Source organism: Tepidibacter aestuarii, assembly GCF_934924865.1.
Lineage (GTDB): Bacteria > Bacillota > Clostridia > Peptostreptococcales > Peptostreptococcaceae > Tepidibacter_A > Tepidibacter_A aestuarii.
Genome location: NZ_OW235315.1, coordinates 576,716 through 634,386, shown reverse-complemented (window position 1 = coordinate 634,386; position 57,671 = coordinate 576,716). Strand labels below are relative to the sequence as shown.

Annotated in this window: 57 protein-coding genes, 2 pseudogenes, 2 riboswitches and 2 other annotated features (2 of these 63 running past the window's edge); of the genes and pseudogenes, 8 read left to right on the top strand and 51 right to left on the bottom strand. The window is 29.7% G+C overall.

The genetic code is table 11. From position 1 onward, the window contains the following. On the bottom strand, window positions 1–946 hold the 5' portion of the coding sequence (locus tag M2214_RS03035) for a putative NPN-dependent ornithine cyclodeaminase (protein ID WP_248482689.1). Its footprint begins 146 nt before the window's first position; only the first 946 of its 1,092 coding nucleotides appear in the window; its start codon is at window positions 944–946; its stop codon lies beyond the left edge, outside the window. A gap of 337 nt (window positions 947–1,283) precedes the next feature. Continuing rightward, a complete protein-coding gene (gene uppS, locus M2214_RS03030) occupies window positions 1,284–1,931 on the bottom strand; it encodes a polyprenyl diphosphate synthase (protein WP_248482687.1) in 648 nt (215 codons plus the stop codon). Window positions 1,932–2,069: 138 nt separating this feature from the next. Continuing rightward, a riboswitch (TPP riboswitch) is annotated at window positions 2,070–2,177 on the top strand. 77 nt (window positions 2,178–2,254) lie between these two features. Here uppS and thiS point away from each other — a divergent pair. Genes thiS through thiE form a run of 6 tightly spaced genes read left to right on the top strand, consistent with a single transcriptional unit; the run spans window position 2,255 to window position 7,064 of the window. Continuing rightward, window positions 2,255–2,449: a sulfur carrier protein ThiS gene (gene thiS, locus M2214_RS03025; RefSeq protein ID WP_248482685.1), complete on the top strand. Its 195-nt coding sequence runs from the start codon at window positions 2,255–2,257 to the stop codon at window positions 2,447–2,449. Between the two features lie 2 nt (window positions 2,450–2,451). Next, window positions 2,452–3,258: a sulfur carrier protein ThiS adenylyltransferase ThiF gene (gene thiF / locus M2214_RS03020; RefSeq protein WP_248482683.1), complete on the top strand. Its 807-nt coding sequence runs from the start codon at window positions 2,452–2,454 to the stop codon at window positions 3,256–3,258. An 11-nt stretch (window positions 3,259–3,269) separates the two neighbouring features. Next, window positions 3,270–4,043, top strand: a complete 774-nt coding sequence (locus tag M2214_RS03015; RefSeq protein WP_248482681.1) for a thiazole synthase — start codon at window positions 3,270–3,272, stop codon at window positions 4,041–4,043. A gap of 2 nt (window positions 4,044–4,045) precedes the next feature. After that, window positions 4,046–5,149 carry a 2-iminoacetate synthase ThiH gene (thiH, locus tag M2214_RS03010; protein ID WP_248482679.1) on the top strand — a complete coding sequence of 368 codons (1,104 nt, stop codon included), beginning with the start codon at window positions 4,046–4,048 and terminating at the stop codon, window positions 5,147–5,149. 21 nt (window positions 5,150–5,170) lie between these two features. Further along, complete coding sequence (gene thiC / locus M2214_RS03005) at window positions 5,171–6,508, top strand: phosphomethylpyrimidine synthase ThiC (protein WP_248482677.1); 1,338 nt, start codon at window positions 5,171–5,173, stop codon at window positions 6,506–6,508. Continuing rightward, entirely contained in the window at window positions 6,480–7,064 is a 585-nt protein-coding gene (thiE, locus tag M2214_RS03000; RefSeq protein ID WP_248482675.1) for a thiamine phosphate synthase, read from the top strand. The genes thiC and thiE overlap by 29 nt, the downstream gene beginning before the upstream one ends. Window positions 7,065–7,222: 158 nt before the next feature. Here the strand turns inward: thiE and rplT are convergent, their stop codons facing one another. From rplT to infC, 3 genes are read right to left on the bottom strand one after another with little or no spacing between them, the layout of a single operon-like run. Next, complete coding sequence (rplT, locus tag M2214_RS02995) at window positions 7,223–7,579, bottom strand: 50S ribosomal protein L20 (RefSeq protein ID WP_248482673.1); 357 nt, start codon at window positions 7,577–7,579, stop codon at window positions 7,223–7,225. A 32-nt stretch (window positions 7,580–7,611) separates the two neighbouring features. Further along, complete coding sequence (gene rpmI, locus M2214_RS02990; protein WP_248482670.1) at window positions 7,612–7,809, bottom strand: 50S ribosomal protein L35; 198 nt, start codon at window positions 7,807–7,809, stop codon at window positions 7,612–7,614. A 26-nt stretch (window positions 7,810–7,835) separates the two neighbouring features. Continuing rightward, window positions 7,836–8,330: a translation initiation factor IF-3 gene (infC, locus tag M2214_RS02985; RefSeq protein WP_330651580.1), complete on the bottom strand. Its 495-nt coding sequence runs from the start codon at window positions 8,328–8,330 to the stop codon at window positions 7,836–7,838. An 82-nt stretch (window positions 8,331–8,412) separates the two neighbouring features. Next, window positions 8,413–8,542, bottom strand: a sequence feature (ribosomal protein L20 leader region). Window positions 8,543–8,808: 266 nt separating this feature from the next. Here infC and M2214_RS02980 point away from each other — a divergent pair. Continuing rightward, on the top strand, window positions 8,809–10,203 hold the full coding sequence (locus M2214_RS02980) for an ATP-dependent metallopeptidase FtsH/Yme1/Tma family protein (RefSeq protein WP_330651542.1): 1,395 nt from the start codon (window positions 8,809–8,811) through the stop codon (window positions 10,201–10,203). A gap of 23 nt (window positions 10,204–10,226) precedes the next feature. On the opposite strand, the gene M2214_RS02975 is transcribed toward M2214_RS02980, so the two are convergent. The 35 genes and pseudogenes from M2214_RS02975 to queG all read right to left on the bottom strand — a co-directional run bounded on the left by M2214_RS02975 (window position 10,227) and on the right by queG (window position 46,356). Beyond that, window positions 10,227–12,209, bottom strand: a complete 1,983-nt coding sequence (locus M2214_RS02975; RefSeq protein WP_248482667.1) for a M4 family metallopeptidase — start codon at window positions 12,207–12,209, stop codon at window positions 10,227–10,229. Between the two features lie 337 nt (window positions 12,210–12,546). Further along, window positions 12,547–13,290 (bottom strand): LytR/AlgR family response regulator transcription factor, encoded by a 744-nt coding sequence (locus M2214_RS02970; RefSeq protein WP_248482665.1) that lies wholly within the window; start codon window positions 13,288–13,290, stop codon window positions 12,547–12,549. A gap of 66 nt (window positions 13,291–13,356) precedes the next feature. Then, window positions 13,357–13,488, bottom strand: a complete 132-nt coding sequence (locus M2214_RS02965; protein ID WP_248482663.1) for an AgrD family cyclic lactone autoinducer peptide — start codon at window positions 13,486–13,488, stop codon at window positions 13,357–13,359. Window positions 13,489–13,490: 2 nt separating this feature from the next. Continuing rightward, entirely contained in the window at window positions 13,491–14,114 is a 624-nt protein-coding gene (locus M2214_RS02960) for an accessory gene regulator ArgB-like protein (RefSeq protein ID WP_248482661.1), read from the bottom strand. A 14-nt stretch (window positions 14,115–14,128) separates the two neighbouring features. Beyond that, complete coding sequence (locus M2214_RS02955; RefSeq protein ID WP_248482659.1) at window positions 14,129–15,451, bottom strand: sensor histidine kinase; 1,323 nt, start codon at window positions 15,449–15,451, stop codon at window positions 14,129–14,131. A gap of 161 nt (window positions 15,452–15,612) precedes the next feature. Then, window positions 15,613–17,532, bottom strand: coding sequence for a threonine--tRNA ligase (thrS, locus tag M2214_RS02950; RefSeq protein WP_305879807.1), 1,920 nt, complete (start codon window positions 17,530–17,532; stop codon window positions 15,613–15,615). Between the two features lie 64 nt (window positions 17,533–17,596). Next, window positions 17,597–17,809, bottom strand: a binding site (T-box leader). A 55-nt stretch (window positions 17,810–17,864) separates the two neighbouring features. Further along, window positions 17,865–18,470 (bottom strand): DUF445 domain-containing protein, encoded by a 606-nt coding sequence (locus M2214_RS02945; RefSeq protein WP_248482655.1) that lies wholly within the window; start codon window positions 18,468–18,470, stop codon window positions 17,865–17,867. 11 nt (window positions 18,471–18,481) lie between these two features. Next, window positions 18,482–19,642: a SpoIIE family protein phosphatase gene (locus tag M2214_RS02940; protein ID WP_248482653.1), complete on the bottom strand. Its 1,161-nt coding sequence runs from the start codon at window positions 19,640–19,642 to the stop codon at window positions 18,482–18,484. A gap of 10 nt (window positions 19,643–19,652) precedes the next feature. After that, a complete protein-coding gene (locus M2214_RS02935) occupies window positions 19,653–21,359 on the bottom strand; it encodes a [Fe-Fe] hydrogenase large subunit C-terminal domain-containing protein (RefSeq protein ID WP_248482651.1) in 1,707 nt (568 codons plus the stop codon). Between the two features lie 195 nt (window positions 21,360–21,554). Then, window positions 21,555–22,337, bottom strand: a complete 783-nt coding sequence (ytxC, locus tag M2214_RS02930) for a putative sporulation protein YtxC (protein ID WP_248482649.1) — start codon at window positions 22,335–22,337, stop codon at window positions 21,555–21,557. Between the two features lie 5 nt (window positions 22,338–22,342). Then, window positions 22,343–23,104 (bottom strand): DUF6873 family GME fold protein, encoded by a 762-nt coding sequence (locus M2214_RS02925; RefSeq protein ID WP_248482647.1) that lies wholly within the window; start codon window positions 23,102–23,104, stop codon window positions 22,343–22,345. Between the two features lie 221 nt (window positions 23,105–23,325). Further along, window positions 23,326–24,267, bottom strand: coding sequence for an ABC transporter permease (locus M2214_RS02920; RefSeq protein WP_248482645.1), 942 nt, complete (start codon window positions 24,265–24,267; stop codon window positions 23,326–23,328). After that, window positions 24,260–25,324 carry an ABC transporter permease gene (locus M2214_RS02915; RefSeq protein ID WP_248482643.1) on the bottom strand — a complete coding sequence of 355 codons (1,065 nt, stop codon included), beginning with the start codon at window positions 25,322–25,324 and terminating at the stop codon, window positions 24,260–24,262. The genes M2214_RS02920 and M2214_RS02915 overlap by 8 nt, the downstream gene beginning before the upstream one ends. Beyond that, window positions 25,314–26,816, bottom strand: a complete 1,503-nt coding sequence (locus M2214_RS02910; protein ID WP_248484739.1) for an ABC transporter ATP-binding protein — start codon at window positions 26,814–26,816, stop codon at window positions 25,314–25,316. The genes M2214_RS02915 and M2214_RS02910 overlap by 11 nt, the downstream gene beginning before the upstream one ends. Window positions 26,817–27,098: 282 nt before the next feature. Beyond that, window positions 27,099–28,133, bottom strand: a complete 1,035-nt coding sequence (locus M2214_RS02905) for a BMP family ABC transporter substrate-binding protein (protein WP_248484738.1) — start codon at window positions 28,131–28,133, stop codon at window positions 27,099–27,101. Window positions 28,134–28,568: 435 nt separating this feature from the next. Beyond that, on the bottom strand, window positions 28,569–29,879 hold the full coding sequence (gene grdB, locus M2214_RS02900; protein ID WP_248482641.1) for a glycine reductase complex selenoprotein B: 1,311 nt from the start codon (window positions 29,877–29,879) through the stop codon (window positions 28,569–28,571). Window positions 29,880–29,906: 27 nt separating this feature from the next. Further along, the gene (grdA, locus tag M2214_RS02895) at window positions 29,907–30,383 is read right to left on the bottom strand and encodes a glycine/sarcosine/betaine reductase complex selenoprotein A (protein WP_248482639.1); all 477 of its coding nucleotides are present in this window, start codon (window positions 30,381–30,383) and stop codon (window positions 29,907–29,909) included. Between the two features lie 49 nt (window positions 30,384–30,432). Continuing rightward, entirely contained in the window at window positions 30,433–31,719 is a 1,287-nt protein-coding gene (locus M2214_RS02890) for a glycine/sarcosine/betaine reductase component B subunit (protein WP_248482637.1), read from the bottom strand. Between the two features lie 70 nt (window positions 31,720–31,789). Continuing rightward, the gene (gene trxA, locus M2214_RS02885) at window positions 31,790–32,107 is read right to left on the bottom strand and encodes a thioredoxin TrxA (RefSeq protein WP_248482635.1); all 318 of its coding nucleotides are present in this window, start codon (window positions 32,105–32,107) and stop codon (window positions 31,790–31,792) included. A 188-nt stretch (window positions 32,108–32,295) separates the two neighbouring features. Further along, complete coding sequence (locus M2214_RS02880) at window positions 32,296–32,676, bottom strand: GrdX family protein (protein WP_248482633.1); 381 nt, start codon at window positions 32,674–32,676, stop codon at window positions 32,296–32,298. Between the two features lie 114 nt (window positions 32,677–32,790). Then, window positions 32,791–32,892: riboswitch (glycine riboswitch) on the bottom strand. Between the two features lie 526 nt (window positions 32,893–33,418). After that, complete coding sequence (locus M2214_RS02875) at window positions 33,419–34,258, bottom strand: DegV family protein (protein ID WP_248482631.1); 840 nt, start codon at window positions 34,256–34,258, stop codon at window positions 33,419–33,421. Between the two features lie 108 nt (window positions 34,259–34,366). Beyond that, window positions 34,367–35,092 (bottom strand): annotated as a pseudogene (locus M2214_RS02870) (DegV family protein). A 10-nt stretch (window positions 35,093–35,102) separates the two neighbouring features. Continuing rightward, window positions 35,103–35,573 carry a tRNA (uridine(34)/cytosine(34)/5-carboxymethylaminomethyluridine(34)-2'-O)-methyltransferase TrmL gene (trmL, locus tag M2214_RS02865; protein WP_248482629.1) on the bottom strand — a complete coding sequence of 157 codons (471 nt, stop codon included), beginning with the start codon at window positions 35,571–35,573 and terminating at the stop codon, window positions 35,103–35,105. Between the two features lie 214 nt (window positions 35,574–35,787). Then, the gene (locus M2214_RS02860; RefSeq protein ID WP_248482628.1) at window positions 35,788–36,951 is read right to left on the bottom strand and encodes a DUF362 domain-containing protein; all 1,164 of its coding nucleotides are present in this window, start codon (window positions 36,949–36,951) and stop codon (window positions 35,788–35,790) included. An 8-nt stretch (window positions 36,952–36,959) separates the two neighbouring features. After that, entirely contained in the window at window positions 36,960–37,787 is an 828-nt protein-coding gene (locus M2214_RS02855; protein WP_248482626.1) for a Cof-type HAD-IIB family hydrolase, read from the bottom strand. Window positions 37,788–37,792: 5 nt separating this feature from the next. Further along, window positions 37,793–38,398, bottom strand: coding sequence for a histidine phosphatase family protein (locus M2214_RS02850; protein WP_248482624.1), 606 nt, complete (start codon window positions 38,396–38,398; stop codon window positions 37,793–37,795). Beyond that, window positions 38,392–39,159: an adenosylcobinamide-GDP ribazoletransferase gene (gene cobS, locus M2214_RS02845; protein ID WP_248482622.1), complete on the bottom strand. Its 768-nt coding sequence runs from the start codon at window positions 39,157–39,159 to the stop codon at window positions 38,392–38,394. The genes M2214_RS02850 and cobS overlap by 7 nt, the downstream gene beginning before the upstream one ends. Window positions 39,160–39,163: 4 nt before the next feature. Continuing rightward, window positions 39,164–39,709, bottom strand: coding sequence for a bifunctional adenosylcobinamide kinase/adenosylcobinamide-phosphate guanylyltransferase (gene cobU, locus M2214_RS02840; protein ID WP_330651579.1), 546 nt, complete (start codon window positions 39,707–39,709; stop codon window positions 39,164–39,166). Further along, on the bottom strand, window positions 39,654–40,487 hold the full coding sequence (locus M2214_RS02835; RefSeq protein WP_248482618.1) for a DUF2225 domain-containing protein: 834 nt from the start codon (window positions 40,485–40,487) through the stop codon (window positions 39,654–39,656). Before M2214_RS02835 ends, cobU begins: the two co-directional genes overlap by 56 nt. Before the next feature lie 96 nt (window positions 40,488–40,583). Next, entirely contained in the window at window positions 40,584–40,955 is a 372-nt protein-coding gene (locus M2214_RS02830; RefSeq protein WP_256466720.1) for a G5 domain-containing protein, read from the bottom strand. Window positions 40,956–40,997: 42 nt separating this feature from the next. Further along, a pseudogene (locus tag M2214_RS02825) lies at window positions 40,998–41,828 on the bottom strand (VanW family protein); the annotation flags it as partial. Between the two features lie 256 nt (window positions 41,829–42,084). Further along, entirely contained in the window at window positions 42,085–42,711 is a 627-nt protein-coding gene (gene nth / locus M2214_RS02820) for an endonuclease III (RefSeq protein ID WP_248482616.1), read from the bottom strand. 9 nt (window positions 42,712–42,720) lie between these two features. Next, the gene (locus M2214_RS02815; RefSeq protein ID WP_248482614.1) at window positions 42,721–43,017 is read right to left on the bottom strand and encodes a DUF503 domain-containing protein; all 297 of its coding nucleotides are present in this window, start codon (window positions 43,015–43,017) and stop codon (window positions 42,721–42,723) included. Between the two features lie 31 nt (window positions 43,018–43,048). Next, entirely contained in the window at window positions 43,049–45,265 is a 2,217-nt protein-coding gene (locus tag M2214_RS02810) for a Lon protease family protein (protein WP_248482612.1), read from the bottom strand. 197 nt (window positions 45,266–45,462) lie between these two features. After that, entirely contained in the window at window positions 45,463–46,356 is an 894-nt protein-coding gene (gene queG, locus M2214_RS02805; protein ID WP_248482610.1) for a tRNA epoxyqueuosine(34) reductase QueG, read from the bottom strand. A 75-nt stretch (window positions 46,357–46,431) separates the two neighbouring features. Here queG and M2214_RS02800 point away from each other — a divergent pair, with 75 nt between their 5' ends. Further along, window positions 46,432–46,845: a RusA family crossover junction endodeoxyribonuclease gene (locus M2214_RS02800; RefSeq protein ID WP_248482608.1), complete on the top strand. Its 414-nt coding sequence runs from the start codon at window positions 46,432–46,434 to the stop codon at window positions 46,843–46,845. A 26-nt stretch (window positions 46,846–46,871) separates the two neighbouring features. On the opposite strand, the gene M2214_RS02795 is transcribed toward M2214_RS02800, so the two are convergent. The 11 genes from M2214_RS02795 to M2214_RS02745 all read right to left on the bottom strand — a co-directional run. After that, window positions 46,872–47,567, bottom strand: coding sequence for a ZIP family metal transporter (locus tag M2214_RS02795; protein ID WP_248482606.1), 696 nt, complete (start codon window positions 47,565–47,567; stop codon window positions 46,872–46,874). Window positions 47,568–47,753: 186 nt separating this feature from the next. Further along, window positions 47,754–48,755, bottom strand: coding sequence for an aldo/keto reductase (locus M2214_RS02790; RefSeq protein WP_248482604.1), 1,002 nt, complete (start codon window positions 48,753–48,755; stop codon window positions 47,754–47,756). Window positions 48,756–48,820: 65 nt separating this feature from the next. Next, window positions 48,821–49,828, bottom strand: coding sequence for an electron transfer flavoprotein subunit alpha/FixB family protein (locus tag M2214_RS02785; protein ID WP_248482602.1), 1,008 nt, complete (start codon window positions 49,826–49,828; stop codon window positions 48,821–48,823). A 13-nt stretch (window positions 49,829–49,841) separates the two neighbouring features. Continuing rightward, complete coding sequence (locus M2214_RS02780) at window positions 49,842–50,624, bottom strand: electron transfer flavoprotein subunit beta/FixA family protein (RefSeq protein WP_248482600.1); 783 nt, start codon at window positions 50,622–50,624, stop codon at window positions 49,842–49,844. A gap of 13 nt (window positions 50,625–50,637) precedes the next feature. Beyond that, on the bottom strand, window positions 50,638–51,777 hold the full coding sequence (locus M2214_RS02775; protein WP_248482597.1) for an acyl-CoA dehydrogenase: 1,140 nt from the start codon (window positions 51,775–51,777) through the stop codon (window positions 50,638–50,640). A 120-nt stretch (window positions 51,778–51,897) separates the two neighbouring features. Next, window positions 51,898–52,815, bottom strand: coding sequence for a DMT family transporter (locus tag M2214_RS02770; RefSeq protein WP_248482595.1), 918 nt, complete (start codon window positions 52,813–52,815; stop codon window positions 51,898–51,900). Window positions 52,816–53,054: 239 nt separating this feature from the next. After that, the gene (locus tag M2214_RS02765) at window positions 53,055–53,888 is read right to left on the bottom strand and encodes a deoxyribonuclease IV (RefSeq protein ID WP_248482593.1); all 834 of its coding nucleotides are present in this window, start codon (window positions 53,886–53,888) and stop codon (window positions 53,055–53,057) included. Between the two features lie 78 nt (window positions 53,889–53,966). Next, window positions 53,967–54,551 (bottom strand): ArsR/SmtB family transcription factor, encoded by a 585-nt coding sequence (locus tag M2214_RS02760; protein WP_248482591.1) that lies wholly within the window; start codon window positions 54,549–54,551, stop codon window positions 53,967–53,969. 75 nt (window positions 54,552–54,626) lie between these two features. Continuing rightward, window positions 54,627–55,544, bottom strand: a complete 918-nt coding sequence (gene glsA / locus M2214_RS02755) for a glutaminase A (protein ID WP_248482589.1) — start codon at window positions 55,542–55,544, stop codon at window positions 54,627–54,629. Window positions 55,545–55,564: 20 nt separating this feature from the next. After that, window positions 55,565–57,223: a nucleoside kinase gene (locus M2214_RS02750; RefSeq protein ID WP_248482587.1), complete on the bottom strand. Its 1,659-nt coding sequence runs from the start codon at window positions 57,221–57,223 to the stop codon at window positions 55,565–55,567. Window positions 57,224–57,305: 82 nt separating this feature from the next. Next, window positions 57,306–57,671: the 3' end of a sugar phosphate isomerase/epimerase family protein gene (locus M2214_RS02745; protein ID WP_248482585.1), read on the bottom strand. Its footprint extends 381 nt past the window's final position; 366 of the gene's 747 nt are visible here — the last part of the coding sequence; the start codon falls outside the window, past its right edge — the gene reads right to left on this strand; its stop codon occupies window positions 57,306–57,308.

Sequence of the window (57,671 nt, the reverse complement as noted above, 5' to 3'; positions counted from 1 at the left end):
CACCATTTACAACTGTATAAGATGGAGTCATATTTCCTGTTGCTATTGAGTGAAGTTGAGTTGCAAGACATATAACAGTTGTAGCTTTTCTAGTATGCTTTCTCATCTCATTTTGAGCTTGATACACATCACTTATAACTATAGGAAGAGGTCCGTCATCTCTTATAGACCCTCCAAGTACTATAGGTACATTGTTTTTAACACAAGCATATATAAGTCCATTATCTATATTTTCTTCTTCTATAAGCTTTTCTATACATCCTGCTCTTCTAGCTTTATTTAATAAATCTAAGTGATTGTAGTGTCCATCCTTCATAGATTTTTGAGTATATATATCTTGTCCTAGAGCTGTTCCTATAGTGGCAGCTTCTAAATCATGTGTAGCTACTGCATTTCCACCTAAGAATGCATGAGCATATCCATTTTCTATTAAAGCTTGCATAGCCTCTCTTGAATCTTTATCAAATACAGCTGCTGGTCCTAATACCCAAACTATATATCCATTTTCTTTTTCATATCTTAAAGCATCATATAAATCATCATAATCTTTAGAATATGCAGTTTCTCTAGATCTTCCACTTCTAAATGCAAAAGTCTCTTCGTCTTCTTCTTCATCACATTTAAAACCTTCAGTATATACATAAATTCCTTCGCTAGCATCTTCAGTTCTTCCAACTATAACTTTATCTCCAACGTGTAAGTTTCTAAACTCTTTTACCGCAACATCATCATTCTCAGTTACAGTCATTACACAGTCCATTCTACTTTCTTTAGCTAAAACCCATTTTCCATCTACTTTTAAGTATTCAGGGTATATTGTAGTCCCATGATAATTATCTGGAGCAACACCATCTTTAACAACCTCTACAGTTGTAACATTTGGTGCATTTTTTAAAAATTCTTGTTCAAAATTCGGTTCTCTGTATTTCGGTAATTTAAAACTCATTTATAATACCTCCGTAAGATTGTATTTTACTAAATTCCATCGTTCTGGTTTTATAAAATTTTAACACTCTTACATATTATATCAAATAATTGCATATAAATACACCCAACGACGTTTATTGTGAATTTTTTCATTTTTTTTTATATTCTGATTTTATTCTTTTTTATATGAATACGAATTTTATTTACCATTGAATACCACTATATATCTAAGAAGCACAAAGGGTATCGAAATGATTTTTTCAGTGTTTTTATCAGGTATTTAGCAACTTTAGCTTGAATTTTTAGTCAAAATTAAAAGAAAAAAGTGGTGTACATTTAATCGCACACCACTTTTTTTAGCCTCCAAGAGTTACATCTTGAGTTTCATACCAATTTAGAGCTTCATGTATATGTTGTTCTTTAAAGTCAGGCCAATAATCATCTACCACATAAAAATCGGCATATATCGATTGAACTGGTAAGAATCCACTGAGTCTTCTTCTACCACCCCATCTTATTATAAGATCAAGCCTTGATATATCTTTTGAATTTATATTTTCTATTATTTTATTTCTGTTAGTAGTAGCTTCATCAAATTTCAAATTCCCAAGATCCCAGTTCCATCCATAATTAACTAAGAAATTCACTTTCATACCTGCATTTCCAAAATCTTTTCTTGTAGTATATTCTTTCAACGCATCTGGAAACATAGGTGATTTATGATTCCCTACAACCAATAAAGAAGCATCTTCATTTTCAAGCATTTTTACAGCATCTACACAAGCTTTAGTAAATGTTTTTGTTTGAATAGATGGTCTTTTTGTATTATCCACAGTAAATCCATAATATGTTATCTCTTCTATACCTATCTTTTTACAAGTTCTAAATAATTCAAGACCAGGATTTAGCCCTTCATCATATCCCATTTCCTTACTCATACCATTGTTTTGAGCCCATCTTCTATTACCATCAGGTATTACCCCTATATGTTTTGGAATTCTCATACAAACCCTCCTCCAACCTATTTTTCTGTATTATTCACCTTACATAGGGAATTTATACTTTCATTACCAATTTTAAACTTTTTAAATTATATTGTTGAACAATATTTATTAATGTGTTATTATGAACCTAAATTAAATAGTTTTCGCTAGGGGTGCTGGTAGGCCAGCTGAGATTAAGACCCATAAGTCTTTAACCCTTAACCTGATCTGGATAATGCCAGCGTAGGGAAGTGTATGTGTATATATTTGTATATGTAAATATATAGGTGCAAATCCTTTTCTGGATTTGCACCTTTTTTATTTTTCAGAAAGGAGGTATAAATATGATTGTTAACGGAGAGAAAATGTCTTTCAACCAAGATATAACAGTCAAAGACCTTATTTTAAACTTAAATTTAAAGCCACAAACAATTGTTGTTGAAGTCAATTTAAATATAATACCTAAAGATCAATATGAAAGCACAATTATTCATGAAAATGATAAGGTTGAAATAATCAATTTTGTTGGAGGTGGCTAAGGTTGAAAATATATGTGAATCAGAAAAAATACAATATAGAGCCAAATACAACTGCTTATGAAGTAAGGGATTCTTTTAAAAAAGATGCAGATGTAATTATCCTAAATGGATTTATTATAAATAAAGATACAAAGCTTAATGAATTAGACACTATAACACTTATAAAAAAAGGAGAACAACCATCTAAAGAAGAATTAGAACATCTTTTGGTATCAAGACACACCCCTAATATTCATGAAAAAATAAAAAAATCTACAATAGCAATAGCAGGTCTTGGTGGCCTTGGTTCAAATATAGCTGTATCTTTAGCTAGAATAGGTATTGGAAAGTTACTTTTATTCGATTTCGATGTAGTAGAACCTAGTAATCTAAATAGACAACAATATTTTGTAAAACATATAGGAATGAATAAAACAGATGCAATAAAAGATATTATTTATCAATGTAATCCATTTGTAGATGTTTATACAAAAAATATATTTATAGATAAAAATAATATAAAAGATTTATTCAAAGATGTTGAAATTATAGTTGAAGCATTTGATAATCCAGAATCAAAAGCCATTTTAGTAAACACTGTTCTTTCTGAAATGCCAAACAAAAAGATAGTAGCAGCATCTGGATTAGCAGGATATTTTTCATCAAATTCAATAATCACTCATAAGATAAAAGACAATCTATATATTGTTGGTGATAATAAATCAGAAGCAAAACCAGGATGTGGTCTTATGGCTCCAAGAGTTGGAATTGCCGCTAATCATCAAGCTAATATGGTTCTAAGACTTATTCTAGGTGAACAAGAAACTTAAGGGGGTTTATTATGGATAAATTAAAAATAGGCGGGACTGAGTTAGATAGTAGATTATTTATAGGAACAGGTAAGTATTCTTCAAACGATATATTACCTAAGGTTATAGATTCTTCTAAATCTCAAGTTGTAACAATGGCTTTAAGAAGAGTTAATTTAGATTCTCCAAAAGAAAATATATTAAATTACATAGATAAAAGTTGTATTTTACTTCCTAATACTTCTGGTGCTAGAAACGCTGAAGAAGCAGTTAGAATAGCAAGACTTGCAAGAGCTGCTGGATGTGGTAATTGGATAAAAATTGAAGCTATTTCTGATAATAAATATCTTCTTCCAGATAACTATGAAACAATTAAAGCTATAGATATATTAGCAAAAGAAGGCTTCGTAGTCCTTCCTTATATGAACCCAGATTTAATGGATGCTAAGAGAATGGTTGATGCTGGAGCTAGTGCTATAATGCCACTTGGTTCTCCTATAGGAACTAATAGAGGTATTAGAACTGAAGAAATGATACAAATCTTAATAGATGAAATAGATATACCTATCGTTGTAGATGCAGGAATTGGAAAACCTTCTCAAGCAGCACAAGCAATGGAAATGGGTGCAGATGCAGTTCTTGTAAATACAGCTATAGCATCATCAAATGATCCTATTATGATGGGAGATGCTTTTCGTAATGCTGTAATCGCCGGAAGAAAAGCATACCTTGCAAAACTCGGATCAGTTAGAAAAATAGCTAGCGCCTCTTCTCCCCTTACAGGATTCTTGCAAGGAGATGAGTAATAATGAGTTTTTATGATGAATACTTAAAATACAAAAATTTTGATTTTGAAACTTTTTTTAATAATATAACCGATGAAGATATATTAAATACAATAAACAAGGACAAGCTGGATAAATTTGATTTTTTAAAACTATTATCACCTACTGCTGAAAAATATTTAGAACAAATGGCAGTTAAATCAAACAAGTTATCGCTTCAACACTTCGGAAAATCTATAATTTTATATACACCTATGTATCTAGCTAATTATTGTTCTAATAGATGTGTCTATTGCAGCTTCAATGTCGAGAATAATATAAGCAGAAAACAACTAACTCTTGAAGAAGTTGAAATAGAAGCTAAAAACATATCAAAGACCGGTCTTAAGCACATATTGATTTTAACTGGAGAGTCTAAATCAAAAACACCTGTTTCTTATATAAAAGATTGTGTTCAAATACTTAAGAATTACTTTGATTCTATATGTATTGAAATTTATCCGCTTGAAGAAAATGAATATAAAGAACTCATATCTGCAGGTGTAGATTCTCTTACTATATACCAAGAAGTATATAACGAAGATATTTATGACAAGGTTCATATATCTGGCCCTAAGAAAGACTATAAATTTAGACTCGATGCTCCAGAGAGAGGATGTAAATCCAAAATGAGATCTGTAAATATAGGTGCTTTGCTTGGTCTTTATGATTTTAGAATTGAAGCTTTCCTAACAGGTCTCCACGGATATTATCTTCAAAGTAAATATTTAGATGTAGAAATTAGTTTTTCACTTCCTAGAATACGACCTCATGTAGGGAGTTTTATGGATTTACATGATGTAAATGATAAAAACTTAGTTCAAATAATGTTAGCGCTTAAGTTGTTCATGCCTTATGCTGGTATAAATATTTCAACTAGAGAAAGTGAAGGCTTTAGAGAAAACCTTATTCCTCTTGGAATTACTAAAATGTCAGCAGGAGTTTGTACTGAAGTTGGAGGACATTCTAAGTCTAATAAAAGTTCCAGTCAATTTGAAATATCAGATACAAGAAGTGTTTCAGAGATTGCAATATCACTCGAAGAAAAAGGTTATCAACCCATATTTAAAGATTGGGTTAACTTATAATTATAAATGGAGGTTTTTAATATGAATTATACAACTCAAATGGATGCTGCAAGAAAAGGAATTATAACTAAAGAAATGGAAATAGTTGCGGTGAAAGAAAATATGGACGTAAATCTGCTTAGAGACTTAGTAGCTAATGGTAAAGTTGCGATTCCTGCAAATAAAAATCATAAATCTTTAAGTCCAGAGGGTGTAGGCGAAGGTCTTAGAACTAAAATAAATGTAAACTTAGGTATATCAAAAGACTGCCCAAGTATAGAGCCCGAAATAGAAAAAGTAAAAAAAGCAATTGATCTTAAGGCTGAAGCTATAATGGATCTTAGCTCTTTTGGTAAAACAGAAGAATTCAGAAAAAAAGTTGTTGAGATATCACCTGCAATGATAGGAACTGTTCCAATGTATGATGCTGTTGGTTTTTATGATAGAGAACTTAAAGATATAACAGCTAAAGAGTTTTTAGATGTTGTTGAAAAACATGCAAAAGACGGTGTAGATTTTGTAACTATTCATGCCGGTCTTACTAAAGTAACTTGCGATACTTTCAAAAAAAATAAACGCCTTACTAATATAGTTTCAAGAGGTGGTTCTTTGTTATTCGCATGGATGGAACTTAACAATAGCGAAAATCCATTTTACGAGCACTATGATAAGCTTTTAGATATTTGTGAAGAATACGATGTTACTTTAAGCCTTGGTGATGCTTGTCGTCCTGGTTCTATCAACGATTCTACTGATGCATCTCAAATTGAAGAGCTTATTGTTTTAGGAGAACTTACAAAAAGAGCATGGGAAAGAAATGTTCAAGTCATAATTGAAGGTCCTGGCCATATGCCTATTAATGATATAAAAGCTAATATGATTCTTCAGAAAAAACTATGTCACGGCGCTCCTTTTTATGTTCTAGGCCCTATTGTAACTGATATAGCACCCGGATATGACCATATAACAAGTGCTATAGGAGGAGCTATAGCTGCAAGCTGTGGTGCTGACTTTTTATGTTATGTAACACCAGCAGAACACTTAAGACTACCTACCCTAGATGATATGAAGGAAGGTATAATAGCAACAAGAATTGCAGCTCATTCAGCAGATATTGCAAAGGGTATTAAAGGAGCAAAAGATTGGGATTACCAAATGAGTAAAGCTAGACAAAGCTTGGATTGGGAAAAAATGTTTGAACTTTGCATAGATGAAGATAAAGCAAGAAAATTTAGAAGAGAATCTATGCCAAAACATGAAGACAGCTGTACAATGTGTGGAAAAATGTGTTCGATGAGAAATATGAACAAAATACTAGCTGGAGAAGATGTCAATATATTAAGGGACGATAATGAACATGTTACATCTTGTAACAAATAGAAAATTAATACCTGATGGTAATATATTAAGAGTAGTTGAAGAGTCTGTAGATGCAGGAATTGATGCTATAATACTTAGAGAAAAAGACCTAGATTATGACACACTTTACAAAATGGCTAAAAAAATAAAAATAATAGCAGATAAGAAGAACGTTCCACTTATAGTAAATGGTAATTTAGATGTTGCTAGAGATTTAAAGTGCCATGGCTTCCATATAGGATTCAACTGCATAACAAACAAACTTCCTATCTTTGACGGAATAATAGGGGTTTCTATACATAGTGTAGAAGAGGCAATTCAAGCTCAAAACCTAGGAGCTGATTACATAATAGCAGGACATATATTCGTAACAGATTGTAAAAAAGGACTTAAACCTAGAGGTATAGAATTTATAAAAAAATTAAAACAAAATATTCAAATCCCTATAGTATCTATAGGTGGCATAAACGAAAATAATATAAACACTGTATATGAATGTGGTTCAAGCGGAGTTGCAATAATGTCTTCAATAATGAAATCTGATAATATTTATGATACAATTCACAATTTAAAATAATAAATTAAAGTAATAAAAAAGTCTACCTTTAAAGATTCTAAAGGTAGACTTTTTTGAAATTCGTAACGAAAATTATACTTACCCATAATTTAGATAGAAATATAATTTCCTACTCATTATAAAAAAATCCTTAGATAAAATCTAAGGATTTTGCTTTATTATTTTAAGTTTTGCTTAGCAGTTTCAACTAATTGCTTAAAGCCTTCTGCATCACTTATAGCCATCTCAGCTAACATTTTTCTGTTTATGTTGATATTAGCTACCTTTAATCCGTTTATGAATTTAGAATAAGATAATCCATGCATTCTAGTTCCTGCATTTATTCTTTGGATCCAAAGCTTTCTGAAATCTCTTTTCTTAAGCTTTCTTCCTACATAAGCATGCTTTAATGCTTTCATTACAAATGCATTAGCCGGTCTAAATAATCTACTTCTAGATCCTCTGTATCCCTTTGCAAGCTTTATTATTTTTTTATGTTTTTTACGCGCGTTAACTGCTTTTTTTATTCTTGCCATTTTTCACGACCTCCTTTGTTTAAATATTCATCCTATACGTATGGTAATAATCTTGCTATTCTCTTTTGATCTCCATCACTTACTAATCCTGCTTTTCTAAGGTTCATCTTAGTCTTAGCGCTCTTCTTAGTTAATATATGGCTCTTGTAAGCTTTAGCTCTCTTTAATTTACCTTTTCCTGTAGCTTTGAATCTCTTAGCTGCTCCTCTGTGAGTTTTCATTTTTGGCATGCTAATTTCCTCCTCTCAAAGTGTAATTATTTTTTATTAGGATCTAATGTCACAACCAATCTATTCCCTTCAAATTTAGGGCGATTCATTGGAGTTCCAACCTCTTTAACAATATCTATAAACTTGTTAACAACCACTAATCCTGCATCTTTGTGGCCCATCTCTCTACCCCTAAATCTAAGCTCCACTTTAACCTTATCACCTTTTGATAAAAACTTAATAGCTTGCTTAGCTTTAGTATTCAAGTCATTGTCTTCTATTGATGGTCTTAACCTTATTTCTTTTAAAGTTACTGTTTTTTGCTTCTTCTTTGATTCTTTTTCTTTTCTAGACTGTTCGTATTTAAACTTACCATAATCCATGATTTTGCACACTGGCGGTTTTGCATTTGGTGATATTTTAACCAAATCCACATTTGCTTCATTAGCCATTATTTGTGCTTCTCTAGCCGAAACAATTCCTAATTGCTCGCCTGTTTGAGATAGAAGTCTTACTTCCCTATCTCTTATCTCTTCATTAATTGGTAGCTCTTTAATAGTTAGACACCTCCAAATAATATTAAAATAATAAAATTTATATTAAATAAAATTTTATCTATATTATCTTAAAATAAAAAAACGGATAGCATAAGCTATCCGTATATACTCAACATAACCAAGATTAAAAATCTAGTTATTAACCCTACAACTTTAATCAGAGCAAGGTGAGAAGTGGATAACTTCTACTTCATTTAACATCAACTATATTATCATTTTAAATTTAATATGTCAACATTTTTTTAAAATTAATTGTATACTATGAAATTTAAATATCAATAATATATTATAAAGATAATTTGGCTTTATTTATGAACTTCAAAAGCCTTAATTTAAAACTTTTAGACTAAATATTTTTTTATTTTAATGATGGTAAAATTAACAAATAATAATCTTACACTTTTAGGAGAAACTAAAAATAACTACAAAATAACCTAACATTTAGAGGTGTTGCTTTATGAGTATGATTAAAGAAATATTCAAGAAATTCAATATGCCAGTAATAACTTTTAATCATAGTAAGATGGAGAAAGATTCTGGCAAAGATGATGGAAGTTTTTCAAAACCCAAAACTACTTTTAAAGATGTAGCTGGTCTTGAAGAAGTAAAAGAAGAATTATTTGAATTAGTAGATTTTATAAAAAACCCAGAAAAATACAAACAAATGGGTGCTACTATTCCGAAAGGTGTCTTATTCAATGGTCCTCCGGGAACAGGAAAGACATTACTTGCTGCATCTGTTGCAGGTGAAACCAATTCAGCTTTTTTTAATACAACAGGCTCAGAATTCGTAGAGAAGTATGTGGGTGTTGGTGCAAAAAGAGTAAGAACTCTATTTGAAAAAGCTAGAAAGGAATCTCCAAGCATCATATTTATAGATGAAATAGATGCTATAGGAGCAAAAAGACATCTAGAGAGTAATAACGAAAAAGATCAAACTTTAAATCAACTCCTAGTTGAAATGGATGGATTTAATAAGGACTCCAACGTGATAATCGTAGGCGCAACAAACAGATTAGATCTATTAGACGAAGCTTTACTAAGACCCGGAAGATTTGACAGACACATATATATAGGAAACCCAAATTGCCACACAAGACATCAGATTCTAAAAGTCCATACAAAAAATAAACCTTTAGATGAATCTGTAAATCTTGAAGAGTTAGCAAAAAAAACACACGGCCTTAGTGGTGCTCACTTATCCAATATAGCAAATGAAGCTGCTATAATGGCTGTAAGAGAAAATAAATCCACTATAAATAGACAACATTTTGATAATGCAATCGAAAGAATTCTTGCTGGACTTGAAAGTAAGAATAGTAAATTAGTAGAAAGAGAAAAGAAAATAGTATCTTATCACGAGGCTGGACATGCTCTTATAAGCAACCTAGTTGGAATAAATCCAATTCAAAAAATATCCATTGTTCCTAGAGGCCAAGCTTTAGGTTATGTTCTTCAGCTTCCAGATGAAGATAGATTCATCCACACAAAAGAAGAACTTCTAAACAAAATAAAAATCCTACTGGCTGGAAAAGCTTCTGAAGAATTAATATTCAGCCATACATCAACAGGCGCTAAAGATGATTTGAAGAAGGTAAGTTCTATTACAGATCAGATGATTTGTGAATACGGTATGAGTTCATTAGGCTCTGCTACAATTGAAGGAAATAACAAGAATCTAATGATAAATAAAATTCAAAATGAATCTAATTCTATAATTAAAGAGTGTTATGACCAAACACTAGCATTACTAAAAAAACATGTAGAAGAACTTCACCTAGTATCTAATCACCTTTATGAAAATGAAACTTTAACTCATGACGAACTAAAAGATATAATAAAAAGAGTCTATACATAATGTATAGACTCTTTTTTTATATTTTAATAAACGCCTACAGAATCAAATGATTCTGCCACAGATCTTGATTCATTACTATCCTCTCCATATAAGTCTTTTGCTGATTGTATTAATGCAAGTCGTGCATCATGGAAATTAGATGTTTTAACTAAATAATTAGTAAGTGCATGATAATATATTTGCCCAGTCTTATTATGCCCAATACTTTGAATTACATTGTATGCTGCTTTATTAGGTATACCTGAATTAGTATGAACACCACCATGATCTTCTGTAGTATTTATATAATCATCCATATGAGCTGGTTGTGCTCTATAAGCTTTGTCACTTCCTGGATTAGCCATATCTCTTAATGCATCATTCGGATTATTAGGAGTCCAAATGTCTTCTCCTAATAAATAATCAGCTTTTTCTGGTTGATATTCAAACTCTATTAAAGTTCCAAATACATCTGAAAATGATTCATTTAAAGCTCCTGATTGATCCTGATACTCAAGATTAGCTGTACGCTCTGTAACCCCATGTGTTATTTCGTGCCCTACTACGTCTAAAGATCCAGATAAAGCTGCTGCTTCTACCCCATCTCCATCTCCATAAATCATTTGAGTTCCAACCCAAGCTGCATTAGAATACCTCTTTCCATAGTGAACTGATGATATAATATCCATACCTCTATCATCTATACTATTTCTATCAAAATTATCTTTATAGTAATGATATACATAATTTGCATATTTATGTGCATCTACTGCTGCCTTTTGATTATTTGCATCAAATTTATTGTCTCTATCTACCATCAAATCTCCAGGTAAATATAATGATGCCCAGTAATCTCCCCATTGAGTAGGTACTTTTGTTGCATCGTAAGTTACTATACTTGTTTCTGAACTTACATCATCTTTCATTTCATAGTTATCATTATTATAGTTAAGATTTATCTCTTTTTCATCTCCTAATACTCCTATTCCAGATCCAGTTACAGAAGCTGTAGCTAATTTATTGCTCTTCCTTATAATATCTCCAGTTCTTTCATTAACAAAAACCTGCCAATCTGCAAGTTCTGGCTCCGCAACTATTAACCTTACCTCATAAACAGGAATATATCTTCCTTCTAAATCATATAAATACTTCTTAACTTCTGGTTCATTGATTAATTTTTCTGCTTCCACTTCTGTTTTAGCAGCCTCTACAGCCATAGTTTGATCTATTCCTAAAGATCTTTTAGTTCTTTTTGAAACTTTATTGTATATTTCATTATCTATTTTTCCATTAATAGCATATATAGAGCCTTCTTCGTCAAAATGTACTATATATTCTTTTCCATAAATAGGGTTTCCTTTATATAACTGCTGCAATTTGATGTGAGTATTTCCTAATTTGTCAGTATTTTTACTTATAATCTCAAACTCGTCTTTAGCATTGTCTATTTTAAAAGTTTCTTTATTTTCTTCAAAAAACTCTATAATCCCATTAAAATTTTTAGATTTTTTACCAGAGTTTTTAATCTTAATAAATTCTAACCCACTTTTTTCTTCTAACTTAACTTCTTTTTTTAGTACTTTTTCTAGCTTAGCTTCCTCTTTCTTTACTTCTTCTACCTCAACTTCCTCTTTCTCTACTTCTTCTACCTTAACTTCCTCTTTCTTCACTTCTTCTTTCTCTACTTCTTCTACCTTAACTTCCTCTTTCTTCACTTCTTCTTTCTCTACTTCTTCTACCTTAACTTCCTCTTTCTTCACTTCTTCTTTCTCTACTTCTTCTACCTTAACTTCCTCTTTCTTCACTTCTTCTTTCTCTACTTCTTCTACATTAGCTTCCTCTTTTATTATTTTAGCCTCTTCCTTAACTTTATCAATTAAGTTTTCCTCTTCAGTAGATTGTACCTGAACATTTTCATTTACTACTATTTTATTAGGGGTCACATCCTGAGCACTAGCTACTGGTGTAAATAACATAGAGCCAGTCATCACTGTTGATAACGCAATTGAAGTTATTTTTCTTTTCATTAATAATCCCTCCCATTTAAACTTTTTAACAATTTTTATGTAATAATAGTAGTTAAACCCATTCCCTCCTTATATTTTATTTTTATATATACTACACCAGCGATTATTTTCTTACAAACTATAGTACAAGCACGTACAGCTATTTTTATGTTATAAAAACTATACATATAAACTATAAAAGTATATTCGAGGGTAATTTTCTTAATATTTTGTTTTTTTAAATCACATCACTTTATTTCATATGCTTCTATATTTATTTCTAACAATATAATGTATTTAATAATAAAAAAAGAGCTATCTAGCTCTAGAAACTAACTCCTATTTTAAGATAGCTTATTTATATAACTTTCTTTTTGTATAAATATAATTCATTCAGAAATTTTATTTCATTTTTTTTACTTAACAATGCCCTTAATTCGCTCTCTCTAAAAGAAACTTCAAATGATGTTTTATTATATGGTAATATCTTATTCACTTTATTTATATTTACTATAAATGATTTATGAGATCTAAAAAAATTAGAAGATAATCTTTTTTCTATATCATAAAATGATTCATAAAAATCTTCTTGAATTTCAGAAGTATATATCCTAGTTAATCTTCCATTTTTCTCAAACATATATACATCATTTAGATTAACTATATATCTATTTCTATCTTTTTTAAATATAAACTTTTCTTCATTATCAGAAATTTCTATAGCATTTTTCTTTAAATTTATTTCTTTTACAGCTTTTTCTAAAGTTGCTATAAGCCTTTTTTCATTGAAAGGCTTCATTATATAATCAAGTGAATAAACATCAAATGCATCAAGTGCATACTCTCTAAATCCTGTAACAAATATTATATATACATCTGGATTTATCTTAAATATATCTTTAGCTGCATCTATCCCATTTTTATAAGGCATATCTATATCAATTATAAGAATATCAAATTCACCTTTTTTAATTTCTTTAACAGCTTGTAATCCATTTTCTGCTGTTTTTATAAACTCTATACCCTTAAGCTTACTTGCAACTTTTACAATATGATTTCTTACTATTTTATCATCATCACATATAAGTACATTTATCCCCATATTAGCATCTCCATTTCATAATTTTAGAATATAAAACCTGTACACATTAAATGTACAGGTCTTATATTATTTTTGTAATTTTTTTGGTGTTTTTGGTTGGTACAAAGCACGTGTGCTCGCTGCATTACATGTATTTTCAGCAACCTTATCTAAGTATTTTTTTGCTGAAATTAATGCTATTTTCTTTAAGTTTTTCATTTTTAAATCCCCCTTTTTAAAATATTGTCAAATCTATTAATAGTCCTATAAGCTATAGGATGTAATAATATCATTTGTATAAAAATTCCTATAAATCCAGCTAAAACAAAAGTATATTCTATCTCGTAATGCAAGCATCCAAACATAAAACATGTATATAATATAAATAAATATACTGTTATTTTTTTAAACTTTTTCTTTTCCTTTTCATCACTGATAATTCTATTAGGTGTATCTTTAGGTGCAAACCTAATAATAGAATACATACTATATATTATTATCAAAGCAATAAATAATATCAAAATACTATAATTAATATTATTTTCACACAATTTAACAATCATAGATGATCCTATAAATAAAGTCATCGTGAGAATCATACACCCCTTATATGTATTAGCATGTACTCCTCCGGAAAAGGTTCTGAATAAAGCAAATGTAGTAGATATTATAAGCGCATACTTCAAAACTCCAAATAATAACCCTAAAATTATTAGCATTATAATTTTAAAACAGCCACCTATAACTACAAACGAGCCATACTCTATTACCTCTCTATTTTCTTCATCAAGATTTAATTGATTTTGAAAATACAATGATATTTTATTAGATATATTTCCAACCACAGTTTATCACTCCATTAATACTTAGGTATTACAATACTAAATTCAGTTATTTTCTCATCACTTTCTACAAATATACTAGATTTATATTTTTCAAGAGTTTGTCTTACTATATAAAGTCCAAATCCTCTATCTTTACCCTTTTTAGTGCTAAATCCTTCTTCAAATACCCTATCTATAAACTCTATTTTTTCTCCATTATTTTTCAGCTTAAATATATAACATAACTCATCTCCATAAATAGTTAATTCTACATATTTATTATTTTGTTCAATTTCATCAAGTGCATCAAATGCATTATCTATAACATTAGATACTATATTACAGATTTCAAAATTAGGAATTTTCAATTCTATTATTTTGCTTTTTACATTAGTTTTAAATTCTATCTGCCTGTGCTTTGATTGTTCCTCTTTAAGGCTTATAACAGCATTTAAAAATGTATTCCCAGTATCTATGTATTTAGCCTCACTATTTATATAATCTGTTAAATTATCTATATAGTCTTTAGCACTATCAAACTTATCGTCATCCAACAAAGATGATATAATCTGCATATGTCTCAAATAATCATGTCTTTGTTTTTTTAAAATATTTATATTTTTTTTCATATCTTCTAAACTTTTTTCTATTAAAATAGTTTCATACTGTTTTTTTATATTTTTGTCTACAAACCTGAATATCATCATCAATACTAAAAACAGTAACAAAAACAAGCAAGCTACTATTATTAAATTTATTTTTTCTTTTAGGCTAAAAATATCATTTTCAAATATTTTAACATACATATCAAATACTACTATCATTATAAAATTCAATATTAAAAACATAGTAGATATAGCTTTATTATCTACTATATAATCCATATTTTCTTTATTCATATAAAATTTATAGAATACTATATTTTTTTTATATATTATAAAAGCTACTATTCCTAATAAAATCAAAGAGGGATAAAAAAATAATATACGCAAAATTTCGTTTTCTAATAAATTAATATATTTTAAATTTAATATATATATATATATTAAATTTAAATATTGAATTAAGAATGAAATCATAGTAGCAAAAGTAATTCCTATGAAACAACTCTTTAAATCTATTTTGAAAAAAAAATGTATTAACAGTATTAAAATAATTGTTACTATCCATGAATGTATATCAACAGGTAGTGCCAAATAATTCATATACAAATAAAAAAATATCCCTTCTATAACAGACATAACAAATATTTTTTTAAAATCAACTTTATATCCTATAGACGTTACAGCTATTAGCAGTATAAAAAATGCCTCCGGTATACTTCCAAATATTATAGTCAGCCAAGTCACATGTCCCATTTTACCACCATTTCAAATATATAGAATTTTATATAAATTATAACACACAACTGGATATTTTTGTGTTATTTTGTAATTTTCTAGTTTTCATTACTTCTTTTTCTATTTTTATTTAATTTAATTTATAAAAAAATGCCGACTCATGTGAGCCGGCGTTTTCTTTATAAGCTATTAGTTCTTTCTTTTTGTTCTTTTAATATACTTTCTATAAATTCATCAACAGATATAGATCCTATTTCTCCTTTATCTCTTGAACGAACAGATATTTCATTATTTTCTTGTTCCTTTTCTCCTACAATTAACATGTAAGGAACTTTCTCAAGTTGTGCTTCTCTGATTTTGTATCCTATTTTTTCTGCTCTATTATCTATTTCTACTCTAATTCCTTTATCAAATAAGATTTCTTTTACTTTATTTGCATAATCTATATATTTATCAGATATAGGAAGTACCTTAACTTGAACAGGAGCTAACCATAATGGGAACTTACCTGCAAAGTGCTCTATTAATATACCTATGAATCTTTCTATACTTCCAAATGCAACTCTGTGTATCATAATAGGTCTATGCTTTTCTCCATCTTTTCCTACATAAGTTAAGTCAAATCTTTGAGGTAACTGCATATCTAACTGTATAGTTCCACATTGCCACGTTCTTCCTATACAATCTTGTAAATGGAAGTCTATTTTAGGTCCGTAGAAAGCTCCATCGCCTTCATTTAATTTATAATCAAGTCCTAATTCTTCTAAAGCTTCTCTTAATCCATTTTCAGCTACTTCCCATTCTTCATCAGTTCCAATAGATCCTTCTGGTCTTGTAGATAATTCTACATGGTATTTAAATCCAAAAGTCTTATATACCTCATCTATTAACTTAGCAACACCTTTTATTTCATCTTTTATTTGCTCAGGTAGCATGAATATATGTGCATCATCTTGAGTAAATGCTCTAACTCTCATAAGTCCATGTAATGCTCCAGATAATTCATGTCTATGAACTCTTCCTAATTCCGCAACACGCATTGGGAAATCTTTGTATGAATGCATTTGAGTTTTATATGCAAGCATTCCACCTGGACAGTTCATAGGCTTTATAGCAAAATCTGATTCATCAATTTGAACTGTGTACATATTTTCTTTATAGTGATACCAGTGTCCTGAAGTCTCCCATAAACCTTGGTTTAATATTATAGGAGTTTCTATTTCAACATACCCATCTTTTCTATGAATTTCTCTCCAGTATTCTAATAATTTATTCTTAAGTTCCATTCCTCTTGGTAAGAATAATGGGAACCCTGGGCCTTCATCTGGAATTACAAACAGTCCTAATTCTTTACCTAGTTTTCTATGATCTCTCTTTTTAGCCTCTTCAAGCATTGTTAAATATGCTTCTAAGTCTTTATTCTTTTCAAATGAAGTACCGTATATTCTTTGAAGCATTTTATTTTTTTCATCACCACGCCAGTAAGCTCCAGCTACACTTAATAGCTTTATAGATTTAACTTTTTTAGTAGTCGGAAGGTGTGGCCCTCTACATAAGTCTACAAAATCTCCTTGCTTGTAAAAAGATAGAACTTCTCCTTCTGGAAGATCTTCTATTAATTCAACTTTGTAATCTTCATTTTTTTCTTTCATTAATTTTATAGCTTCTTCTTTTGAAAGTTCAAAACCTTCTATAGCTAAATCTTCTTTAACTATTTTCTTCATTTCAGCTTGTATTTTTTCTAAATGATCATTAGTTAATCTTTCTTCTAAATCTAGGTCATAATAGAATCCATTGTCTATCGCTGGTCCTATAGCAAGCTTTGCTTCAGGGTATAATCTTTTTATAGCTTGAGCTAGTATATGAGCACTTGTATGTCTGAATACTTCTTTACCTTCAGCATCATCAAATTTTAATAAGTTAATTTCTGAATCTTCTTCTAATTTATAATTAACTCCAACAGTATCTCCATTTACCTGTCCTGCAACTATATTTCTTGCAAGCCCTTCGCTTATTGATTTAGCAACATCTAGTATAGATATACCTTTATCAAATTCTTTTACTGATCCATCTTTTAAAGTAACCTTTACTTTACCCATCATCTTCACCCTCCTGTATTTATCAGTTATTTTGATTTTAAATATAAAAAACTCGTCCCATAAAATCTGGGACGAGTATAATCTCGCGGTTCCACCCAAGTTGGCAAAAGCCCTCTTGAAGATTATAAGGTAATCATCCTAAATTTTTCATCTAAAGACTACTCAATTCAACTCTAAGGTAGTTTTCAATTATCCATATTTAGAAATGCTCTCAGCCGGTGACACTTCTTCTCTTGAAACTGGGTATAATCTACTCTTCCTTATTCATCGCTTTATCATTAATTTGATTTTATATGATTATATATCTCATAAAATAAATTGTCAATGTTTTTTTAAAAATTAATTACAATTATACCTTGAAGTATACCTATAAAAAATCCTAATATAAGTCCTAATACCTCTATATGCTTTAATTCTTTTTTAGCTATACTTATTATTATTTCTTCTAATTTTTCTAAATCAAATTCATTTATTTTATCTTCTACCATTTTTCCTATTTTTATTCTTTTTGCTGATTTATGAATTAAATATCCACTTAAATCTCCTATTACCTGTCCTATTTCTTCTTGAATTATTTTGTCCAAATATTCTTTTATCATACCTTTAAATGTTACAGGTATAAATGGAGGAAGCTTTTGTTCTATAATCTCATCAGCCTTGAGTTTTACAGCCTTTATAAGGTTTTCCTTATCTTCTTCTTTTATCATATTAGTTATTATATCTTCTACAGATATAAGTTCCTGTTCTACTACATCTCCTATAGATTTTGCTATTTCTTTTCTTCTTTTTGGTATAAGTCCCTCTATTTTTAAGTTTATAATAGGTATATTTACAGGTTTTATAGGTCTAAATATTAACTTTATGGCAAGTATATTAGTTACCCAACCTATAACAGCTCCTATTGATCCTAAAAATAGTATCTTCATCATAATTGTCATTTGTTTCCTCCTTAGTAATAAAATACATTAACTATTTTACCCAGTTCAATTAATTTATCTTTTATATTTTCTACAATTTCAATTTTAGTTGCCAAATCCTCAGGAAAACCAAAATCTTCATAAGCTGAATTAACACTTCTTCCAAGTAAAAAATCAATATGAGTACATTCGTCGATCAATATTTTGAGTATTTTATATGCTGCATTTTGATCTTTATCGTCTTTAAATATATCATCTATATCATACTTATTATTCTTATAATCATCAAGTACTTCAAGTACTTTTTTTAAGGTTAACACACCTTCAGTAACTAAATCAATATTTTTTATATATCCAGCAGGAGGTATATCTCCTTTTATATTTTTCATATCCATCTCAAAATCAGTACCTAACTCTCTTGCAACTATTTTAGCTGCACTTCCTCCGCAAACTATTTTTTTACCTTTGCTTTTAATAAGGTTTTGAACTATTATTTTATCATATTCAGCATCTAGTGGTGGTCCAGTAAATAATGTTACATGTTTATTTTCCATTACTTTTATCGAAAGTACAGTAGTATCATCTCCAGGTTTTTGAAGATATAAATCATCACATATTCCAATTACTTTTTTGATTAAACTCAATGAAGATACGTTATACGGAATCGTTTGAATGTATTCAGATACGCTTTTTAAATCCCAGCCTAAATTTAAAATTTTTCCGCTTCCAGCATTTAATACCCCATCACTAAAAGAGACTATTATATCGTCTTTCTGTAAATTAAACTTAGATTCTCTAACTCTTCTACCTGATATTATAACCTCTTCGCCTTCAATTATATCAATCTTTCCATTTCTTTTAATAAGAACCTCAGGATTATCAAATCTAGCTATATAACATTCGCCGACATTAGATATATATATTATCGTAAAGGTAGAGTAAGCCAGATGTCTAACCTTACAAGTTGGCAATGTATTGATTATTGTATCTACAACCTCTTCTATGCTAAGTCCATTTTTCATCATAGTCACAGCTATTTTAGATGTAAGTGTAGCCAATATATTGGCTTTTACTCCAGATCCTAATCCATCTGATAATACCGCTATACATCCTGTATCCAATTTTTCTATTTCTACTTTATCACCACACAGCTCTTCTTTATCTTTATTTAAACTTACAGATGCTATATCCACAAAATATTGTTTAATCTTCCTCCTCTCCCTTCATAGCTAATTCTTTTAATTTAGTCAATATAACCTTAGTTTCTGCAGTAGTTTCTCCCATCAAAGAAGCTATTTCTTGGGCTACTCTCATTTGCTTATTGATTACATCTTGAGCTGTATTTATTGTATTTAACTTAACCTCTTTTATCCTTTTTCTTTGATTTTCTTCTTTAGTTATATCTATGTATATTCCAAGTAAAGCCCTATGCTCATTTAATGAAACTATACTTCCCTGAAGATCCTTATTATACTCTTTCCATTTTAATTTTTTAGATATAATATCGTTTTTATTGTATAAAACATCTATAAAGTGCTTAATATCTATATAATCCCCTATGTACTCCCCAATTAATTCTTCTTTGGATTTTTTTATTACATTTGCCATGGAATTATTTATATCCATTATTCTAAAGTCATGACTTACTATTACTATATAATTCGGCGTAGCTTCAAATATGACATTACTTACAGCTTCAACTCTGTCTTTCATATATCCCATACACATATGCCTTTGAGCTAAATTTCTGTATACAGCTATAGCCTTATCTTTGCAAGTATCATATCCACAAGCACCACAATTTAGTTCATCTTTAACTGTTTTTTTACCTATAGAAACTAATATCTCTCTTATCTCATATTCAGTTGGATCATCGAATTTTATACCATAGCTCTTAAATTCTTTTTCTAAACTTAAATTTTCAAACACACCTCTTATATCATTCAAATACTCTTCATCCAAAGTTCTCCCCTGAGTGTATTGTTTTACCTTGTTTTTTCTATAATGTATCCCTCTATCATGCTTAAATCCTATTCCACCTACACATGATCCCATGCATGAATTAAGTTCTATAAACACATTAGTAAGTTCATTATTCTCTATGCTATTAATCAAATTTTTAACATTATCCATCCCCGAAACTTTTATTTTATCTATATTTCCCATATTAAAAATCATTCCTTCTTCTACAGGAAATAAAGATATATCGCCTAAAGGTTTATTATCAAATTCATTTTCCTCTATATTCTTTATATCTATATTGTTTATCAAGCTTATACACTCTTGTATACTTATAACCTTGTCAATCACTTCAAAACTATCATCATCTAAAGATTCATATTTTTTAGATATACAAGGACCTATAAAAACCACCTTTATATCTTCTCCATATATTTTTTTTAGATATTTACCATGGGCTATCATAGGAGAATCTATAGGCATTAAATATTTAACTACTTTTTCATGATATTTAGTTATTAAGTAATTTATAGTAGGACAGCAAGATGATATATATATCTTTTGTTTATTATTTTTTATATAATTTTCATATTCTTCCGTCACAATTTTTGCACCAACTATAGTTTCTTCTACTTTATAAAATCCTATTTTTTTAAGAGCTCCTATGAATTTTTTATAATTCATATTTTCTAAATCTGCTACTGAAGAAGGTGCTACACTTGCTACAACTTTATATCCAAGTTTTATGTACTCTTTTACTTGTCCTAAATCAGACATCATTTTTTTTGAATCCTGAGGACATGCTTTAAAGCATTTCCCACAACCAATACACAATTCCTCTACAATATATGCCTTGTCATTTTCTATTTTTATAGCTTTAACAGGACATTCTCTTATACATTTATAACAGTTCTTACAGTTCACATTTGAAAAATTTAATATATCATTCATTAAACCATCTCCAAAAAAATTTTTAAAAATCACTTCAGTCTATCGCATATCTCATGTCGCTAACGAGCCCTAAAGGCCTCTGTTATATATCAATATAAGTTTTGTTAATAGTATAACATCTATTTTTTTATAAACTCTACAATTAGTTTATATTTACAACCTTAAAATGTCAATTAAAGACAAAAAAATAGAGCATTAAGCTCTATATCCAATCGTAACCCTTCCTTCAAATATTGCATTTATAGTTTCTATGATCTCTTTTGACACATTGTTCTCTAAGTTATCTTGAATATATATTTGTTTTGGACACAATGTTATCAATGCACTTATTAAAAAATCCTCTTCATTCATATTTTGTTTTAACGCTATATTGAATATATCTTCTATATAGTTTTCCTCTAAGTTTCTATCATGCTTATCATATAATTTAAATGTCCCATCTTTTTCTATATATAATTTTAAAATATCTATTTTTTCTTCTTGTACATCAACAAAATATTTCAATAAATTTATAAACTCATTATAGTCTTTTTCAATTAAATATTCCTCAAAACCTCTATCCTTTAATTCTAATACATAATCCATAAAATCTCTCAACCTAAATTTTATAAATCCATTTATATTTAAATAATCGTTATCTGAAAGATACGTATACATTCTGTTAAATAAAATTTGTTTTATCTCCTTTTCCTTACTATTAAACAATCCTAAAGAACATTTATATATATTATCCACTTCAGATAAATATGTATTTCTATAGCTTGTATTTACAACTTCTTTTAAAACTTTATTTTTAACTGTATTTATAATAAAGTTAGTTAATTGTGAACATATTAATAATTTTGTTTGTTGTTTATCTTCATCAACAGGTATATCTATTTCAATTAATCCCTTTAGTTGACTTACATTTTTATTTAATTTGATTACATTTGCCAATTCTTTATAATCATTACTTATACCTAAACATATGTGTTCCATCAAAGTCACTCCTTTCTAGTCATAACAGGAATTATAGAACCTAGGTCTATAAGCTTATTAGTTCCCAATGATATTATATTCTTACCTCTTTTATTAACAAATTCTTTTATTTTATTGTAATCTGGATGTTTTTTTATATCGCCCAAAAACGCTAATTCATCGTAGGATAAAAGACCACTAACACCTCCAATAAAACCATAGTTCATATCAAATAAATCTATGCTTCCTGTTTTTATTAATAAGCAGTCTATCTTATTATATTTTAAAACTTCTTTATATATACCTGCGTCAGATGTTATTATGGAATTCTCATCTACAATACATATACAACATTTAGAATATCCTTGTTTAACATTTATTTTTTTAATGTTGTTATCATTTATATATTTAATTATATTTTCATCTGTGTATTCAAAGTTGTGTATTGCATAGTCTCCAAACAAGGCTACATTATAACTTATATTATAAGGATATTTATTTTTGATATAATTGGTTCCTTTAATTATGTTAAATCCATATCCACTCAATATATTTTTATATTGTTCATATAAATTTGGAGCTACTACTATGTCTCCTTTTCCTAAATAACACATTTGCATATCTGCATGGTATTTAACTGCTTCATACAATTCTTCACATCCGTATGTCTTTATTATTTCTATATTTCTATTTTTTAATTCATATTCTATATCTTTAGGTATTCTATCATCTATTATTATATGACTCACTTTTTGTTGTGGTATAAATGTTTTATCTAAAAATTTCATAATTCACCTCTTCATATTAGAATCTTAAACAAATTTAATTTCCCTAGACATAAAAAAGTCTTTATTTTAAAGATTTTAGTTGTAGCCTTTTTTTAAATTGGCAACAGAAATTATACTTATTTACAATTTAAAAATTATATAACGAATTAATATATAGAACAATCATATAATTTCCTTATAAATAAAAAAAGGCGATAAAATCGCCTTTTTTATATACATTATTATCTTTCACCTTTTTCGTACGGTTCTCCATTAGCTGCTGGTCCATTTCCTTTTCCAACAAATAATACTAATACAATTAAAGTTATTAAATAAGGTACCATTGATAGTAAGTTTTCCGATACACTAAATCCTACACTTGGATTTCCTAAAAATACAACAAGTCCTGTAGATGCACCAAATAATAATGATGCAAGCATAGCTCCTTGCGGCTTCCACTTACCGAATATAACTGCTGCAAGAGCTATATAACCTTGACCTGAAATCAATGTAGGTCTAAATGTTGAAACTATAGCTAAACTCATTGATGCTCCACCAAAACCTGCAAGGATACCCGATAATATTACACCTAAATATTTAATCTTATATACATTTATTCCTAATGTATCAGCAGCTTTTGGATGCTCTCCAACTGCTCTTATTCTAAGACCAAGTTTAGTCTTATACAGTATAAACCAAGTAAGTAAAACTAAAGCAAATGCTATATAAACTGTAGCATAAGTATTAAATACTATATCCATAAAGCTTCCTTTAGCGAATATTCCATTTAACGGTCTTGGCATTTTCTGAGTTAACTGCATAGGCGGAGTCATAGTTGATCCATCAAATAATCTTCTACATAAAAACAATGCAAAACCTGGTGCTAAAAAGTTTATTGCTATACCTGAAACTACGTGATCTGCATTAAATTTTATTGTAGCTATAGCGTGTAAAAGTGCAAATATACCTCCTGCTATACCAGCTACTAAAAATGCTATCCACGGATTTCCTGTCATTACAGCGGCTGCTGCTCCCGCAAAAGCTCCTATAGTCATCATACCTTCAAGCCCTATATTTACAACGCCGGTATTTTCAGAAAAAATTCCTCCTAAAGAAGTAAATATAAGCGGTGTTGAGTACATAAGGGTTGTACTAAGTATCATAGCCAAATTTTTACTAAACATCAGCTTTTCCTCCCCTCATCTTATCTATTATAATTTTTACCATTCTACTTGCTGCAATAAAGTAAATTATAGAACCTATAACTATATTTATAACTTCAGTTGGCGCTCCAATATTTTGCATCTTTCCTCCACCATATTTAAGAGCTCCGAATAAAAATCCTCCAAATATAGCTCCTATAGGAGTATTATTTCCTATCAATGCAACTGCAATTCCATCAAAACCGTATCCTTCTTGAGCTGCAAGTATAGTTATCTTATGAGCTACTCCCATAACGTGCATAGCTCCTGCTGCTCCTGCTAAAAGACCTGCTATAGCCATTGATATTACCATAGATTTGTTAACATTTATTCCCGCATACTCTGCTGCATATTTGTTAAATCCAACTGCTCTTAGTTCAAATCCTAACACAGTTTTATATAATAAATATGATATTATAACTATTAATATTAAAGCAACTACTATTCCCCAGTTAACCTTGGTTGCCGGTCCAACTAAAGATTTAAGCCATGTTATATCTATAGTTGCAGTATCTTGTATACTATAAGATGCCTCTGTATTAGGCTTTTTAAATCCTTCTATCATTATACAATAGTTTGAAAGATAAAATGCTATCCAGTTTAACATTATAGTGGATATAACCTCATTAACTCCAAATTTAGACTTTAGTAGCCCTGCAATTCCTCCCCATATAGCTCCAGCTAAACATGCACTTAAAAGAGTTAATGGAACATGGATAATTGCAGGTAGGTGTACAAAATATCCTACAATAGTTGCAGTTAATGCTCCAATTATAAACTGACCTTCAGCTCCTATATTGAATAATCCTGTTCTAAATGCAAATGCAACAGATAATCCTGTAAGTATTAGAGGAGTTGACTTTATTACTGTCCAAGCTAAATACTTAGGCTTTCCAAATATTCCTTTGATCATCTCAGAATATCCTTCTATAGGACTAAATCCAGATACACTAAGTACAACAGCTCCTACTATTAAACCTAGAATTATAGATATTAGCGTATATAGTAGCGTATCGTTAATTATTTTTTTATTCTTCATCCTCAGTACCTCCTGCCATCATAAGACCTAGAGTATTTTCATCAGCGTCTTTAGAATCTACGATACCAACTATCTTTCCTTCGTAAATTACCGCTATTCTATCAGAAACACTCATAACCTCATCTAATTCTAAAGATACTAAAAGTACTCCTTTTCCTTTATCTCTTTGCTCTACTAATGATTTATGAACGAATTCTATAGCTCCAACGTCAAGCCCTCTTGTAGGTTGAGTAGCTATTAATAAATCAGGATCATTAGTTACCTCTCTAGCTATGATTATCTTTTGTTGGTTACCTCCAGACAGTGCTCTTGCTTTTAAAGTTTCATCTTCTGGCCTTACATCAAATTTAGCTATTAACTCTTTGGCAAAACTCTTTATATTGTCTTCTAATAATCTGAATCCTTTAGAGAACTGCGGTTTTGCATAATTTTCAAGTACCATATTCTCCGCAACCGTAAAATCAAGAACCAAACCTCTTTTTTGTCTATCCTCAGGTATATTATAAAGACCGTTTTCAAATATTTGTCTAGGAGTTTTATTGGTGATATCTTTATCATTTATGAAAACGATTCCACTTTCGGCTTTTCTAAGTCCTGTAACCACTTCAACAAGCTCAGATTGTCCATTCCCATCGATTCCAGCGATTCCTAATATTTCTCCTCTTCTTACTTCTAAAGACAGCTTATTTAAAACATCTAACCCTCTGTTATCCTTTGCTACTAAATCTTCAATTTTAAAAACTACGTCTCCTAGTTTTTGCTCTTTCTTATCAACTTTGAAGTTGACTTCTCTTCCAACCATCATAGCTGCAAGATCGTCTTCAGTAGTTTTTTCAACATCTACAGTGTCTATATATTTACCTCTTCTTATTATAGTACAAAAATCTGCTGCTTCTTTTATTTCCTTTAGTTTATGAGTTATTATAATTATCGATTTACCTTGCTTAGTTAAATTTCTTATAATACTTATTAATTCCTTTATCTCTTGAGGAGTTAAAACCGCAGTAGGTTCATCTAATATAAGAATTTCTGCTCCTCTATATAATGCCTTTAATATCTCAACTCTTTGCTGCATTCCAACAGTAATATCTTCAACCTTAGACATCGGATCAACATAAAGCCCATACTGTTCAGATATTTTTTTTACATCTTCAACGGCTTTTTTCATGTCAATTTTGCCTAATGATCCAGATGGCTCCATTCCCAGGATAATGTTTTCCGCTACTGTAAAAGGCGGCACTAACATAAAGTGCTGATGCACCATTCCTATTCCATTTTCTATTGCTATATTAGGATTATCTATCTCTACCTTTTTTTCATTTATATATATTTCGCCTGAAGTCGGTTGATACAGACCATATAATATATTCATAAGTGTAGATTTACCTGCACCATTTTCTCCAAGAAGTGCATGTACTTCTCCCTTATGGACAGTTAAATTTATATTGTCATTAGCTGTAAAGCTTCCAAATTTCTTAGTTATGTCTTTCATCTCTACAACTTTTTTACTAAAATCTACATTTTTTATTGTATTGTCCAACTTTCATCCCTCCTTAAATCATTTTTTGCGTTTACCCTTTTAATTATACTAAACTTTTTTGAATATAACAATAAATTTTGATTTTTTTTAAAATTTATTCAAACATAATTTTTCTTATTATTTTATAATAAAAATTATGTTTAAATAAAACTCAAAAGAATTATAATTTTCTATTCATTATAAGGAAAAATTAAAACCCAGAATAATATCTGGGCTTTAATTTTATTAATATTTTTATTTCATAGCATCAAATTCTTCTTTAGTTGAAGGAACTACTATTTCTCCATCGATTATCTTTTGCTTTTCTTCATTAACATATGTTAATATGTCTTCTGGAACATTCTTATCACTAGTTGGAGCTATGTCAACTCCACCTTCTGCTAAACCATAAGTTACAGTTGTTCCACCTTCGAAAGTTCCCTCTGATAACTTTTTACTTACATCATATAATGCATTGTCAACTCTCTTCATTGCTGAAGTTATAACATTATCAGGAGCTAGAGAATTTTGATCTCTGTCAACACCGATTGCAAATTTTCCTTCTTCTTTAGCTGCTTCTATCATACCCGTTCCAGTATCTCCAGCTGCATGGTATAATATATCAGCTCCATTTGAGTACATTTGCTTAGCTATAGCTTTACCTTTTGCTGGATCACTGAATGAGTTTGCATATTGACTAAATATTTCTACATCTGGATTAGCTTCTTTAACTCCTGCTTTAAATCCATACTCGAATCTTTGGATAAGTGGTACTTCTATTCCTCCTATAAATCCTACCTTATTAGTCTTAGTCATTTTTCCAGCTATTAATCCAACTAAGTAAGAACATTGTTCTTCTTTAAAAGTTACTCCTATTACATTCTCTGGAGTTTCATCTCCATAAGAGTTATCTATTATAGCAAATTTTTGATCTGGGTAGTTTGCAGCAGCTTCTTTAACTGCATCTGCCATTTTGAATCCGATTCCCCAAATCAAATCGTTTTCCTGATCTACTAAATTTTCTATATTTGGTACATAATCTGCATCTTGCTTTGATTCTTGATAACTAGCTTTTATTCCAAATTCAGCTTCAGCTTTTTTAAGGCCTTCCCACGCAGATTGGTTAAATGATTGATCATTAACTCCACCTGTATCTGTTACCATACCAATTTTAACTTCTTTTGCACCTTCTGATCCTCCAGCATTTTCTTCTGCAGGTTGACCACAACCAACTAACATAGTTCCAAATAATGTTGCAGTTAATGCAAGAGAAATTAGTTTTTTCTTCATTGCCATAAAAATAAACCTCCTCATTTGATTTGATTATTATTTTAATATATTATTTCATGCAATATCAATTGAATATTTCATGAATATTACTTATTCTACATTCTTTTTCAGAATCCTTTCAAATTTCAAAAAAATATAATTTTTTTATAAATATACCCACCCAAAGATATATCTGTAGTTTTACTATGTAAATTATTATTTCAATTAACTCTTATATTTATTCAAATTAAAATTTTTTAATGTAGATTAGTTTGAATTATATATTGCTTAATCAGTAAGCATTTGTTAAGTAAGCTTGTATAAATATTATATAATATATTTAAGCATTTGTTAAGTATAAATATTATATACTATAATGTTCATATACTATATATTGTATACATTATATAGCGAGAAAAACTGGACAAGTATATACCTGTCCAGTTTTTTATATTCTTAATCTTCAAATACAGTTTGCTCAGAAACTTCTGTAGTTAAAGCTTTTAAAGCTTTCTCAACTATTCCTCTTCTAAGTGCCTTTTCATCCGCTGGTTCTAAAGCTGGATTTCCTAAAGGATGAGGTATTGCTATAGCTGGAACTATTCTATTCGCTCCAACAGTTAAAGATATAGGAACTACTGTACAAATATGAACAACAGGTATTCCCGCTCTTTCTATTTCTTTTACCATCGTTGCACCGCAACGAGTACAAGTACCTCACGTAGAAGTTAATATAACTGCATCTACGCCATCTGCTATTAATTCTTTAGAGAATTCATTAGCATATTTCTTAGAATTTGCAACAGATGTACCGTTACCTACAGTAGTATAGAAGTATCTATGAAGCTCTCCTATAACTCCTTCTTTTTCTAAGTCTCTTAAAACGTCAACAGGTATTACTCTGTCAGCATCTTCATTTGCATAAACTGGGTCATGTCCACCATGAGCAGTTTCATGAGTTTCTTCAGTTAAATTATCAAGTCCAGCTATATCATATTTTCCGTACTTTGATGCTGAAGATGATTCTATTCTATCAGGATTTCCTTTCGGAACTATTCCACCTGAAGTTACAATTGCGATTTTACACTTTGATAAATCTTTTACTGCTGGATTTGGATCTACTCTATCAAAATCAGGCATAGGATACTCAGTTACATATTCCTCACCTTTTAATTTTTTGATCATCATATCCACAGCTCTTGTAGAACCTTTTACATCTGAGAAATAGTTTACTCTAACTCCTCTTTCAATGTAACCATCTTCTTTAGGTGATCCTACAGTTTCATTTTTAGCAAGCTTAAGTGCAAACTTAGCAACACTTGGAAGAGCTTTTCTCATACCAGCAGCTGAATTGCTTGTTTCAACTATATAAAGCTCTTTTTTGAACATATCTGCTCCTGGATTTTCAGGATACATACCAGTAAGTACAGGTATATTAAGCTGATCTTTTACTTCTTTAGTAATAGATCCAGCTGCTACTCCATATCTTCCTGCATTGAAAGCTGGTCCAGCTATAAATAAGTCAGGATTAAATCCTTTTATCATATCCATAACTTCTTTTTTAGCAGATTCTAAATTTTCATTGAAATATGAATCTCCACAAACTACAGTTGCTACAACATCTGCTTCTTCACCTAAAAGCTTATCTAAATTTTTACTAATTGGAGGCATTTCGTCCATGATTAAAGGCTTAGTATCTGCCTTTTCCTCTCCTCCGATTCCTGCGAAAAACTGATTAATATAATGAACTACTTTTATTTTTTCCATTAACTCTCACCCCTCTCAGGTTTTTTATTAATCATTAAACTTACAGAATTCATCTCTTATGTTCTTCATTTCCTCTACTATTTCATCTACTTCAAGAACCATTTCCATCATACCGATTTGGTCCTCATATACAGATTCATCTACTTCGCCTTTGAATTTATCTTCTACAGCGTGATATACTCTAAGTCCAAGTTCTATACCAGCAAGTGGTCCTGCAAAAGTTGGATCTCCTGCAGTTACTGTCTCAGCTGCTAGACCAGCAGCTTCAGCTTCAGCGGCACCTAAAAGAACAACAATGTTTTCAGCTCCATGCTTCTCAGTTAAATCCTTAACACGTTGTTGGTTCTCTAGATCCATCGCTCCTGCAGCAGTTCAGACAAAACATTCTGTTGAAGAAAATACAACCTCTGCTCCAGTACCTTTTAAGCACTCTTCCATAGCAGGGCCTGGTATACCGTCTCTGTCACCAATTATGATAACTTTTTTAGCATCATAAAATCCCATTATATTCATCCTCTCTTCTTATATCATTTAATAGTTAAATATCTAAATTCTAGTATCCTTTAGTAGTTAAATATCCAAATCCTGTTTCATTTGTAGCACCTGTTATAGCTTGGATTTCAACTTCTATACTTCCATCTGTTCTTAAACTTCCGTCAAATCCACCAGCTATTGTATCTACAAATTCTACGTGTCCTATAACCTTATCCATTGGAGGTAAAACTATAGTTTGATTAGCATTTCCTCCTGTAACAACTGCATCCGCTTTAGGATCTGCATCTGCTAATGATTGAGATGCTCCATCTCTTCCCGCGTATTCATCTGTTACAATAACAGTCTTTACTCCTTGACCTTCAATTTTCTTACAGTTCATTATAAGATCTGTATCAGGATTTCCAAATCCTTCTTGAGAAACTATTGCACCATCTAGTCCTAAATATTTACATAATTTAGCAGTCCAATTTGAAGATCTCTCTTTATCAGCAAGATAAACGTTTTCATTAGTTATAATGATACCTACAAAGTTTATTTCTTTTCCATGCTTTTCATATAGATCATGTACTATAGAGTTATTAACATGTACATATGTAGGGTTTTTATCACAAGCAGATACACAGTTTCCACTTACTATCGCTCCATCCATTATTTCTGTTGGATATAGTATAGTTGGAACTATTTTCTTTGCATCAACTCCATATACATATGTATCATGAAGCAATCCTTGTGTTTGAAGCATATATACATATCCTACCTTTGGAAGGTCTGGATATTTTTCAACTGATTCAAGTAATGGCTCAGTTTCATAAACTTTAGTTTCATCTGGTTCAACATTTCTACCAGCTTCTCCTAAGTATGCTGCAGCTTTAAATCCAACCATACGAACAGCTTTTTCATGTTCATGTTGTTTTAATCCATCTACAGGCTCAGCTGTGATTACTATATTTAATAATTTAGAAAAAGGAGTATATTCAGCTCCTGGTCCAGACATATCCACTATACCTTCTTGGAATCCTACTATTTTACCAGTAGTAACAACAGCAGCTCCTTTAAGTACATGAGTTTTTCCACTTCCTACAGTATCTACCTTTGACAGTACTCCAGGGAATATTCCTCCTGGACCTTCAACCTTAACTCTTGGTTCTATAACGTCTTTAACTGGAGTTATTCTTACACTTTCTCCTGGACGAGCAATCTCAATCTCAATTGACTTTATATGCTCATCTCCTCCAATTTCCTTAATCATCTCATCTTTATTTACATATAATGTTCCACCTTCAACCTTAGTTTCATTGTCAAATTTTACATCCTTAATAAAGATATTTCCTAATTCTAGACGCATAATGTCACCTCCCTTTTTATTTAAAAGACTAAAACCAAATTTACTTTATTCAATTTTAGTCTTCAAAAACTTACAGATACTTCTTAATCATATTTTCTACATTTTCTTTAGTAGCATCATCTTTTGTAACTTCTTCTATTTTTTGACCATCTTTGTATATAGCTATTGTTGGAAGACCTAAAACTTTTTGTTTTATAGCAAGTCTTCTAGCTTTAGTTGTATCTAACTTGCAAAATTTGATTTTATCAGCATATTCTTCAGATAATTTTTCAATATCTGGCATTAAAGCTTTACAAGGTTCACAGCCTTCACTCCAGAAATCTACTAAAATATACCCTTTTGCTTCTAAAACTTCTGTTTCAAAGATATTTTTATCAAGTGATAACATAAAATAACCTCCCTTTAAAAATTTTGCATATAAATAGGTTTTACATATATTTTGCATATAAATATATATTTGTTAATTAGCAAATTTTTGCTAACATAAGCAACTAAGTTATATTTGTCATAATTCGTTAAATTTTTAGCATCATTTTGTAAAAATTTTAAATTATGTATTTTAATAGGTTTAGATTTTTATTTAACATAATAATTTACTGTCTCAATAACATTTGTTATTAAATCTAAGTCTATTACCTTAAAATCTTCTAATACTGAATCTGTCCATAATGGTGTTCTAAAATTGTTCTGAAATTTTTTAGTAGTATCTATGGCTTTTTCAATAAGCAAAAGCGAATCAGTATCTAAATCATCTACATTATCTATCATTATAGTTTTATATGGTGTTTCATTCGGCTTTATACTTCCAGCCAATGGATGTGTCAATAATTTGTATTTATTATGTATATAATCTCTACAAACATTTAGTATTCCCAAAAAATCTCCTTCTATATACTCTACTTCATATTTATCACCAAATTTTTTTACTACTAATGAATTATTAGTAATTATCTTCATATAATATCATCTCCTGTGCAAAGTATATTTCAGATTTCAGAATTTTCTGTATAACATAGTTAAAAAAAGAGAAGTGATATCCTAAGAATCACTTCTCTGTTTAATCCAGAGTCCTGTCCAAATAAGATCCTTTTGCCTGAGAATTTCATTCTATTTTTTAGGTTAAAATAAAACTTGTCCCTTCGGCGGCGTATAGCTCTCTCCCTTATTCTTCGTCCAGCAACTATTTATTTTTTTTATATCTCTTAAGTACATTATAAAGAAAAGTTATAAATTTATCAATAGGTATTTCGATTTTTTTTTCACAACATTTCGACACTTGACAACCATGATTATCTTAACGCTTTCCTAAAATTTAATTTAAATAATAATTTAATTCTATCAATTTCACTTGACCTTTCTTGTTTTTCGGCAAATAATTATACTTTAAACTGTTTAACTTTGACTATATTTTAACTATTAGCTCTAATATGCGTTTTTTAAAACATATATATCATATACATTTTTTTTAAATAGAATATATATTTCAGCAATTTTCTCTACTCAATATTCAAAATAATATTTCATTGTATTATATCTCATTTTTATAATAAATAACATTAAATTCCAATTTCACTCTTATAATAAAAAAACTTCCGCTTTCACGGAAGTATTTTTTATTAGTATATTTATTATCCTACTTTTTTGAATATTAATATGATACGTTAAATCTTCAATTTCATTAACTTGTATTATATAATTATTATTTCATATAAAATATCGCTATAGTACCAGGACCTGCATGTGTTCCTATGGCTGATCCAATATTTGAAACTATTATATCTTTAGGTTTTAATTCTTCTTTTATAACTCTTTTGAATTCATCTAATAACTCTTCATTATCAGCATGACTTATTCCTATAGTCTGACTTTGTATATTAGTGCTTCTTTTTTTAACTATTTCTATCATCTTAGATATAACTTTTTTCTTACCTCTAACTTGATCAAGTTGAGAGACAAGACCTTCTTCAACAGTAAGTATAGGCTTTATATTTAGTATAGTTCCTATAGCTGCCTTGGTAGATGAAATTCGCCCTCCTTTTTGAAGGTATTCCAATGTGTCAACTGTAAATATATGATCTACTCTATTTTTCATATTTTCTAATTCTAATAGAATTTCTTGAACATTTTTACCTTCTTTAGCCATTTGAGCTGCTTTTAGAACCATAATACCACATCCAAATGACAAAGCCATACTATCAAATATATGTATATTATCATTTTCAAATAAATCTTTAGCTATAATAGATGATTGATATGTCCCAGTTGCTCTAGAAGACCCCGATATATAAATTATATGTTCATGCGTTTTTAAATATTTATCAAAAGCTTCTTTAAATTTAGCAGGTGTGACTTGACTTGTTTTAGGAATTGATGAGCCTTCTCTAAGCTTTCTGTAAAATTCTTCACTAGTTAGATCTATACCGTCTCTATATTCTTTATCTTCAAATATAACCGTAAGAGGAAGCACTTCAATGTCAAATTCCTTTACCAATTTTTTTGGTAAATCTGATAAACTATCTGTTACTATTTTTATACCCATACTACGCCTCCTTTTCAAAATAAATAGCTATAGCGCTTAAACCTGAATACGCTGCTACAGTACAAGCAACATCAGAAATTATTATTTCCTTTGGATTGAATTCATTAATTATGTCAGCTTTTCTAGATACTCTAGGTCATTTGCATGATTAAGACCTATAACCTTTCCAGTAATATCTATGTTGTTGCTTTTTATATAATCAGTTAACCACTTTAAAACTTTCTTTCTTCCTCTAACTTTATCTTTTACTACCATTTCTCCATCTTTCATTGTAACTATAAGCTTTGTATTTAAAAAGTTAGATATCATGTACTGACTTTTACTTATCCTTCCACCCTTATATGCATATTCTAATGTATCAAATACTATTAAATACTCCATGTTATCTATCATGATCTGTATTTTTTTTATCTCATCAAGTATTTTTCCTTGTTTAGCCATTTTAGCAGCTTCTATTACTATTAGGCCATATCCTAATGTTATTCCCTTAGAATCTACAACTTAGATTTTTCGGTCACTAAGTTCATTTTTCGCAATAATAGCCGAATTATATGTTCCACTCATTTTAGAAGACATTAAAATAGCTAATACGTCATCAGAATCCTTAGTCAACTCATCAAATATATCTATAAATTCAAACGAAGTTACTTGACTAGTTTTAGGAAACTCATTATTATTTTTAATTCTTTCAAATACTTCATTAGCACTTATTCCTACTCTATCTTTGTATACATCTTCTCCAAATATAATATTCAGATTCATAACTTTTATATCATATTTTTCAATGTAATCTCTAGGTAAATCAGATACACTATCTGTAACTATTTTTACCATATTGTCCCCCTTATCTCATGTCTGGATAACCAATTTGTCTTAAAGCTTCATAAGCAACTATAGCAACAGAATTAGATAAGTTTAATGACCTAGCTCTTTCTATATCTCTCATTGGTACTCTTATACACGTTTCTTTATTATCATTAAGTAAGTCTACAGGAAGACCCTTAGTCTCTTTCCCGAATACTATAAAGCAACCTTTTTCATAATTTACATCACTATGATTTTGGTTAGTTTTCGTTGTAGAATAAAAAAACTTAGCATTTTCATTCTTTTCTTTAAGCTCATCAAAGCTATCATAATACTGCACATCTGCTAGATCCCAATAATCTAGTCCTGCTCTTTTCAAATATTTATTATCCATAGAAAACCCAAGAGGTCTTACTAAATGTAGTTTTGCTCCGGTTGCAGCACATGTTCTTATTATATTTCCTGTATTTTGAGGTATTTCAGGCTCTACTAAAACTATATTTATCGACATAAACATTCTCCTATTCTCAATCTTAATATTGCTATATTATAAAACTAAACTTAATTTAGATAGAGTTTTTACTCCAAATAAGTTTTTAGTCACATAAATATTCAATGTGGAGACTACCCACAATCTGTAAAGTTCTTATATTCATAGAATCTTGGAACTCTCAATCGTATAAATTTCCATATAATTATATATTAATTTTTTCTTTAAAACAACTCTATAGCCTTGCTAATATTTTCATTAATAAAGGCCTATTTATATTAACAGCCTCTACAGGACATAATTCCTGACAACAAAAACATCTTATACATCCATCTAAGTTCACTATAGGTCTTTTATCTACCATATCTATAACCTTAGGCGGACAGTTTTTTGCACAATCCCCACATCCTACACATTTATCATGTATAAACACAGGTCTTGGCTGTAAAAGTCCATTCAGTATTTCTCTTAAAAATTTCGGTACTTTTCCATCTAGTAAGTCTAAACTTCTTATCTCAGGGATTACAAAATCATCTATTATAAAGCTATCTATATTATCTCCTTTTAGTTCTATATCTTCATAGGTTCCAGAGCATAAATTTCTTTCTACACACCTTTGGATAGTAGGTACTTTAGTAGACTTTAATCCAATAATATTAGTAGCTACTACATCTAAATGATATGGACTGGTAGAAGCTATAACAACACCTATATCTCTTGCTTCACCTGCACTAGGTCCCTCTCCTTGCATCCCAACTATACCATCCATAAAAGATAATATAGGTTTAGATGCCATGCATATATCCACTAAAGCATTTGAAAAATCAACATTTTCTGGCATTCTAACATGGTATTCTGCTTTTTCAAGACCTGCAACTACTCCAAACATATTTTTAACTGCACCTGTAAACATCATCATCCCGTGAGTCTTCAACTTTGAGACTGATATAACCTTATCTACTTCATTCAAAACTTCAATAGCAGTTATTTTTTTTAGTATTAGTCCATTATCGTTCTTAATTTCTATTGAATTTGTATTATAATTTAGTTCTGCTCCTGTATCATTTGCTATTTCTTCTATTCCACATGCCTTATATACGCCTTTTAGTAAATTTATATTAAAAGGGCCTCCCGGACTATCTGCTATGATAACTTTAGCTCCAAAATCTATAATTGTCTGTGCTAATGCCTTTGCAAATATAGGATGTGTAGTAGTTGCATCTTCTGGTTTTTTTTTCATCAAAAGATTTAATTTTAATAAAACTGTTTCATTTTTATTTATATATTTGTCTATTCCACCTAAATTTTCAAAGGATTGTTCTATTGATTTTTTTACCAAATCGTAATCATATTCTCCACATCCACTTATAGATACCATTTCTTTTTGCAATATATCCACAACCTTCTTTAATATTCTATATTTAATAATTCATTTAACGCTTTAGCAACTCCATTTTGATCATTAGAATCAGTTATAAAGTTAGCTTTTTTCTTTACCTTGTCTTCAGAATTTCCCATGGCAACTCCCATTCCAGCGTATTCTATCATGCTCAAGTCATTAAAATTATCTCCAAATGTTATTATTTCATCTTGATTCACTCCAAAGTGCTCTGCTAATTTTTTTACCGCTTGACCCTTGCTCACACCTTTATTCATAACCTCTATATTGTTATGCCATGATTTACTAACTTCTATATTATCTATCTTATCAAGTTCATTTTTTACTTTATCTAATTTATCTAAATCATCATCAATTATTACAAACTTTAATATATTGTCTGTATTTTGTATGAATTCAATAGGATCATCCATTATTTGTATATTTAATCTATTTTCTTCTGTTTGAGTTTCATTCCACTTAGAATATTGAAGAGATGAATATTTAAGTTCTTTACAGTAAAATCCACTATCATTATAAAAATGATAGTATATGCCGAATTTTTCACATATATTTGCTACTATCTTACAGGCATCTTCATTCATGGTGTTTTCATATAATGTATTATTAGTCTTTTCTTCTCTTATTATAGCTCCATTACAAGCTATTATTGGAGCATCTAGTCCTAATAAATTTGCATAATATCTAGCAGATGTATATATTCTTCCAGTAGCTATTGCTACATTAACTCCCATTTCCTTTGCTTTCTTTAAAGCCGTCTTATTCTCTTTAGTAATTTCTTTATGATTACTTAAAAGAGTTCCATCCATATCAGTTACTATTAATTTATATTTCATTTTTATCACCTCAAATGTTCAGTATTGTTTAAACTGTGTATAACAGAAAAATTATCAACAACCTCAACTATAGTCATACTACAATTATCTATTTTAAAGTTCCAATGATATGTATGATCTTTACTTATAAGGTGAGATAGACAAGCCCTTATAACACCAGCATGAGATACTATTAATACAGTTTTACCATCTTGTTCCTTGATTATATCATCAATTTTCTTAGATATCCTATCATGAAACCCTATCATATTCTCCCCATTTGGAAAATTATATTCAAAAGATTCACTTTTTAATCTTTCATATTCTTCTTTATGATTAGACTCTATTTCATTAAATGTTAGTCCTTCAAAATCTCCAAAGTTCATTTCCTTAAACTCTTCACAAATATTTATCTCTACATTTTTTATTCGAGATATTTCTTTAGCAGTATTTACAGCTCTCCTTAAAGGACTAGAATATATCAAATCTATTTTTTCAACTTTCAATCTTATGCTAGTTTTCTTTGCCTGATCTTTACCTGTATCACTTAGTTTACTATCTATAAATCCAGAAAGCTTCATGCTCTCATTATCCAACGTTAAACCATGTCTTATGAATATAAATTTTACCATATATATACCCCCAAACAAATAAACAGCAGATATATTACCTCTGTAAGTTCACAAATACAACCTAATATATCTCCTGTTATTCCACCTATTATGTTAGTTATATATTTAGTATAAAGCCTAATTAAAATCCACAATACAATCATAAATATTATATTATAAATCATTAGTTTCAAATCCAAACCAAAAACTACATTCAACAAGACTATATATACCACTGTAAAAGCACAACATATAGCTATCTGAGTTTTATTTATTTGACCTATAAATACATTTCCCATACCATTTTTTCTAGGACTTTTATTATTGTAAGATGCAAAAGCTATAGAAAGCCTTCCATATATAGGCATCAATATTGTTAAATAATATATATTTGAATTTATAATCTTATATACAAATCCTATTTTTAAAAGTATAACAAATAATATAGCTAAAAGTGCATTAGTTCCAAGTCTTGAATCTTTCATAATTTCTAGTATTCTTTCTTTATCTCTATAACTATAAATTCCATCAAATGTATCTCCAACACCATCTAAATGAAGTCCTCCAGTTAATACTACTCCACAAAGTACAAATATTACGCTTCCTATATAAATACCAAATAACTTTGTAGCAATATATGTAACAAAAAAATATAGTATACCTAATATTAAGCCAACTGTAGGAAAGTATATCATACCTTTATTAAAATTTTCATCAAATTCTATATTAGCATGCACTGGTATTCTAGTCAAAAATGTTAATATACCTAAAAATCTATTCATATCCTTACCCCTTAATCTTTACTGGTATAGAGCTTACCACCAAATACACTTCATCACTTAATGTAGCTATTTTTTGATTAACCCTTCCAGCTATATCCCTGTATATTCTAGATAATCTATTCTCTGGGACTATTCCCATACCTAACTCATTTGTCACAAATACAAAATATAAATCCGTATTTCTTATTGAATCTATTAATTTAGTGATTTGCTCATTTATATAGTATTCTATACTATCAATTTCTTCTCTGGATATTTTATCCCAATCAACGTCAAAATTAAACATAAGATTATTTACAAGCAGAGTTACACAGTCCAATAAGACAGTGTCATGTTTTTCTTTTATATCGTCGATTATATTATATATATCCTTATATGCTTCATACGTCTCCCAATGTTGAGGTCTGGACTTTTTATGTTTTTTTATTCTATCCTTCATTCCATCATCAAAAGCTATAGAAGTGGCTATATAAGCCACTTTTTCTGATTTACCTTTACAAAGCTCCTCTGAAAAAGAGCTTTTTCCCGACCTTGCTCCCCCTGTTACCATCACTATTTGGCTCAATCTCAATTCCCTCCTTTTGTTTTTTTTCGTTTTCTTCAATATCATCACATTCTTCATTGCATTTTTCATCTTCACTATATGATTGTTTAAGTTTTTTATGTTCCTCTATAGCAGTATACCACTGATTTCTAACCATATTTTCTAAAAGTTTCTTTCTTTTTATATTAGGATCTTTTAAAGCTGTTTGAAACCATTTTATAGACTCTTCATAGTTTTGGAAGCTTCTGTTCAATTCACCTATTAAATACGCCATAGATACAGAATCCATTCCTGCCATAGGAAAGATTTCTTTTGAAAAACAATCAGTAAATATAGTCAATGCATATTTTTGAAATTTAATTTCAAGTTCTTTCTTTCCTTCTAATCTATACAACCATGATAACCTAAGAGCTAATCCTCCTATATAAGATTTCTCCCAATTAAGTATATTTCCTTCATATATAGCTAATTTATGCGTTTTTATAGCATCATCTACATTTCTTTCTTTTCCATAATCTTTGGGATTCCAAAGACTAGTTATTTTTTCTGTTATTATCTTATGATGATACTTTTTGATACTATTAAATTTGCCCTCCATGGCTGCATACCCACATTTAGTGCATACCCACACCGCATATAAATATGGATTTACAGTCTTATAATGAACATACAAATCAGTGTCTCTTTTATCTATTCTAAGAGCAGAAGTTTTTACTTTTTTTGTAGTAAATTCATTCTTACATATAGGGCACTTTACTTTTTTGTCATACAATTCTTTATCCAATTTATTTCACCTCTTTTAAAAATAGACTATAGGCCCTTTTTATTATAACCTATAGTCTATATCGTCAAAGCATTTTTAATTATAAAGTCCTATTTTTTATTCAAATAGCATATTATCTAGGCTCTCATTTGTACTTTGATCTATCGGTGTATTCACATCTGTACTTTGATCTATTGGTGTATCTGTATTATTAGTTGGAATAGAATCCCCCTCTATCACATCTGATGTTTTTTGAGTTTGAATTGGCTTTTTTGTACCTCTATATACAACTTTTTTTCTAGGAGGATAGTAACTCTTAGATATCAGCTCTTTTTTTACTACTTTCCCATTTTCATAGTAGATTCTATATGTATCAACTTTATATCCATCTCGTCCTTTGTCCTCTATTCTTTCTTTACCTAATGCCATGCTTGAGTCTTTTTTAACCTCAACTTGTCTTGGTATTTTCTGTGTAACAGCAGTAGTTATTCCTATATTTTTTTTGTCACTTGCATTTCCATAAATTCTTGAAATTATATTATTTGAAACAACTACATTTTCTATATATATAGGATTCTGATAATAATTTTTAAATTTAAAATCTATACTACCAAATGCTAAAGTTGCATCTCTTCCTTTAGATACATAGGATGATGGTATTGTATGATTTCTTCTATCTGTTATAGTTATTCCAGAATAAAGGGCTGCATTATATAGTGTAGATGATACCTAACATACTCCTCCAGCTACCCCTTCTTGTAATTGTCCTTGTACTATAACCGGTGCCATCTTAAATCCTTGTGATAGACCTCGTTTACCTGTAGTGTCATTAAATGAAAACTCTTCTCCAGGATTTAATAAAATTCCATTAACCTTTTCAGCTACAAGCTTAACATTGTAACTTCTGTTATAATTTCCTGAATTAAATTTTGTTGAAAACTCTCCTAATAATGTATTTATTTTAGATAAATATTCCTTAGTTATTTGAGCATGTATTTCTTTTCCAGGCATAATTATATCTGAATAGTTATTATTTTGTATATTGTGAAGTATAGTATCTTTTAACTTTTCTTTGTCTATTATATACCCGGTAGTCTCTGGTGTTATATTTATAGCCTTATTTTTTATATCTATTTTTGCATTTTGTGGTTCTTTGTCTATCTGATTGGCTATTTGATTTAAGTTATCATCCAGCTTTTGATCGTCATACTCCATTTTAAGCGTGATAGTTATTTGGTGATTATTTTTAAGATCCATAATAGTTTTTATATTATATATAAAGTTTTTATTTCTTCCAACTTCATATGCTGTATCAATAGCTTCTTCAGTTTTAAAATCTAATCCTATATTATCAAAATTCAAGTCAAAGGCTTGATCATTATATATAAGCTTTATAGATTTTTTATTATAAGTTGAACTTAATAATCTATTAGCTTCTTCTTTTGATAATCCCCCTACATAGATCTCATTTATAGATACATTTTCATATATCTTATCATCATTTTTAATAGAATAACTCCATAAAATAATACCTGCTAATAATACTAGTAGAATAGATACACAAATTAAAATAAAATTCTTCTTCAATTAAACTTCCTCCCATACATCAAATTATCTTTTAAGTATTAATTTCATTATAATACCTACAATATTTATTTATAGAACAATTATTACAATCTGGTTTTCTGGCTTTGCATGTCCTTCTTCCATGAAATATAAGTAGATGATGAGCTTTTGTCCATCTATATTTAGGTATAACCCTCATTAATTCGATTTCTGTTGCTTCTGGGGTCTTGCAGTCAACAAGTCCAATTCTATTGCTTACTCTCAATACGTGTGTATCAACTGCCATAGCAGGAATATCAAATGCATTGCTCAAAACAACATTTGCTGTCTTCCTACCAACACCCGGTAATTTAATAAGTTTTTCTAAATTATTAGGTACATTACCACTATATTCATTCACTATCATTTTTGATGAATCTATTATTTTTTTTGCCTTACTTTTATATAGCCCACAGCTTTTTATTAATTCTTGTAACTCCTCCTCTTTTAATAAAGCAAACTCCTCACTCTTATTATACTTTTTAAATAACTCTTTCGTAACCTTATTAACTCTAACATCTGTACATTGAGCCGATAGTATTGTCGCTATTAAAAGCTCAAATGCAGTTTCATAATTCAGCTCACACTCTGCATCTGGGTAATCATTTTCTAGTATATCTAGTATTTTATCTACCTGCATTTTTACCTCCTAGTAAATATCGGTATTTATATTAATAATTTCAATTCTTTCATCATTATCAATAAAATTTATAACTGAACTTGCTATAGAATCTATTTGCTTACTAGAGTTAGAAACTGCACTGAACCCTATTATACTTTTTTGCCACTTGTCATTTTCACCTACTTCAGCTATTGATATGTTAAATCTTGATTGTAATCTTTGTATTACACTCTTTATTACATGTCTTTTTTCTTTTAAAGAATTACATTCAAATATTATGCATTCTATTTCACAAGCTCCAACTACCATATTAATCACTTCCATTTATAAATTTGAATATCAAGATAGCTTAAAGCTATCTTGATATTTCATAAAACTTATTTAATCTCTTTATTATTTTATCATATATTTCAGAAAAAGATTTATTTGTTAATATTTCCATGGCCTCTTCTATTCTAGTTACAGGATATATATGGAATTCGCCTTTGTCTATACTATCCTGTACTTCATCTCTTAATACTAAATTTTCTAAATTATATTTAGGTATTATAACTCCTTGCTTACCATTTAATCCTTTTTGTTTACATATGCTGTAAAATCCTTCTATTTTTTGAGTAACTCCTCCTACTACCTGAACGTCCCCTTTTTGATTTATAGATCCTGTAACAGCTATATTTTGCTTTAAAGGAACTTCACTCAATGAAGATAGTAATGCATACAATTCTGCACCTGATGCACTATCTCCATCTACCCCACTGTAACTTTGTTCAAAACATATATTAGCTGTAATAGAAACTGGCTTTTCTTTCGAAAAATTCTCAAGTAGATATCCACTAAGTATTAATACACCTTTGTCATGTATCTTTCCACTAAGTTTTGCTTCTCTTTCTATATTTATTATACCTTTATTTCCAGGACTCGTTGTAACACTTATTACTACAGGTCTTCCAAATGAATATTCTCCCATATTAAGAACAGATAATCCATTTATAACTCCGACTTTCTCCTTATCAACACTTATGAGAAGCTGATTTGATTCATACATTCTATCTATTTTTTTCTCTATCTTATTTACTCTATTCCACTTTTCGTGTACAGCTTTTTTAACGTCGATATCATCTACAAATTCTGAATTTCTAATTTTTGCAAATAGATTTGACTCTATCAATATTTCAGATATTTTATTGAATCTAGTTGATAATTTTTTATTACTTTCAACAAGTCTTGAGCTATATTTTAACACAACTTGAACTGCATCATATGTCAAATGTTTCAAATTATTATCATTACAATAAGACGATATAAATTTTGCAACTCCTATTTCATTTTCATTATCTCTATCCATTTCATTATCGAAGTCTACCATTACTTTAAAATATTTATTAAATTCTTCATCATACATATAAAGAACATTGTATAGATACTGACTTCCTATTAATATTATCTTAATGTCAATAGGTATTGCTTCTGGCTTTAAACCTGTTAGTGTCTCTATTTTTATTTTTTTAGTTTGAAGACATATTTTAAGCATATCCCAGCAATGAGGATTTCTTAAGATTTGGTCTACATATAATATTAAATACCCTCCATTTGCCTTATGAAACGCTCCTGGAACCAACTTTGAAAAATCAGTTTTTATAGTTCCATTTATACTTTCATATTCAGCCTTACCAAATAGATTTAAATATGTTGGATTTAGTTCTACTACTGCTGGAGCCTTATCTACATTTGAATTCACTATATTATCTATAAATAAGTTAACCTTATACTTCATTAAGTATTCTTTCTCATTTATATTTTTTAGTTCTTCTTCATCCAAATAGAATATATACATATTTTCTAGTAAATCATCACTTAAATGGGCTAAATATTTTTTTATTTTATAGTTTTCTCCATATTCTTTCATCAAATCTTCTATATGAGGCTGTATTATATAAATTCCTATTTTTTCTTCTAATTCTAATAAGTTTTCTTTTGCTATCACTTCTAATTCTTTTATCTTCGATATAACTTTTATAGTTATATTTTCCATCTCTCTTTTTAGTTTAACAAATTCTTCTGATGTTGTATCTGTTTCTTCGTCCTTTGGTACAAATACCATTCCATATTTAGTATTTTTTAGCTTGAAGCCTCTTTCATCTCCATACTCTTTCATCTTTTTTATATAAATTTCTTTTTTTATCTCATATTCATCTAATATCTTATTTTTTTCCATCTCAAACTCTTCACTTTCAAACGCCCTTTGAAGCTCTATATATAAATCATCTATAAACTTTTCCATATCTTTTTTGAATAATTTACCTTGACCTATTTCAAAGTCAAGTGCTATTGGTTCTCTTGGCTCTTCAAAGTTATATACATAACACCAATCTTTCTGCTTAACCTTATTTTTTGTATATTCTTTTAATTTTTTTAATACATATGATGTTCTTCCTGTTCCAGTTTCCCCACTTATATATAAGTTATATCCTACATCATCTATCTTCAAACCAAATTCCATAGCTTCTATAGCCTTTGCTTGCCCCAGCATTTCCTTTAAAGGTTCAATATCAGCGGTTGTTTTGTATTTCATACTATACCCCCTCTCGTATTAATACATAGTATGTTTTAATACGTTATTTGTTTAGAGAAAAATTTCCCTTTATAACCGATATTATGAGTTTCTTACAAACTAGAAAAGTATATAAATTCCTATTTATAAAAAAGAGTCATATAATACTTTATTCATAAAAGCATTATATGACTCTATTATTTTTCTCTAGTGGGATTTTATTTTTTATTTATTATCTCTAAATTTCTAAGTATAACCTTTCTTCCTCTCCAGCTAAATGCCCTATCCCTATATCTTCTTTTAAATTCTTTATTTGATATAGTATTTATTTCCTCATAATCTATGTTATGCTTCAAATTCTCAATAAATTCATGTATTTTTGTAGTATTTATTTTTTTGTTGTGAGGACATACATCTTGGCATATATCACATCCAAAAACAGTAGGATTATTTTTAAATAAAATTTTCTCTTCATCAGTTAATTCTTCTTTTCTTTGAGTTATAAATGATAAACACTTTTTAGGGTTCATCTCAAAATTTCCAAGAAGGGCTCCGCTAGGACATCTTCTAATACATTTCCCACACTGTATACACGTTTTATCTAAACTATCATCCTGTTCTAATTTAATATTAGTCATTATATATCCTATAAATACATATGAACCATATTCATCATTTATTATATTGTTATTTATCCCAAAGTATCCAAGTCCAGATATTTGTGCTAAGTATCTATCTACTAATGGTCCATTATCTACAAATATCTTGTATTCAAATTCATTAATGTCTTTTTTTATCGTTTTTGATAGTTTCTCAAGCTTTTCTTTTACTACTATATGATAATCTAAACCCTGTGTGTACTTTGATATATTTGTATTTTCTACATTTCCCGAGAAATACGGAAATAAACAAACAATAACAGACTCTACATTTTCCATTGTAAGTCTTGGATCTATCCTTTTTTGTATATCCTTTTCTTCAAGACCTGTATAGTGACCTTTGTCGATATTATTTTTTAATACTTTTTCTAATTCATAATACGGTCCTATTCCCGCAATTCCTACATAATCTATATTTAAGTCCTTACAATATTTTTTTATATTTTGCTTCATTTAAATTTTCCTTTCGTGCAATTTAATTTGACTATCCTTTATATAACATTATACAATACTTGAAGAGGTGATTTCATGATAAAAGTTGTTATACCGGGAAGACCTATAAGTAAATCTAACTTTAAACTTCATAATGTACACGGTCAATCTTGGATGCCAAAGCAGGGAAAACATTCAAGGTATGTAGCTTATGAAAATATGATAGCAGGACATATAAATCAACAGTATCAAATGGATCCTCTTGAAGGTGATATAATTACAGTTTTGAAGCTTTATTTTCCTAATAGGAAAATGGGAGATCTACATAATTATCCTAAAAGTATTTGTGATGGTATAGAAAAAAGTGGAATAATAAGAAATGATAGACAATTAAAACCAGTATTACTGTTCGACTTTATAGATAAAGAAAATCCAAGAGTTGAAATCGAACTTTACAAAGCATCAGAATATGAGGTTAGTTATAGTATAAGCAAGAAATCTTCATTATAAAGATTTCTTGCTTATACTTTTTCATTTTATATTATCCCTCTTAAAATAACCATAACCACGAAACCGAATATAAATCCAAAAGTAGCCTTTTTTTCATTTCCTCTACAATGGCACTTCGGAATCATTTCATTAGACACAACATAAAGTATGGATCCTCCAGCAAAAGCCATGGAAAAAGGTATTAACACCCTTATATATTGAAGAGTTAAAATTCCTATTCCAGCAGCTAAAGGTTCTCCAAGGCCTATCAGAAATGTATATAATATAGCCTTATACTTTGAATGTACAATATTCTTTAGTATATTCCCTATGATCAATCCTTCTGGTATATTCTGTATAGCTATTGCTATTGCAAATAATATTCCAGTATTCTTTCCTTCTGCCTCATATCCAGCGCCTATAACAAAACCTTCTGGTATATTATGTATTATGTTAGCTACAACAAACATAAAACTTCCATCAACCTTATCTTCTGGCATTTTTTTCTCTAAATAATACATCAAAAAAGCTCCTAAGAGTATTCCAACTACAGCCTGTATATTATGACCTTGTTCAATGCATGGATATATAAGACTATACGCTCCAGCAAACACCATTATACCCGCCGCAAACCCAAGAAGTATATCCTCAGTTTTCTCATTCAAATTTTTTATAAATAATATAGGAATTGCTCCTACTCCAGTACAAAGTCCTGTTATCAAACTAGCAACAAAAGCACTCACCTATCTCACCTCTATATATATATTATCCAATATATATTTCCCTTTAAGGCGAAACTTAATTCAAATGATGTTTTTTTCATTTGAATTTTTAGCTGTATAAGTGCCCTTTTGAGTAAACCAATCCTAAACTGTTGAATTCTTGACTTCATACTCTTTTTATGGAGTCTTAGAATTCTTTTAATTTTTCTACTCTCCTAATACTTTAGCTACGTTTTTTAACATTCCCCTAATATTTAAATTATATGGACATTTTTGCTCACAAAGTCCGCACTCTATACAGTCAGATGCTTTTTTATCTAAGCTTTTGTATCTATTTACAGACCATTCTTTTAAATCATACCTAGTGTAATATCCCTCTAATAAAAATTGAAGAGGTATATTTATGTTTTCAATACAAGGCATGCAATATTCGCATCTTCTACAAAAACTATTTCCTAATTCTTCTTTGATTTTATCTATAAAAACTTTTTCTTCTTCAGTCAATTCAATTTTATCATCTAGTATAGATACATTTTCTGCTATTTGATCAACCTTATCCATTCCAGGTATTACAACATCTATATATTCTTTTGATATTATGTACTTAAGCGCAAGCTTTGCATTAGTTAATGCTCCACCAGCAAGTGGCTTCATTATTATCGTTCCTATCTTTTTATCATTTGCAAGCTTTAAAACTTCCTCTCCTTGAGTTTCAACTATATTGTACGGTATTTGTACCGTATCGAATTTTTCATCTTCTATAGCCTTTTTTATAACATCTACACTATGGCTTGTTATTCCTATATTTTTTATTTTGCCTTCCTCTTTAGCTTCTAATAAAGCCTTATAAGCCATATTTTCTTCAAATAAAGAATCATATTCCTCAATCTTAACATTGTGCATTTGATATAAATCTATTTTCTCACGTTTTAAGTTATCAATACTTATACCTATATCTTTTTTCATTCCTTCATAATCTCTATTCATAGATTTTGTAGCTATTATAAACTCATAATCTTTATTTTCTATGCTATTTCCTATATATTCTTCGCTTATAGTATAACCTCTTGCTGTATCTATGAAATTTATATCATGTTTTATAAGTTCATCAATTATTTTATCACACTCTTCTTGAGATGCTCTTTGAATAGGCAATCCTCCGAATCCTACTCTTTTTATGTATAGATCTGTTTTTCCAAGCCTTCTCATAAATACTCCCCCTTATAATTTATTATTAACTCATTATAACAAAAAAACTGGTTTTTCAACCAGTTTTAATCTTTGAGTTTATGAGATTTTATCTCCTCAATTAAACAAGGTATAACCTTATTTACATCACATACAATTCCTAAATCAGCCACATCGAATATAGCAGCCTCCTTATTTTTGTTGATAGCTATAATAAACTCCGAATCCTCCATACCAGCTATATGCTGAATGGCTCCAGATATTCCACAGGCAAAATATACATCAGGTCTTACAGTTTTTCCTGTTTGACCTACCTGTCTATCCTTTTCTAACCATCCTTCGTCTATTACAGCGCGAGACCCAGATACTTCTGCCTTTAATATATCAGCGAGCCCATCTAGATTGGATAAATTTTCTTTGTTGCCTATGCCGCGACCTCCTGATATAAGTATCTTTGCATCTTCTATATTTATTTTTTTACCCTCTTCTTTAACTACTTCTAATACTTCAATATCCATATCATTCTCATTTATATCCACAATATGATTTTCTATTTTACCATCTCTATTTACATCCTTCATAAATTTTTTCATAACTCCTGGTCTTACTGTAGCCATTTGAGGTCTATGCTCACTACATACTATCGTAGCCATAATATTTCCACCAAAGGCCGGTCTTGTCATCAATAGATTCTTATCTTCTTCATCAATATCTAATGACGTACAGTCAGCTGTAAGTCCAGTTTTTATTCTTGCAGATACTCTTGGTGCTATATCTCTGCCTATTGATGTTGCACCGATTAATACTATTTCAGGATTTTCTGTGTTTATAATAGATGTGAGTGCCTTAGCGTAAGTCTTTGTTATGTAGTATTCTAATTTTTCATCATCTACAACTATTACTTTATCAGCTCCCATATGTATTAAATCTTCTGCATTTTTAATTTTATTTCCTATTACAACAGCACTTAATTTCACATTTAGTTTATCTGCAAGCTCTCTTCCCTTTCCTAAAAGCTCAAGTGATACATTTTGAATTTCAGATTCTCTTTGTTCTATATATACAAGTACACCCTCGTGTTTTACATTATTCACAATACCACCCCTTTTATATAATATATTTTTCTTTTAATTTATCTAATATAATATTTGCGGCTTCTTTAGGAGTTGCTTCATGCTTTACTCCAGCAGCTTTAGCCCCTTTTGTAAATGATTTTTTAACCTGTGTAGGTGAACCACTAAGCCCTATATTATTCTCATCTACATCTATATCATCTAAGGTCCACATTTCTAGTTTGCTTTCATCAAAACATTCATATATTCTTTTAACTCTCATGTATCTAGGCTCGTTTATCTCTTTTAAAGTAGTTATTAAACACGGAGTTTTAGCCTTAACTTTGTAGTATCTATCTTCAAACATCCTTTTTAGTATTATACTTTCGTCACAAATATTTAAGTTCTCAACGTAGCTAATAGATGGTATATCAAGATGTTCTGCTATTTGAACTCCAACTTGAGCAGTATCCCCATCAATAGCCTGTCTTCCAGTTATTATAATGTCGTAATCAAGCTTTTTAATAGCGCCTGCAAGAGTAGATGATGTTGCTAATGTATCTGCTCCTGCGAATTTCTTATCACTTAACAAGATAGCTCTATCAGCCCCCATGGCAAGTGCCTCTCTCAAAGCCAATTCAGCCTGCTTAGGTCCCATAGATATAACCGTTATATTAGCTCCTATTTCTTCTTTTATTCTAAGAGCAGTTTCTAGCCCACTTTTGTCATCAGGATTTATTATACTCTTTACTCCATCCCTTATTAACGTACCAGTTTTAGGGTTAATTTTAACTTCAGTAGTATCTGGAACTTGCTTAATACAAACTATTATATTCATAGATTTATCCCCCTTATTTTAATAAATTAGCTGCTATTACCATTTTTTGTACTTCTGATGTACCCTCATATATCTCCGTTATTTTAGCATCTCTCATCATTCTCTCTATATCATATTCTCTTGTATATCCATATCCTCCATGTAATTGAACACATCTAGTTGTAATATCCATCGCTACTTCAGATGCATATAGTTTTGCCATTGCAGCTTCCTTAGAGTAAGATAACCCCTTATCCTTATTCCAAGCAGCTTTGTATACTAACATTCTAGCTGCTTCTATTTTCGTTCCCATATCAGCTAGTTGGAATTGTGTATTTTGGAAGTTAGCTATTGGTCTTGAGAACTGCTTTCTCTCTTTAACATAATTAACAGTAGTATCAAGAGCACCTTGTGCTATTCCAAGTGCCTGTGCTGCTATTCCTATTCTTCCTCCATCAAGAGTCTTCATTGCTATTTTAAATCCTTTTCCTTCTTTTCCCAAAAGATTTTCTTTAGGTATTTTACAATCTTCAAATATAAGCTCACATGTCGATGATCCTTTAATACCTAATTTTTTCTCTTTAGGTCCTACCTTAAACCCTGGAGTATCTTTTTCAACTATAAAAGCAGTTATTCCCTTTGTTCCTTTCGTTTTGTCTGTCATAGCCATAACTATATAAATATCTGCATATCCTGCATTTGTTATAAATATTTTCGAACCATTTAATATATAATAATCACCATCAAGAACAGCTGTTGTCTGTTGAGATGATGCATCCGTACCCGCATTAGGCTCTGTAAGTCCAAATGCCCCTAATTTTTTCCCACTTGCTAAAGGCTTCAAATATTTTTCTTTTTGTTCATTTGTTCCAAATTCATTTATAGGAGCTGCACAAAGTGATGTATGTGCAGATAATATGACACCTGTAGTTGCGCAGTATTTAGATAATTCTTCAACTGCAAGTATATAACCTAAATTATCCCCACCTTCACCTTCATACTCTCTACTAAAAGGTATTCCCATAAATCCTGCTTTTTTCATTTTTTCTACAGTTTCAACAGGAAACCTCTCTTGTTCATCTATTTCACTTGCTAAAGGCTTGACCTCATTCTTAGCAAATTCTTCATACATTTGCTTTAACATATTATGTTCTTTTGACAAATCAAATCTCATAACTTCTTATCCCCCTTATTAAATAATTCTTGTCCTGAAAGTGATACATTAATATATATTTAGAGGAATTTAATTTTAGAACATATTTTACGAATTTCAGCATGAAAATACCCCCACCTTTTAAGATGAGGGCATCCCTTTATTAGAAACCTCGCTCTGATCTGCAATAGATTCAGACTGTGATTTATTTTTGATGTATACTTCACCAAAAATAGCTCCAGATAAAATAAGAATTGCTCCAACAATTTGAACAAATGTTAAGTGTTCATGCAAAAAGATTGCTGAAAATATTAACGCTGAAAGTGGATCAATATAACTACACAACGCCACACTTTGTCCTGGCAAATCTTTCATAGATGAAAAATACAACAAACACGCAATTCCTGTATGAACAAACCCAAGAATACAAAGCGCAAGTAGTGATATGCCTGTTGGAATTATCCATTCCCCTTGATGCGAATGCACAGCATAAGGAATTAACACAATAGTCGCTATTACTAATTGAATTACCGTAGTTTCTAACGATGACATTTTTTTGATATGTTTATTTGCTAATATTAGTATGGCATAAAATAATGCCGCCAATAACCCATATCCTACACCTAGTAGTTCTTGTCTTGATGCAGAATGCACTTGATTCACAAGAATCATTCCAATCATGGATACAACTATTCCAATTATCTTATTGGATTGAAGTGATTCCTTTAATACAAAAGGTGAAAGTAGCATTACTATAATTGGTGCACAATAATACAATAACGTGGCCACACTAACGCTCGTGTAGCTATATGCTTCAAATAAAAATAGCCAATTTAATCCCAAGACTAGACCTGAAATTAAAAGCGGAACTACATTAGATATTACTTGTTTGGTATTAATTTTATTTTTCGAAACAAACATCATAAAAAATAAAAAACAACTCCCAATAATTGTACGACAGACTACAATTTCTACACTTTCAAGTGGAATATTTTTTACAAAAATACCTATACTACCAAAAATAAGCATTGATACAATAAGTTTTACATAAGGTTTCATCATATAACCTCTCCCCATTTCAAACAATAGAATTAATCATTTTATTATATATTTTATTTCTTAATAATATATATTTTATTTTTAAACTCTTCTTGTTTTATTAAATTGCTATTTATTTTGAATTTTCTGTTAATTTTATCTGTATTAATTATAGCATAATTTAGTTTCATATTATTAACAAATTTAAAATAACTACTTAAATTTCGTTTATATGAAATCTAAGTAGCTATTTATTCAAATTATTGTTTCAAAAAATTCCTTATCATCTCAATTTCTTTTTTATGGCCTTCATCATCATAAGGAGTCTCTAAGAAAAACGGAAGATGCTTAAGCTTTTCATGCATCATAAACTCCATCAATCCCTTAAATCCTATTTTTCCCTCTCCAATACCTGCATGTCTATCTTTATTGCTGTTAAACGGCATCATGCTATCATTAAAATGTATTACTTTTAATTTATCAAGTCCTATTACTTTATCAAACTCATCAAGCACTCCATCAAGATCAGTTACTATATCATATCCAGCTGAGAATATATGGCATGTATCAAGACATACTCCTACCTTATCCTTATACTTAACCTTATCTATAATACTTTTTATCTGCTCAAAGTTGTATCCTATTTCGCTGCCTTTTCCAGACATAGTTTCAAGAAGTATAATTACATTTTGATCCTCTGTTAAAGCCTCATTTAATGCACCTGCTATTCTTTCTATTCCAAATTCTATACCTCCACCTACATGGCTTCCTGGATGAAAGCACATATACTCTACCTCAAGTTCATCCATTCTCTTTATATCTTCTTTAAATATCCTTCTTCCAAATTCATATACATCGTCTTTTTTACCACCAAGATTCATAGTATAAGGTGCATGTGCAAGCATTGCTCCAAAGTTATTTTCTTTTCTTATTCTTTGAAATTCAGCTATATCTTTTTCAACAAATTCTTTTGCATTTCCTCCCCTCGGATTTCTTGTAAAAAATTGAAATGTATTAGCTCCTATATCTAAAGCAACTTTAGCAGCCTTTGAATATCCTTTTGCTATTGATATATGTGGTCCTATAACTAGCATATAATCACTCCTATTTTAAAATTCAATTATAACTTTAATATACCCAAAAAAAATAGACATCAACAAAATTGTCGATGTCTATTTTTTTACCTTCTTTTCTTTTCTAAGATCCGGCACTCCCATTAATGTTATATTATATGGTCTAGTATTTTCTCTATGCTTGTCGTCCCTATCTTTTAAAATCTCCATAATCTTTTTTTCTAGAGTGTCCATTACTTCTTTGCATTCTTCCTCTGTTAAATAATACTGATTATAATGTCTCACATGTTTAGACTTAACTTCATCATTTTCAGCAGCTCTGTAAAAATCATCACTTATTTTTTCAAACAAAGATATTGAAACTTGATTTAGCGTTCTAGCTACATTTTCATCATAAACAGCAGAATTTAAAATGCTCTTATCCATAATAACCATTTTTGCCTTTGGCAGATAGTACTTTTCTATAATTCCCGATTTAACTTTTTCCTCTACTAATTCTAATATCCCTGCATTTAATAAGGTTTTTATATGATAATTTACCTTTGCATGGGGTTCTGATAACAATTCTGACAATTGCTTAGCTGATAGAGGGTCCTCTCCAAAAGCCTCTAGTATATCTACTCTATACGGATGAGACACAGCCTTTATTTGCTCAATATCCCTTAAAACCAAAATATCCTTCATAACATCACCTTTACTTAGTTTTTATATATTATATTATTTAACATTGCAATTGTCAAAATATTTTATATATATTTTTTAGAATATGCTTAAATTCAATTTCTGAGATACACTCTGCATAACCTTTATTCCAGCTATACTATTTCCTTTTTTATCAAGAGATGGCCCAAATACTCCTATTCCCATTTTGTTAGGAACAGTTCCCATAATACCTCCACCAACTCCTGATTTTGAAGGTATTCCAACATTTATAGCATACTCTCCAGATGCATCATACATACCACATGTAACCATAAATGTTTTTACTATCTTAGATACCTCTTCATCAATTAATCTCTTTCCAGTCAATATGTCAACACCATGTGATGCAAGATTCACTCCTATTCTAGCCAAATCTCTAACTGTTATCTCAATAGAACACTGCTTAAAATATAAGTCAAGTACATCCTCTACGTTCTCAGTTAAAACTCCTTCACTTTTTAGAAAGTATGCCATTGCTCTATTTCTATCACCAGTAAGCTTTTCAGACATGTAAACCTCTTCATTTATACTCAACTTTTCATTTCCAGAAAGTTTTTTAAAGAAATTCATCATCCTATTTAACTTATCTGCATTATTTCTCCCTTTAATCATAGACGTTATCATTATAGCCCCAGCATTTATCATCGGATTATAAGGTATTGAAGGCTTTGACGTTTCAAGCTTCATTATAGAGTTAAAAGGATCTCCACTAGGTTCCATTCCAACCTTAGAAAAAACCTTATCCTTTCCATTATCCATAAGTGCCAAAGCAAGAGTTATAGGCTTTGACACACTTTGAATGGTAAACTTGTTATCACAGTTACCCGCTTCATAGATATTATTATCCATATCTACTATACAAATCCCCAGGTCATTCTTATTAGCTTTTCTTAGTTCAGGAATATATGTAGCTACATTTCCATGTTCAGTATAAGTTTTATTGTCGTCGATTATTTGTTGTAATATTTTATCCAAATCTTATTCCTTCTTTCTATCTAATGTACCAATCTACTTCCACCTATAAATTCTTTAAGTATTGATGTTGGCGGAATATCACCCTCATCTTCTATTGTAACAAAATATTGTAAAAACTTTAATAGCCTATTAGCTTCTCTGTACTCTTTACAATTAGGATCTATTTCTTTTAACAAAGGCTCTGCATATTTTTTAAGTATAGACAACTCATATATAGAAGCAGAATTAAACATAACATCTGCATTTTCTTGATATGGGAAAATATAATTTTTCTCACCACGTCTTACCATAGACCACATCTGAATAGTTCTTACCGCGCTATGTCCTCTGAACTGATTATCTCTTACCATTCTTCTTATAAGTCTTACATCCGTTGTGTGTATTCTATTATGCTCATCTAAATTAAGCTGAGTTAAAGCACTTACATATATCTTAAACTTATTATCTTCAGAAATAGACTCCGTTAGCAAATCATTAAGGCCATGTATCCCTTCTATTATTATAGGCTGATCATTATTAACCTTTAAGGTATTTCCTCTATATTCTCGCTTACCAGTCTTAAAGTTGAAGTAAGGTACCTGTATTTCTTCTCCATTTATAAGTTTTTGTAAGTCCTTATTGAAAAGATCTAAATCAATAGCATATATAGATTCAAAATTGTAATTTCCATTTTCATCCTTAGGTGTATCCTCTCTATCAACAAAATAATCATCTAAAGATATAGATACAGGTCTTACCTTATTAACTCTCAACTGTATAGATAGTCTTTGTGCAAAACTAGTCTTACCCGATGATGATGGTCCGGATATCAATATAACTCTACTCTTTTTCTTATTTTTTACTATCATGTCAGCTATTTGAGCTATTTTCTTTTCATGAAGAGCCTCTACAGTTCTTATAATATCTCCATAATCTCCATTTTCTATCAAGCGATTTAACATAGCAACCTTATGAACATCCATTATCTTAGCCCATTCCTCTGCTTCTTTGTAAACCTGTGCAAGCTTTGGTTGATCTATAAATTTAGCTACCTTATCTGGGTGTTCTTTTTTAGGTCCAAGTATAATAACACCTGGATTGTGATATTTTAAATCAAATAATTTTAAATATCCTGTAGATGGAACCATGTAACCGTAAAAATAATCTTTTATCCATCCACACTTGTATATACTTACAGTGTTAGATTCTTTATATCTAAATAAATCTGCCTTTGCATTCTTCTCACTAGTCTCAAATATTTTTATAGCTTCCTCTATAGGTAGCTTTTTCTTTTCTATAAGAACATCCTCTTCTATTATTTGTCTCATTCTATTTTTTACCTTATCTATATCTGATTCATTTATATCTCTATCATAGTTTATTTCACAATAGAGACCTTTTCCCATAGAGTGTTCTACCGATACTCTACATCCCGATAACATCTCTTCACAAGCTCTTATAAATACAAAAGATAAACTCCTCATATAAGTTCTAATTCCATCCTGCTTTGTTAAATCTACAAACTCAACACAACAATCTTTATCAACTTTATAAGTTAATTCTCTAAGGCTGTTGTCTATGACTCCAAGAACTATAGCAGAATCGTATTTTTCCTCATAGTCTTTACTTATTTCAAGAAGTGTAGTACCAGCTTCATATTCTACAATATCATCCATTATATTGATTTTAACTTTATTCATAGTATCAGCTCCCTTGCTTTTTTTAGATTCTGTATAATAGTATATGTGCAAAAAGAGAGCAATTGCTCCCTTCTTCTATTTTTTAGATATTTTTTTGTATAGTTTGTATAAACTTTATACTCTCATTTATATATTTAGTGTTCATTTCAAATACTAAGTATTCGTTATTATTAATTTCTAATACATCTTTTATGTCTTTTTTAGTTAACAAACCATTTTCACTTAAACCTAAATGCAAGTCTTCATTTCCATCATTGTCACTCAAATGAATCAATCTTATATTATTAGATAATCTACTTAAATAATCGTCTTTATTTATAAGATTATGACCTATATCATAACAAAACCCCAAACTATATTTTGTCACATTCTCAAACAAATATTCAAAATCTGATACTTTATTTCCAAGGTTAATCAAATCTCCATTTTTGGAGTATGTATTTTCAAT

Coding starts and splice junctions, on each gene's coding strand:
- M2214_RS02815 (WP_248482614.1), bottom strand. CDS start 43,017: ATGGAAGTGATTAATATGGTAGTTGGAGCTTGTGAAATAGAATGCATA.
- M2214_RS02765 (WP_248482593.1), bottom strand. CDS start 53,888: ATGCTAGTTATAGGACCACATATATCAATAGCAAAAGGATATTCAAAG.
- M2214_RS02800 (WP_248482608.1), top strand. CDS start 46,432: ATGATAAAAGTTGTTATACCGGGAAGACCTATAAGTAAATCTAACTTT.
- thiC (WP_248482677.1), top strand. CDS start 5,171: ATGAATTATACAACTCAAATGGATGCTGCAAGAAAAGGAATTATAACT.
- M2214_RS02780 (WP_248482600.1), bottom strand. CDS start 50,624: ATGAATATAATAGTTTGTATTAAGCAAGTTCCAGATACTACTGAAGTT.
- M2214_RS02935 (WP_248482651.1), bottom strand. CDS start 21,359: ATGAATGATATATTAAATTTTTCAAATGTGAACTGTAAGAACTGTTAT.
- M2214_RS02775 (WP_248482597.1), bottom strand. CDS start 51,777: ATGAGATTTGATTTGTCAAAAGAACATAATATGTTAAAGCAAATGTAT.
- rplT (WP_248482673.1), bottom strand. CDS start 7,579: ATGGCAAGAATAAAAAAAGCAGTTAACGCGCGTAAAAAACATAAAAAA.
- cobS (WP_248482622.1), bottom strand. CDS start 39,159: ATGAATAGATTTTTAGGTATATTAACATTTTTGACTAGAATACCAGTG.
- M2214_RS02760 (WP_248482591.1), bottom strand. CDS start 54,551: ATGAAGGATATTTTGGTTTTAAGGGATATTGAGCAAATAAAGGCTGTG.
- M2214_RS02945 (WP_248482655.1), bottom strand. CDS start 18,470: ATGACAATTATGATGAAGATACTATTTTTAGGATCAATAGGAGCTGTT.
- queG (WP_248482610.1), bottom strand. CDS start 46,356: ATGAAGCAAAATATAAAAAAATATTGTAAGGACTTAAATATAGATTAT.
- M2214_RS02975 (WP_248482667.1), bottom strand. CDS start 12,209: ATGAAAAGAAAAATAACTTCAATTGCGTTATCAACAGTGATGACTGGC.
- rpmI (WP_248482670.1), bottom strand. CDS start 7,809: ATGCCAAAAATGAAAACTCACAGAGGAGCAGCTAAGAGATTCAAAGCT.
- M2214_RS02890 (WP_248482637.1), bottom strand. CDS start 31,719: ATGCGTCTAGAATTAGGAAATATCTTTATTAAGGATGTAAAATTTGAC.
- M2214_RS02750 (WP_248482587.1), bottom strand. CDS start 57,223: ATGAATAAAGTTAAAATCAATATAATGGATGATATTGTAGAATATGAA.
- trmL (WP_248482629.1), bottom strand. CDS start 35,573: ATGTCGATAAATATAGTTTTAGTAGAGCCTGAAATACCTCAAAATACA.
- uppS (WP_248482687.1), bottom strand. CDS start 1,931: ATGAGAATTCCAAAACATATAGGGGTAATACCTGATGGTAATAGAAGA.
- M2214_RS02925 (WP_248482647.1), bottom strand. CDS start 23,104: ATGAAATTTTTAGATAAAACATTTATACCACAACAAAAAGTGAGTCAT.
- M2214_RS02920 (WP_248482645.1), bottom strand. CDS start 24,267: ATGTTTAGTAAAAATTTGGCTATGATACTTAGTACAACCCTTATGTAC.
- M2214_RS02770 (WP_248482595.1), bottom strand. CDS start 52,815: ATGAAACCTTATGTAAAACTTATTGTATCAATGCTTATTTTTGGTAGT.
- M2214_RS02905 (WP_248484738.1), bottom strand. CDS start 28,133: ATGAAGAAAAAACTAATTTCTCTTGCATTAACTGCAACATTATTTGGA.
- M2214_RS02810 (WP_248482612.1), bottom strand. CDS start 45,265: ATGAAATACAAAACAACCGCTGATATTGAACCTTTAAAGGAAATGCTG.
- thiS (WP_248482685.1), top strand. CDS start 2,255: ATGATTGTTAACGGAGAGAAAATGTCTTTCAACCAAGATATAACAGTC.
- cobU (WP_330651579.1), bottom strand. CDS start 39,709: ATGGTAACAGGGGGAGCAAGGTCGGGAAAAAGCTCTTTTTCAGAGGAG.
- ytxC (WP_248482649.1), bottom strand. CDS start 22,337: ATGGAACACATATGTTTAGGTATAAGTAATGATTATAAAGAATTGGCA.
- M2214_RS02915 (WP_248482643.1), bottom strand. CDS start 25,324: ATGAAGAATAAAAAAATAATTAACGATACGCTACTATATACGCTAATA.
- M2214_RS02855 (WP_248482626.1), bottom strand. CDS start 37,787: ATGAAATATAAATTAATAGTAACTGATATGGATGGAACTCTTTTAAGT.
- M2214_RS02965 (WP_248482663.1), bottom strand. CDS start 13,488: ATGAAAAACTTAAAGAAAATAGCATTAATTTCAGCAAAAAAATACTTA.
- M2214_RS02850 (WP_248482624.1), bottom strand. CDS start 38,398: ATGGTAAAATTTATATTCATAAGACATGGTTTAACGTTGGATAATGAG.
- thiH (WP_248482679.1), top strand. CDS start 4,046: ATGAGTTTTTATGATGAATACTTAAAATACAAAAATTTTGATTTTGAA.
- M2214_RS02790 (WP_248482604.1), bottom strand. CDS start 48,755: ATGAGAAGGCTTGGAAAAACAGATCTATACATAAAAAGAGTAGGATTC.
- M2214_RS02875 (WP_248482631.1), bottom strand. CDS start 34,258: ATGGGTATAAAAATAGTAACAGATAGTTTATCAGATTTACCAAAAAAA.
- M2214_RS03015 (WP_248482681.1), top strand. CDS start 3,270: ATGGATAAATTAAAAATAGGCGGGACTGAGTTAGATAGTAGATTATTT.
- M2214_RS02980 (WP_330651542.1), top strand. CDS start 8,809: ATGATTAAAGAAATATTCAAGAAATTCAATATGCCAGTAATAACTTTT.
- M2214_RS02955 (WP_248482659.1), bottom strand. CDS start 15,451: ATGGGACATGTGACTTGGCTGACTATAATATTTGGAAGTATACCGGAG.
- M2214_RS02970 (WP_248482665.1), bottom strand. CDS start 13,290: ATGGGGATAAATGTACTTATATGTGATGATGATAAAATAGTAAGAAAT.
- thiE (WP_248482675.1), top strand. CDS start 6,480: ATGAACATGTTACATCTTGTAACAAATAGAAAATTAATACCTGATGGT.
- nth (WP_248482616.1), bottom strand. CDS start 42,711: ATGCAGGTAGATAAAATACTAGATATACTAGAAAATGATTACCCAGAT.
- thrS (WP_305879807.1), bottom strand. CDS start 17,532: ATGGGTAAAGTAAAGGTTACTTTAAAAGATGGATCAGTAAAAGAATTT.
- M2214_RS02910 (WP_248484739.1), bottom strand. CDS start 26,816: ATGAAAGACATAACTAAGAAATTTGGAAGCTTTACAGCTAATGACAAT.
- trxA (WP_248482635.1), bottom strand. CDS start 32,107: ATGTTATCACTTGATAAAAATATCTTTGAAACAGAAGTTTTAGAAGCA.
- M2214_RS02880 (WP_248482633.1), bottom strand. CDS start 32,676: ATGAAGATAATTACTAATAATTCATTAGTAGTAAAAAAATTTGGTGAT.